41 protein-coding genes and 4 pseudogenes (1 of these 45 running past the window's edge) are annotated in these 57671 nt (G+C 40.1%); 15 read left to right on the top strand and 30 right to left on the bottom strand.

Features of this window, described 5'->3' with window-relative positions:
* The 24 genes and pseudogenes from PGRAN_RS08350 to dnaA all read right to left on the bottom strand — a co-directional run.
* Nucleotides 1-832: the 5' portion of a DHA2 family efflux MFS transporter permease subunit gene (locus PGRAN_RS08350; protein ID WP_036066434.1), read on the bottom strand. It extends 590 nt beyond the left edge of the window; the window shows 832 of its 1422 coding nt (coding positions 1-832); it begins with the start codon at nt 830-832; the stop codon falls past the left edge of the window.
* 88 nt (nt 833-920) lie between these two features.
* Nucleotides 921-2162 (bottom strand): MFS transporter, encoded by a 1242-nt coding sequence (locus tag PGRAN_RS08345; RefSeq protein ID WP_036066432.1) that lies wholly within the window; start codon nt 2160-2162, stop codon nt 921-923.
* A 133-nt stretch (nt 2163-2295) separates the two neighbouring features.
* A pseudogene (locus PGRAN_RS08340) lies at nt 2296-2764 on the bottom strand (MarR family winged helix-turn-helix transcriptional regulator).
* A 119-nt stretch (nt 2765-2883) separates the two neighbouring features.
* A complete protein-coding gene (locus PGRAN_RS08335) occupies nt 2884-3621 on the bottom strand; it encodes a helix-turn-helix domain-containing protein (RefSeq protein WP_036066430.1) in 738 nt (245 codons plus the stop codon).
* Between the two features lie 245 nt (nt 3622-3866).
* A complete protein-coding gene (locus tag PGRAN_RS08330) occupies nt 3867-4115 on the bottom strand; it encodes a hypothetical protein (protein WP_036066429.1) in 249 nt (82 codons plus the stop codon).
* A gap of 28 nt (nt 4116-4143) precedes the next feature.
* The gene (locus PGRAN_RS08325; RefSeq protein WP_036066428.1) at nt 4144-4926 is read right to left on the bottom strand and encodes an Lmo2079 family surface lipoprotein; all 783 of its coding nucleotides are present in this window, start codon (nt 4924-4926) and stop codon (nt 4144-4146) included.
* 61 nt (nt 4927-4987) lie between these two features.
* Nucleotides 4988-7663: an alpha/beta fold hydrolase gene (locus PGRAN_RS08320; RefSeq protein ID WP_077914637.1), complete on the bottom strand. Its 2676-nt coding sequence runs from the start codon at nt 7661-7663 to the stop codon at nt 4988-4990.
* Between the two features lie 153 nt (nt 7664-7816).
* Nucleotides 7817-8098, bottom strand: coding sequence for an acyl carrier protein (locus tag PGRAN_RS08315; protein ID WP_036066427.1), 282 nt, complete (start codon nt 8096-8098; stop codon nt 7817-7819).
* Nucleotides 8086-12474, bottom strand: a complete 4389-nt coding sequence (locus tag PGRAN_RS08310; RefSeq protein ID WP_036066426.1) for a type I polyketide synthase — start codon at nt 12472-12474, stop codon at nt 8086-8088. The genes PGRAN_RS08315 and PGRAN_RS08310 overlap by 13 nt, the downstream gene beginning before the upstream one ends.
* Nucleotides 12467-13051 (bottom strand): SDR family NAD(P)-dependent oxidoreductase, encoded by a 585-nt coding sequence (locus tag PGRAN_RS16285; protein ID WP_077914636.1) that lies wholly within the window; start codon nt 13049-13051, stop codon nt 12467-12469. Before PGRAN_RS16285 ends, PGRAN_RS08310 begins: the two co-directional genes overlap by 8 nt.
* Before the next feature lie 1102 nt (nt 13052-14153).
* A pseudogene (locus tag PGRAN_RS17765) lies at nt 14154-14256 on the bottom strand (hypothetical protein); the annotation flags it as partial.
* Nucleotides 14257-14760: 504 nt separating this feature from the next.
* Nucleotides 14761-17397 (bottom strand): annotated as a pseudogene (locus PGRAN_RS17760) (type I polyketide synthase); the annotation flags it as partial.
* Between the two features lie 2376 nt (nt 17398-19773).
* Nucleotides 19774-20637: a nucleoid occlusion protein gene (noc, locus tag PGRAN_RS08300; RefSeq protein WP_036066425.1), complete on the bottom strand. Its 864-nt coding sequence runs from the start codon at nt 20635-20637 to the stop codon at nt 19774-19776.
* 194 nt (nt 20638-20831) lie between these two features.
* Complete coding sequence (gene rsmG / locus PGRAN_RS08295; RefSeq protein ID WP_036066424.1) at nt 20832-21548, bottom strand: 16S rRNA (guanine(527)-N(7))-methyltransferase RsmG; 717 nt, start codon at nt 21546-21548, stop codon at nt 20832-20834.
* A gap of 9 nt (nt 21549-21557) precedes the next feature.
* Nucleotides 21558-23444 (bottom strand): tRNA uridine-5-carboxymethylaminomethyl(34) synthesis enzyme MnmG, encoded by a 1887-nt coding sequence (mnmG, locus tag PGRAN_RS08290; protein WP_036066422.1) that lies wholly within the window; start codon nt 23442-23444, stop codon nt 21558-21560.
* Nucleotides 23445-23455: 11 nt separating this feature from the next.
* The gene (gene mnmE, locus PGRAN_RS08285) at nt 23456-24835 is read right to left on the bottom strand and encodes a tRNA uridine-5-carboxymethylaminomethyl(34) synthesis GTPase MnmE (protein ID WP_036066421.1); all 1380 of its coding nucleotides are present in this window, start codon (nt 24833-24835) and stop codon (nt 23456-23458) included.
* A gap of 319 nt (nt 24836-25154) precedes the next feature.
* A complete protein-coding gene (gene gyrA, locus PGRAN_RS08280; protein WP_036066419.1) occupies nt 25155-27674 on the bottom strand; it encodes a DNA gyrase subunit A in 2520 nt (839 codons plus the stop codon).
* A gap of 265 nt (nt 27675-27939) precedes the next feature.
* Nucleotides 27940-29880, bottom strand: coding sequence for a DNA topoisomerase (ATP-hydrolyzing) subunit B (gyrB, locus tag PGRAN_RS08275; RefSeq protein ID WP_051998514.1), 1941 nt, complete (start codon nt 29878-29880; stop codon nt 27940-27942).
* A 39-nt stretch (nt 29881-29919) separates the two neighbouring features.
* Nucleotides 29920-31032 (bottom strand): DNA replication/repair protein RecF, encoded by a 1113-nt coding sequence (gene recF / locus PGRAN_RS08270; RefSeq protein WP_036066418.1) that lies wholly within the window; start codon nt 31030-31032, stop codon nt 29920-29922.
* A 22-nt stretch (nt 31033-31054) separates the two neighbouring features.
* Complete coding sequence (gene yaaA / locus PGRAN_RS08265) at nt 31055-31288, bottom strand: S4 domain-containing protein YaaA (protein ID WP_277619714.1); 234 nt, start codon at nt 31286-31288, stop codon at nt 31055-31057.
* Between the two features lie 108 nt (nt 31289-31396).
* Nucleotides 31397-31891, bottom strand: a complete 495-nt coding sequence (locus tag PGRAN_RS08260) for a GNAT family N-acetyltransferase (protein WP_036066417.1) — start codon at nt 31889-31891, stop codon at nt 31397-31399.
* Between the two features lie 51 nt (nt 31892-31942).
* Nucleotides 31943-33289 (bottom strand): MATE family efflux transporter, encoded by a 1347-nt coding sequence (locus tag PGRAN_RS08255; protein ID WP_036066416.1) that lies wholly within the window; start codon nt 33287-33289, stop codon nt 31943-31945.
* A gap of 77 nt (nt 33290-33366) precedes the next feature.
* Nucleotides 33367-34512, bottom strand: a complete 1146-nt coding sequence (gene dnaN / locus PGRAN_RS08250) for a DNA polymerase III subunit beta (protein WP_036066415.1) — start codon at nt 34510-34512, stop codon at nt 33367-33369.
* Nucleotides 34513-34867: 355 nt separating this feature from the next.
* Nucleotides 34868-36226 carry a chromosomal replication initiator protein DnaA gene (gene dnaA / locus PGRAN_RS08245; protein WP_036066414.1) on the bottom strand — a complete coding sequence of 453 codons (1359 nt, stop codon included), beginning with the start codon at nt 36224-36226 and terminating at the stop codon, nt 34868-34870.
* 631 nt (nt 36227-36857) lie between these two features.
* Between dnaA and rpmH the strand changes: the two are divergent.
* The 4 genes and pseudogenes from rpmH to jag all read left to right on the top strand — a co-directional run bounded on the left by rpmH (nt 36858) and on the right by jag (nt 39082).
* Nucleotides 36858-36993, top strand: a pseudogene (gene rpmH, locus PGRAN_RS16280) (50S ribosomal protein L34).
* A gap of 212 nt (nt 36994-37205) precedes the next feature.
* Nucleotides 37206-37559 carry a ribonuclease P protein component gene (gene rnpA, locus PGRAN_RS08240; RefSeq protein WP_036066412.1) on the top strand — a complete coding sequence of 118 codons (354 nt, stop codon included), beginning with the start codon at nt 37206-37208 and terminating at the stop codon, nt 37557-37559.
* Between the two features lie 42 nt (nt 37560-37601).
* A complete protein-coding gene (gene yidC, locus PGRAN_RS08235; protein WP_036066411.1) occupies nt 37602-38465 on the top strand; it encodes a membrane protein insertase YidC in 864 nt (287 codons plus the stop codon).
* Nucleotides 38462-39082, top strand: coding sequence for an RNA-binding cell elongation regulator Jag/EloR (gene jag, locus PGRAN_RS08230; RefSeq protein ID WP_036066410.1), 621 nt, complete (start codon nt 38462-38464; stop codon nt 39080-39082). Before yidC ends, jag begins: the two co-directional genes overlap by 4 nt.
* Before the next feature lie 69 nt (nt 39083-39151).
* Here the strand turns inward: jag and PGRAN_RS08225 are convergent, their stop codons facing one another.
* From PGRAN_RS08225 to PGRAN_RS08220, 3 genes are read right to left on the bottom strand one after another with little or no spacing between them, the layout of a single operon-like run.
* Nucleotides 39152-41077, bottom strand: a complete 1926-nt coding sequence (locus PGRAN_RS08225; RefSeq protein ID WP_338151710.1) for a metallophosphoesterase — start codon at nt 41075-41077, stop codon at nt 39152-39154.
* Nucleotides 40992-41714, bottom strand: a complete 723-nt coding sequence (locus PGRAN_RS17630; RefSeq protein WP_338151709.1) for an AAA family ATPase — start codon at nt 41712-41714, stop codon at nt 40992-40994. Before PGRAN_RS17630 ends, PGRAN_RS08225 begins: the two co-directional genes overlap by 86 nt.
* 1 nt (nt 41715) lies before the next feature.
* The gene (locus PGRAN_RS08220; protein ID WP_036066409.1) at nt 41716-42975 is read right to left on the bottom strand and encodes a class I SAM-dependent methyltransferase; all 1260 of its coding nucleotides are present in this window, start codon (nt 42973-42975) and stop codon (nt 41716-41718) included.
* Nucleotides 42976-43175: 200 nt separating this feature from the next.
* Here PGRAN_RS08220 and PGRAN_RS08215 point away from each other — a divergent pair, with 200 nt between their 5' ends.
* The 8 genes from PGRAN_RS08215 to PGRAN_RS08180 all read left to right on the top strand — a co-directional run bounded on the left by PGRAN_RS08215 (nt 43176) and on the right by PGRAN_RS08180 (nt 53064).
* A complete protein-coding gene (locus PGRAN_RS08215) occupies nt 43176-43841 on the top strand; it encodes an aquaporin (protein ID WP_036066407.1) in 666 nt (221 codons plus the stop codon).
* A 97-nt stretch (nt 43842-43938) separates the two neighbouring features.
* Nucleotides 43939-44361, top strand: coding sequence for a MarR family winged helix-turn-helix transcriptional regulator (locus PGRAN_RS08210; RefSeq protein WP_036066406.1), 423 nt, complete (start codon nt 43939-43941; stop codon nt 44359-44361).
* Between the two features lie 11 nt (nt 44362-44372).
* Nucleotides 44373-45521: an MFS transporter gene (locus PGRAN_RS08205; protein ID WP_051998513.1), complete on the top strand. Its 1149-nt coding sequence runs from the start codon at nt 44373-44375 to the stop codon at nt 45519-45521.
* A 352-nt stretch (nt 45522-45873) separates the two neighbouring features.
* A complete protein-coding gene (serC, locus tag PGRAN_RS08200; protein WP_036066402.1) occupies nt 45874-46962 on the top strand; it encodes a 3-phosphoserine/phosphohydroxythreonine transaminase in 1089 nt (362 codons plus the stop codon).
* Nucleotides 46955-48142, top strand: a complete 1188-nt coding sequence (locus PGRAN_RS08195) for a phosphoglycerate dehydrogenase (RefSeq protein WP_036066401.1) — start codon at nt 46955-46957, stop codon at nt 48140-48142. Before serC ends, PGRAN_RS08195 begins: the two co-directional genes overlap by 8 nt.
* Before the next feature lie 67 nt (nt 48143-48209).
* Nucleotides 48210-49451 carry a DUF1015 domain-containing protein gene (locus PGRAN_RS08190; RefSeq protein WP_036066400.1) on the top strand — a complete coding sequence of 414 codons (1242 nt, stop codon included), beginning with the start codon at nt 48210-48212 and terminating at the stop codon, nt 49449-49451.
* A 237-nt stretch (nt 49452-49688) separates the two neighbouring features.
* Nucleotides 49689-50852 (top strand): ROK family transcriptional regulator, encoded by a 1164-nt coding sequence (locus PGRAN_RS08185; RefSeq protein WP_036066399.1) that lies wholly within the window; start codon nt 49689-49691, stop codon nt 50850-50852.
* A gap of 1789 nt (nt 50853-52641) precedes the next feature.
* Entirely contained in the window at nt 52642-53064 is a 423-nt protein-coding gene (locus PGRAN_RS08180) for an SRPBCC family protein (protein WP_036066398.1), read from the top strand.
* A 604-nt stretch (nt 53065-53668) separates the two neighbouring features.
* Here the strand turns inward: PGRAN_RS08180 and PGRAN_RS08175 are convergent.
* The 3 genes from PGRAN_RS08175 to PGRAN_RS16940 form a co-directional block, all read right to left on the bottom strand.
* Entirely contained in the window at nt 53669-54208 is a 540-nt protein-coding gene (locus PGRAN_RS08175; protein ID WP_149024022.1) for an ATP-binding protein, read from the bottom strand.
* 539 nt (nt 54209-54747) lie between these two features.
* Nucleotides 54748-55002: a LytTR family transcriptional regulator DNA-binding domain-containing protein gene (locus PGRAN_RS17755; protein ID WP_036066396.1), complete on the bottom strand. Its 255-nt coding sequence runs from the start codon at nt 55000-55002 to the stop codon at nt 54748-54750.
* Nucleotides 54968-55495 carry a response regulator gene (locus PGRAN_RS16940; RefSeq protein WP_036066395.1) on the bottom strand — a complete coding sequence of 176 codons (528 nt, stop codon included), beginning with the start codon at nt 55493-55495 and terminating at the stop codon, nt 54968-54970. Before PGRAN_RS16940 ends, PGRAN_RS17755 begins: the two co-directional genes overlap by 35 nt.
* Before the next feature lie 250 nt (nt 55496-55745).
* On the opposite strand from PGRAN_RS16940, the gene PGRAN_RS08160 reads away from it, so the two are divergent.
* The 3 genes from PGRAN_RS08160 to PGRAN_RS08150 all read left to right on the top strand — a co-directional run.
* Nucleotides 55746-56051, top strand: a complete 306-nt coding sequence (locus PGRAN_RS08160) for a hypothetical protein (protein WP_036066393.1) — start codon at nt 55746-55748, stop codon at nt 56049-56051.
* A 436-nt stretch (nt 56052-56487) separates the two neighbouring features.
* Nucleotides 56488-57294 carry a hypothetical protein gene (locus PGRAN_RS08155; RefSeq protein ID WP_036066392.1) on the top strand — a complete coding sequence of 269 codons (807 nt, stop codon included), beginning with the start codon at nt 56488-56490 and terminating at the stop codon, nt 57292-57294.
* Nucleotides 57221-57671, top strand: a 451-nt coding sequence (locus PGRAN_RS08150) for a toxin Cry1Ac domain D-VI-related protein (protein WP_241433316.1), incomplete at its 3' end; no start/stop codon positions are given. The genes PGRAN_RS08155 and PGRAN_RS08150, both read left to right, overlap by 74 nt.

Raw genomic sequence — 57671 nt, 5'->3', positions numbered from 1 at the left:
CGATCAGTAATCCAAGCGTAAACATTGGAAACTTGAAAACACGCAGGTCCATCATCGGTTGATCCATTGTGAGCTGGCGCCAAGCAAATAATGCTAGGCTAACCGCACCGATAATCATAGTCGTAATAACAAGTGCGCTACCCCAGCCACTTTCACCGGCACTACTAAATCCGTATACAATTCCCCCAAAACCGAGCGTCGATAAAATAATCGATAAAATATCAATGCGCGGTTTTGTGATTTCGGATACATTTTTCATATAACGCAGTCCAAAAAGTAATGAGAATACAAGGAACGGTAAAGCGATCCAGAAGATCCAGTTCCATGTTAAGTTTTCGATAATTAGTCCAGAAATCGTTGGTCCAACTGCCGGTGCAAACATGATAACAAGACCGATAAGCCCCATCGCTGAACCCCTTTTATGCTCTGGGAAAATGACCAGAATTGTATTGAACATGAGCGGTAGCAAAAGCCCTGTTCCGATAGCTTGGATGACCCGTGCCACCATCAAGACACCGAAATCTGGTGCTAAAGCTGCAATCAATGTCCCCACAATGGAAAACCCAACCGATGCAAAAAATAGTTTTCGCGTGGTAAACCATTGTAATAAGAGTCCTGAAACTGGTACCAAAATCCCCAGTGTGAGCAAGTACCCCGTCGTTAACCATTGAATGGTTGCTGAACTTACATCAAATACACGAATTAAATCCGTAAGTGCCATATTTAAAGCTGTTTCACTAAACAAGCCTATAAATCCTGCAATTAGAAAAGCCGTAACAATCGGTATCGTCTTAAAGTCCTGTCTTTCTTGCGCTGTTATTGTCTTACTCATAAGAATTCCCCCTCTTCACATTGAATGCGTGAAGGTTTAATTCTAAGGGTTTTCGCGAGTAAAGTCAAGCAAATGAGAACATATGTTTTCAGTCGGTTGTAACTAGCTTGCTTCTATATAAAACAAGTACGGCAACTGCTATCAGAACAATTGCCATAACAGCTGGTGCAGCATGGCCAAGTCTTACATAAATAAAGCCGCCGATGATCGGTCCAATGATGCGGGCTAAAGCTTGGATAGACTGGCTTCCACCTTGAATCCGACCTTGTTCACTCGCATCTGCAGACTTCGAAAGCATACCATTGAACGAAGGCCCAAAGATCGAATCACCGAAACCGAAGATAAATATCCCGATGATAAACAAAGGAGCAGTCGAAAGCAAGGTCGATGCTGCAATAAAGACGTAGCCGGTAATTTCTGCGATCATACCAAGAATCGCTATCTGCTTATCACTCAGTTTTTTCAACAGTTGTGGCATGATGAAAGCTTGTGAAATGATATCTTGAAAACCGATAATCGAGAATACAAGGCCAATAAGTGCCGGTTTCCAGCTAAACGTATCAATTGTAAATTGAGACAAAATAGCTTGCATCGAGCCATTAGGTATCCAAAGTAGGAACGCCGCAATCAGCAATCGATTTAAATTTTTAATAGAAAGGACTTCGAAAAGTTGAGTAAATGGATTCAGTCTTGTAAGCTTGATTTCTTGCAGTCTATTTTTCTTATCTAGGCTTTCAGGCATAAAGAAGAATCCGTAAACTACATTTAGCAAGGCGATAATGGCACCAAAGTAAAGTGGCGCGGCGTAACCGAAATGAGTAGCAAGCAATCCACCTATCGTTGGACCCATCACAGAACCAGCACCAGCCATTGCCCCCACCCAACCGAAGTATTTTGTCCGTTGCTCGCGGGGGGTAATATCCGCAAAGTAGGCGAAAATCGTACTGATACTTCCACCGGTTATACCTTCTATAATGCGCCCAGCAAACAGTACCCACAGCGCTCCTCCAATACCAAAAATGAAAAAGCCGATTGATGCACCGAGAAGACTCACTAGAAGTAATGGACGGCGACCGTATCTATCGCTCAAAGCCCCAAGTACAGGCGCTGCGAAAAACATACAGATAGCGTAAACAGACATTAGTAGCGTCACAACGATAGCCTGATTGGAAGGATCGTTTATGTAAGGCTGCACTAAGAATGGGATGACGGGCGTAATGATACTAAAGCCTATTCCGATAAGAAATACCGAGATAAGACCAAATATTAGAGCGTGTTTGTTGATAGTTTGTTCTGTGTTTTGTTCCTTTGGTGATTTAAGTTTAAACATGTAAATTCTCCTTTGAAATTCGCGTTTTAGTTTCCTTGTCAACAATAATAACATTTTTTAGTTTCCTTGTCAACAAAAAAAGAGTCCCACCTTCCATAATAGAAAGTGGAACTTCCATGTCGCTTACGTTTCATTACTCTGGTTGCCTATCTAATTTCTCTATTTCCGTATCTAAATGCTTGCTATACCTGTCCACAAATCGAAGCATACTATCAAATTGCTCCTCTGTTACTTCCTCAAAAACAACTTTATCGCGTTCTTTAAACTCATTGTGCAGATCATCATGAATTTTATAGACTTTTTTACCTTGTGCAGTTAGGCGAAAATAAATTTCTTTCTTATTATCCGGCTTCTGATAGCTTTCAATTAAGCCTTTTTTTTATGAGTTTCTTCGTCATTTTACTAATAGCTCCGCGTGTCATATAGCAGGAATCCGCAAGTATAGTCACGTTTGAATCGGCGTTTTCCTCCATGTATTCGATGCAATGTACCTCAGAAGGCGTGTATCCTTTAAGGCTCTCCTCCATCTTCAACTTGTTGAGCCAAGCCATCTTATTATACAATTCCCGAACTCGCGCCAACACTTCGTCTTCTTTATTCATGGCCTATCCTCCATTCCGTGCGTTACTAATAGTATAGTCAATTTTTGTTTCTATTTCAACAATATTAAAAAATGGTTCCCGATTAAAATCAGAAACCATTCCGTGATTATTATACAATTTTAGTGAATCGTCAAATGATCCTCTTTAAATTCTGTGGAGACATCGAGCACTTCACACGCTTTTTGATACATCCGCACACTCATATCTGGGTCCCCCGCTTCTAAACGCGAAACAACAAGCGGTGATAAATCAGATTTTAAACTTAAATCTAGTTGTGACCATTTCTTTTTCACACGTTTTGCGAAGATGAGCTGACCTAGACGCGCCGAAAAACTGTCTAAGTAGTGAACGATCGCTTCATTTTCCCATGCCAATGTTTTTAGCGTCTCAAACTCATAATCATCTTTTCCGATGCTAAGTTTCGCTTCAGCGCGGCGCAGGAAAATACGTTTCACTTCCTCACGATATGCGCTCATTTTGTCATTGAATGGGTTGCGATCTTTAAAATAGCCTTTTACGAAGCAATAATACGTTTCTGTCTCAGAAAAAGCCGTAAAGTAAAGCATCCGACAGTTTTTATCCTTGAAATGGACTTTCATTTCTTGAATTGGCTGATCCACTGACGTCTCGATTTTATTTGTTTGCAGTGAATACGACTGATTTTTGCCGATCGTTAAGTGAATTTCGGGTAAAACCTGATGCCCTGTTGTTAATTTTCTTGTTTCTGCTTTTTCTAGTTGCAGTAGGCCTTGTAATAAAAGGGTCGACATTAAAGGTTGTTCGCTTATTAAACTGTGTAGGAAATCATATGCTTGAAATTCATCTTGTTCATCTCTTACAAAAATTATTTTCGCCATACCTTTCGCAGTAGCACGCTTTAAAATGCACTGCTCCCTCCTTTATCTATCGTTATACCTTTATTGTATAGGTTTTCATGAAAAATTGCACCTTACTTGCGCGAGGGAATCTTAATTCTTCTTTTTACCTATTCAAAAATAGAAACGAAAGCAAGAATTAGACTGCCATTCCCGATAAAATATCGACAATGAGCAGTCTAATTTGACACTTCCTTTATGTTATCGCAACTACGCTCAACTATTTTTTACTTAAGTTGTTCAATGTTAATGTCCGCCATAAGTGCATCCAGCTCTTGTTTATTTACAATGTTTTTTTCACTTGGGAATGTCGGTATTTTCTCAAAGTCTACAAGTTCCATTGTGAGATCGAATTTTAGTTTCTGATTTGTTTCTTTATTTTTGTAATCCACTGCCATAACAAGTTTTTCAATACCTTTATCCGCATCTGGTTGCAAAGTCACGGTCATGCTGAGTTGTGTATTATCGTTTTTCATTAGGTTTTTGAGCGTTTCTTGATTGTTCTTATTGGTGGCATGCCATGTTTTTTTTTGCCTCAGATTCCGTTAAACCCGCTACTTTAGCATACAAGCTTATAAAATCTTGATTGGAATAGAACTCCTCTAGCCATGCATTCGCAAGTTCTGTGAGCTCCGTCTTGTTGAGCGTCAACGTAATCATTCCGTCTTCCGCTTGATAATTACTCTTATCTAAGCTGTTTAATTGTTTATAGAGTAGAACAACCGTTTTTTCCACGATAGCCTGAATTTGACCTGCTTGTATACCGGCTGTTTTTTCATCCATGGCTTCGCCGGTTACGTATTGTAAGATTTGTCGCAGATCAAGGTGCCTATCTTTTAAATTTTGATTATTCGTAAGCATCTCAGAAAACACAGAATTTGTTACTAAATCCAGCAGTTGTGTGACTATTGCTGACGTTTCGAAAAAGTCATTCGTTGGAATGAAAATTTGCCCAGTATTCCCATTATGAAAGGCGTGGGTAGTTACATCCAGCGCTGGAAATCCTCCAGTGTGAAGCTCAATAGTATTATAAGCTAGATCACGCTCTGTATCTCGCGATGTTTTGATTGTCAAATTACTCGCTGTTAATGCGTCTGGATTAAATGAATCGAGTGCGGAAAATCCAGCTATCTCTGTTGATTGCAGAGTGAATATAGAAGTATATTGCTTATTTTTAATGATATTTCGAAAAGATGACATGAACTCTGATTTCGGTGAGCTACAAGCAGTTAAAAGTATCGCTATCGATAGGACAATCACAACTAATGCGATGATGGCTTTCTTCATATAAATTTTCCTCCATTAATTCTTGTTATGCGGGTCCATGTATCATGTGTTACCTTAACCACTATTCCATTGACACAGCTTCAATTGGATCTAATTTAGCAGCTTTTCGACTCGGGGCCAAGGCTGCAAGTAAATTGATCAATATATTGATTCCAACTCCAAAAAGAATTTGTCCAAGTGAAAGTTGCACAATATTATAGGAAATATGTTCATAAACAATTGGATTGATAAGCGTTTGAGTAATGATAACTCCAATGACACCCAGAATAGAACTAAAAATCCCTAAAAAGAGCGCTTCGGATACAAATAAATAGCGTATGTCTTTTTTTCTGGCGCCTAGTGCTCGCAAAATACCGATTTCTTTAGTTCGTTCAGAAACAGAGATATACAGGACAACGATTACCATGATAGCAGAAACAAGGAGTGAGATCCCCGCAATAGCTGTTAAAATATAGACCGCAAGATTAATATAAATTGTTACTGTGTCTAAGATTGCACCAACTCCTGTAACGGAAAAACTTACTTTGCTATCTGCCTTCATATCCTTAATCTTATTTTGAACTGCCTTTACATTGGTGGTTTTATCGACTGTAATATTAATAAAATTAGGAGTCAGAGAAAGTTTGTTTTGATCATACATAGCTTCTAGTGTGTCGTAGGAGATAGCCGAACTGCCCTGCTCATCAGAAATACCTGAAACCGTGACTTCTGCTGAAATGATTTTCGGTACATCCGCAGCATCTAAAACTTGCAACGATAATTTGACCTTTTCTCCAATCAAATCTTTATAATTTTTATTAAGCTCTTTTGCTATTCCTTTTTCTAAAAGAATTTCATTTTTTACTGGCGGCTTACCTATTTTAATATCATTTTGTTTTATACTATCCGTAAGTGTTTGAAAAATAGTAGTTTGCGCCTTGTTTTCTGCATAATTTAGCGTGGCTCCGCTGGTAAAAACGCCTTTTTGCACATTCTTAACGTGTTCTAATTTTTTAAGTTTCTCAATATCTTGGCTATTTATCTCTTCGGAATGCTTTACTTGCTGACTATCTTCTCTTTCTTTTACCACCTGAAAGGAATTGGGGTTTACTAGATCGCTAACTTGTTTATTGATATAACCGTTTCCGCCCGCACCTAGAGCCAGCATTAAAAGAACTGAAAAAATACCAATACCGCCACCTAAAACAATGAGGAGGTTTCGCTTAATACCATACATCATGTGACTCCACGCCATTTTAATAAGGCTTGTAAAAGAAAGCGGCTTACTTACCTGCGCTTTTTGTGTTTCAACCGGATATGTTTCACGAAGTCGCTCTTCTTCTTCCACTTTTCCGTCAGCCAAGCGCACAATATAAGTGCCGTAATTAGCGACAGATTGCGAATGGGTAACTACTACAACTAATTTCCCAGACTTAGCGATATTGCCCAAAATCTCCAATACTTCTTTCGTATTTTGAGCATCTAGCGCTCCTGTTGGCTCATCTGCAATAATAATGCTTGGATCGTGGGCTAAGGCTCGAGCAATTGCTACGCGCTGTTTCTGACCACCTGAAAGTTGATTAGGATGTTTCCCCATATGTTGCTCCAAGCCGACTTGTTTTAGTAAATCCGTCGCTCGTGTAACCTGCTCTTCTTTCGTCAAGTTAGTCATTTTTAATGCGATTAACACATTATCTAGCACATTGAGATAATTGATTAAATTGAAGGATTGGAAAATGAAACCGATCGTATCTCGGCGGTACAAATCAAGCTCTTTCTCAGTGCTTGCTTTGATATTCTTTCCATTCACGACCACTTCTCCAGTATATTTATTGTCTAATCCGCCAATAATATTCATCAAAGTTGACTTGCCGCCTCCAGATTCTCCTAAAATAGAAATAAATTCTCCACGACCAATTTCTAAGTCAATCCCTTGGAGCACTGGAAATTCTTCCTTATTTAAATAATACGATTTCTGGATACTTTGTAATTTTAACAAGATAGCTCCGTTTTCTTCAGAAAGGAATTTAGTTAATTTTTGAGCAATCCATTTGCCCTTCTTAACTGGAAAATTATGATCCCCGGAAACAGTGCCTATCCGAGCATCGGGTATTCTTTTTTCCAATAGCTTTCCTGTTTGAATAAATGGAGACCGAGTACCGTATAATAACAAAACTGGTTTCTTTATCATACTGATTTTGTCTTCTGTTAGCAAACTTTGACTCGTAGAAATTGCATCAATCAGCTGACCTTGATTCATAATCTTATCTATTTTTTTCTCTGTTTGATCGGCTACACTATTTTTTACAGCTATCCCAACAGATTTTTTATACGCTTGAAGCATCTCTTCACTATTTAGGGATACATTTTTAAAATAGTCTTCATTTAAGAGAGGCGCATCAATTAAAGTAAGTGTTTTAACTCTCGTTGGATGAGTAATAGCCGTATACAGTGCCGTAGTTCCACCATAACTATAGCCTACAATATCTGCATTCTTAACATTGTAAAAGTCCATTATTTTGATCAGTTCTTCGGAAAGTGAGGCAATCGAAAAACCATCATCATTCCATTCACTCATACCATGACCTCTCAAATCATATAAGATAACGCGCTTATTTTTGGCTATTTCCGGTCCAATAGTCATGTAGTAAAGCGATAAATTTGTAAAAAGTCCGTGCAACATGATTACTGTTTCTTCTCCAGATGGATTTATTTCAACTGTATGAATTTTTCGTCCTTCTATTTCTATATAATCCATTTATTCTCCTTACTTCAGAAGAGAGAGGCACCGAGTTTCTACCACAAGCTCACGCCCAAACAGAAAACGGTAAATCCTCTCCATTCGATCAATATATTATTTTAACGCCTTAATGATACACGTTCTATCATTTATGAAGCCAACTGGTTAAAATCACTGTTTGTGGACAATAAACTCCACGACATCACCAACAGTCATATTCATAATTTTCCTCATTGATTTTTTAGAAATCCAGCCGACAAATTTTGTGCTCATATCGTATTCTTTTTTTACCTTCTCTGCGAAAACAACGATTTGAATACTGTCCATTTCTAAGTCTTGGACAAAACGGCTGGATGGGGCAATCTCAATAAATTCAGCTACGTCTTCCCCAATGATATCTACAATGAATTCCTTTAATGTCAAGAATACTTGCTGTCCCTTTAAATTGTCCATCCAACCACGTACTTTCCTTCAACAACAGATGTCTTCACACAATCATCATTCACGTACAGGTTATTATTTTCAACCTTCGTGACTTCAAATTTTTGTGGCTGTCCTTTAAAGCCCGTTCCTGCTTTTTTAGCACTTGCTTCTTTAGCTACCCAGAAACGGATGATATCTTCTGGCTGGTTTCCTAGTTTTTGAAGAATAGCTCGTTCTTTGTCCGTGAACGCTGCATTCAAGAAATCCGCATTTTTTTCTTCAATGAATTCAATGTCTATCCCAACTGCATGATCTGCTACCATAGCTACACCAATATTTTCTTTGTGAGCAATCGATACATGATAATTGTCTGCTTTATCTCGACTCATTTCATGACCTCGCACAACCGGTTTTCCTTGTTCGTCATGCTCAGAAAAGATCTCAATTGGATAAATCATATCTTCTTTGTCTGCCGCTATATGGTGACGCACTGCATCTTTTAAAGCAATCCGGCTGATAAGGAACTGACGCTGTAATTTGGAAGATTCTAGTGACTCTGACATTTGTCTGTCCTGCTCGTTCAAATACCGTTTCGAAAGCAATCCTAAAATATTCTCTTGGTTGGTATTATTGAACATGAATACGCCAGGCTCTAGTTGTTCTGCCAGAATGTTCTTCTGCGGTTTCAAGATAACATACCAAACAGGTAACTGATTCTCAAATCGCTGGCAAACAAAGTCTTTTGCAACTGACCAAACTTTGCCTCCGCGTTTTAAAATCATATTTCCTGCAATGACAGATTCACTCATCCGAGTAATTTGTAGGGTGTGCTCAAATGTACCTTGTTGGTCAAATATATCTTCATATAAGTCCATCTCTTTTAAGCGTACTGGGAAAGAAATCGTATTCTTCTTGGCAGTCAAATGTAAAAATAGACCTAGTTGTTGACCCATAATATCAAGTAGAGAACCTTTTCCTTCTCGTTTTTCAGCAGAAGTTAGCATACCTCTTGAGGCTACTTTCGACACTTCTTTACAAGAATGATACTGAGGTCCATGGAAGGAGAATAGATCATAGAACTCTTCACTTGTATATGGTTTCATAATGCTCTCGCCAATATCAATTTTACCAACGTACTCTTTTGGTTGCGCTGGCCATTGGTCTGCAAACACAAACTCTGCTTTAGCATACGAACCGAGTTGTAATGAAATCGTATCTTCTGATAACCATTTTCCAGCTACTGTTTCATCAAATGGTTTTTCTAAGCCAATCCATTGATATGCAGCTACATTCCGAATTTTGATCAGCTTTTTACCTGGCATTCTTTTCTTGGCAATCTCAGATAATAATTCAATCGTCATGGTGAATGGTACGACAAGATTTAGATCTTCCTGATTGTCCCACCATTTTGGCTGACGAACAATCGAATGGTCGACCAGATAAGGATGATCTTTAAAATCCAGGGATAACGGTTCTTCAAAAGGTGCTAAATTTCTCGTCTCTTTTGTCTTAGTTACCGAACGGCTTGGAACAGCCGCGCGCTCTTTGCCACCAGAAGCTTGTATCCGTTTTTCAAATAATTGTTCTATTTCTTTCTGAACTTTCACTGCATCACGGATATTGTCCTGAAGCATCGCTGGGATCGGCATCTGATGCTCCTTATTTAAAGAAGCTTCTGAAAGAGTAGTGAAACCATCTTCCCCGTATCTTTGTGCAACTGCCTCTTTTAATTCTGGTAAATCAGTGATAATGCTTGGTGCGCCGCGTGGAATCACAAATAAACTATTATCTACTTGGTATGCCGGCTTTACACCTAAGAAAGTAGGATCTATTTCTTTTCCTTCCACAAAAAGTAGCGCTTGAACTCTGCGAAGTTGGTCTGCACCATCACGCATGGAAACATTGGCTTCTATCGCGCCGAAATCTTTGCCCTTCAACGTATCTTCTACAAAATTCGTTAATGGTCCTCGCCCAATTTGAATAAAAATACGCGCATTTTCTTCTTTGTAGAGTTTTTCGATTAAACCGCGGAAATATACGGGTTTAAATAGTTGCTCTGAAACTAATTCTACGTATTTTTCTTTTTCATGAGGGATGCATTCAAGCGTAGCAGAAGACCAAACAGGAGCTTTTCCTTTTTTCACTTCTACATGTTCTAAAAATTCTTTATTTTTATCCATACTACCCGCAATTAGAGGGGTGTGCCAGCCTACAGAAATAGGCATTTGGGTATAAAAGATGCTTTGTTGATCGAGCAACGAGCATAATTTTTCAACGGCATCATGTTTTCCACTAAACAATACTTGGTTAGGACAATTATCATTCGCCATGTAAAGTTCTGGAATTTCATTGCACCATTGTTCAGCTTTTTCTAAGCCGACACCACTTACAGCAATTAGAGGATAGTCGACTAGCTCATCCCAATCTCGCATAATTTCGACCATTTTATTGCCGTTTCCTTCTACCATCTGAGCGTATCGTACAGCTTGCCATTCCCCGATACTATGCCCTAAATACATATCCGCTTCAATGTTCAGTTTATCCAGCGATTGCGTGGTCACTGCGTTAATATGATCCGCTAAAATAGAAGCTCTATCTGTTTCTTTATTAATATCTAACGCACTCACAAATTCATTTGTGCTGGTTGCGGGCGTACCAATAAATTCTTCCATGCTTGGTAAATCAAAGCTGTCACTAAGAGAAATAGTCTCGCTTTCCCAATTTGGATTGAAGCCTGGGAACATAAAAGCAATCTTACCGCCGTTTAACAACATTGGATTATTGCTATACCAAATATCAAAACGACTATGCCAAGTTTTTCCTTTTTCAATAATAGAGATAGCGCGTTCTATTCTATCTTCTGTCGGGTCAAATATAACAAGACGATAGTTCCCGCCCGTATTCGTATAGTCTCCCTTTTTTATTTTTTCAATGAGCTGCCCATTGCTTTTTGCAGAAATCATTAATGCTTCACCAAAATATGGTTTCTTACGTTGCGGTTTGGCATCTGCTGGCGCTTCATATGCTGTGAGGATGGCATGTGCGTTAATTCCGCCAAATCCAAAAGCGTTGACACCAGCCACTAATGGTAATTCACTTGCTTTCCAATCCATAAGTTCTTGTGGTGGCATAAAACGTGATTCAAACATTTCGGGTAACGGATTTTCACAATGCAAAGTTGGTGGTATCTTTTTATGATAAAGAGACAGAGCCGCCTTGATGACACCAATCATTCCAGCTGCGGGCATCGCATGACCAATATTCGATTTAACAGACCCCACATACGCTTTTTTATGGTTGTTATCTCCAAAAAAAGTTTTCAATGTCGTAATTTCTGTTTTATCCCCTACAACCGTTGCTGTTCCGTGAGCTTCTATATAGCCTAATTCTTCTGGATTCATCCCAGCTTTTCCCCATGCTTTTTCTAAAACTCTTACTTGGCCTTCGACGGAAGTAACCGTTACATGCGTTCCAGCTCCGTCACTACAAATAGCCGATTCTTTGATGACCGCATAAATTTTATCGCCATCTTCTTGTGCTTTTTTCAAGGTTTTTAAAACGACAAATCCTCCACCTTGACCAACTAATAATCCGTCGGCATCTTCACTGAATGGCGCAATTTTTTGTTTTCTGGACATAGCTCCGAGCATATCAAATGCTCCCCAGAACATGGCACTGTGCGCGCTGTGCATTCCTCCTGCAACAGCGATATCGCACTCACCGCTACGCAATAATTCCATGGAGTGGTTAATCGCGACAATCCCACTGGCACAAGCCGCATCAACTGTGTACGCAGGACCTTGCATATCAAATTTGTTAGCCACAAGCGAGGCTACCAGGTTAGGCATTGTTCCAATTGCCATATCTGCTTGGTAACGTCCTTGCTTGCCTTGATAAGCCTCTTTTACTTTTTCTAAATCTTCGTCTTTCAATTCTGGTAAAGTTGTTTTAAGAAGAGAAGTAAATTGTCGCGCCATACGAATAATTTCAAGACTTCGTAGCGGAACCACTCCAGAAAAATTTCCTTTTCCAATAATGATACTGCCTTTTTTAAGAGAGATTTCTTTCTCGAATACACCTGCATCGGCAAGAGCTTGTTCAGCTCCTGCCATTGAGATTAGCTGATCTGGCTCTATGCCATCAGCTGCTACAGGTAAAATACCATACCGAAGAGGATCTACTTTAAATGCTTTACTAAAACCGCCTCGCTTACAATAAAAACGGTCAACACCATTTGGAGTCCCTTCAAAGTGATACGGATCGATAATATCGCTAGGAGCATCTGTGATAAAATCTTTCCCTTGAGATATCCCTTGCCAAAATTCTTCCACGCTATCTCCGGCTGGAGAAAAGACCGACATGCCAACAATCGCAATATCTTGGTTAGTTGTCTTCTTGTCAGACATTTGTCATACTCCTTTTCTCCGCTATCAGCGCCTCATCGATAAAATTAGCCATATTTTCCTCTTCTCCCGCGATGGCTAAAACGCGTGCATTTGTTCCATGGAAAATTTCTTTCACAAAGAAATCTCCGCCTTTATCTAACTCTATAAAGCTGATTCCTTTTTTACGGAACTCACTTTCTAATCCTGCGTCTACCATACCCGCACCCTTCCAAGGTCCCCAGTTAAATGATTTGATAACCATTGTTGGGTTCGCGGTTTGGAAATTGGTTATTGCAGCATCCATCGCACTGTTTCCAGAAGAATAATCACATTGACCTGCGTTGCCGAATGCAGAAGAGATAGAGCTAAATAGAACCAATAATTTTAATTCTGTCGCTAGTTCTTCCATGATGACCTCTAATGGCAATACCTTTGTGTTATAAACACGTTCAAAAGAAGCCAACTCTTTGTTTTTAAATAATTTATCTTCAAGAATTCCAGCTGCATGAATGACACCGTCTATTTGACCATATTCTTCTTTTACATCCGCAATCAATTGACGCAGCTCGTCTTGGTCTGTTACATAAGCTTTTTTTATACGTTACTTTGCCTCCGCTTTTTTCCACGAGAGCGATCGACGAAGCTATTTGTTTTGTTTTAAAAAATTTCTTTTGCTTGCACTTCAATCTCTTTTGGTTGTTTCATGCCTTCTACTGTAATTAAGTGTTGGCGAATTTCTTCGATTGTTTCTAAATCTTTATGTGCTTCATTTACGCCGTTAAATTCTGTTCTTCCGACTAACACATAGTGACATGGGCACTCTTTTGCAAACTTAGATAGTAAGTGCGGTGTTATACCTTGAGCACCACCTAATGCTAAAACAACAGATTCTGGATTTAATGCAAGGGCTGATTTGCTTAATTCTTCCTCATTTAAATTGACTATTTTAGGAACAACTTTAAAGCGTTCTTTTCCTTCATAAACAATTTCTGGATAGTTGTTTTCAGAAGCTAATTCTTGGAGCACAATCGCACCCAATTCTTTGTTATCCAATACACCCGTTACCGTTATGGAACAGAAATCAATATCCGCGTACTCATGAGCAAGTGCTTTAATAAGCCCTGCGAAACCTTCTGGTACCACGTTTTCTTCCTTACTTGGCGTATCATCTAATGCAATAACCCATTCTAACGGAGTCATCTCAGATTGTTTCAACAAGTTAAATAGTTGTTTCGCGCCAGTCTGTTCTTTATTTTCAACAGAATGAATCATGATTAACCCGTGACACTCGTTCAAGGCCATCTCTTCCACTAAACCGGCATTGGCTCCGAGCTGATCCAACGCATCTATGATCTGTGTGCCTAAATCTGTATTTCCTGTAGCTATGGCAAACATTTTACCTTTGACACGATCCAAGTTCATTTCATCGATCGGAGTTGAGGTTTTTTCTATGATCATGCGAACAACATCATTTTGTAGTAACTCTTCTTCTTTGTCCGTGGAAGCTAAGTGGTCTAGCGCCGATACTCCTTCAAATTCTGTAGAACTTGAGGTCGAAGCAGCTCCTTCTTCCACTGATTTTCCGATTTCCTCTATCCAGAAAACAAGATCTCTAAATTTCTTAATAGAAATCATCTTCTCGAAAAATTCATCCATTCCGCCATCTTGGCTTTCAGGTAAGGCTACACGCTCTCCTAAAGCTCCGATGATCTCCATTTTCTTAATGCTGTCGATACTTAAATCAGCTTCTAAGTCCATATCTAAGTCCAACATTTCTATTGGATATCCTGTTTTCTCACTAACAATTTCTAAGATAATATTTGCTATTTCTTCAGAAGAAAGGCTTGCAACCTCTGGAAGGCCACTGGATTCTCCCACTACCTCTGTTTCCGTGAGCTCAATGAAATTATCATTTTGATGGAGCGTTTCAGGAGCATTGCTATAAGCAACTTGTCTACGCTCTGTTGCCATGCGTGGAGAAATATCTGGGCTTCCTAAATACCCCAACATTACATCTCTTTGATCTTGAACCATTGCATTCATATTATCTAAATATGCCATAACAATGTCTTCTGGATTACCAGATCCTGAGTAATTTTTCTTCAATCTATCCAGTGAAAGAATCTCTCCTTGGACTTGTTTCCCGGCATGAGCAGGTAGTTCTCCTTTTTCTGGCATTGCAGCTCGACCATCTACATTCCATACAGTTGCATTCTTTTTATATTTGTCCGTATTTTCTAAATCAATCAACGTGACCTTCCTTTCTTTAAACATATTTTCCATATTTATAGTTCTGCCTGTTGTCATATATTTAGCTAAAGCTTGCAAGAAATAGGTTACCCCTTCTTCATTCGAGCGTTCTACTTGAATAGGAACAATTTTATCCGAATCTAGCGTCTTATTAACCAAACCAACAAGTGTGCCACCTGGACCAACTTCAACAAAAATACGTGCACCATCTTCGTACATAGCTTCGATTTGTTCCACAAAACGAACTGGTTTTACGACATGTTCTGCCAATCGTTTTTGTATAGCTGCTGGGTCTTGTGGGTAGGTTTTAGAAGTCGTATTTGACCATACTGGCAAAGTTGCTTTCTTAAATTTAACTTTACTCAATGCTTCGGCAAAGTAACCTTGGGCATCTGCTAACAAAGGGCTATGAAACGCGCAGGATACATTGATTTCAGTGTATGAGATTTGCATTTCTTCTGCTTTTTTAACGAACAATTCCATTCCTTTTTGGCTTGCTGCAATAACAGTTTGTTGCGGAGAGTTATAATTAACTGCCCAAACTTCTTCTAATTCTGCAATCATCGCATCGACTGTATTTGTGTCGGTATGAACAGCTGCCATTTTTCCAGCATCTTCACCTACTGAGGCCAAAATAGCTTCTGCACGGCTTTCACTTAATTTGACCAAGTTATCTGTATCAAATACTCCAGCGAAACGGAGTGCAGGAAGTTCCCCGTAACTGTGGCCTGCAACCATATCTGGTTGAATACCGAACGCAGTCAGCAATTCAGAAATGGCCGTATCCACGATTCCAAGAAGAGGTTGTGCATTTTTTGTATCCTTTATTCTTTCTTGTTGTGCGCGTCTTTCTTCTGGTGTGAAGGCCTGGTTTGGGAACAAGATTTCCTCGTACTGTTCATTCCCTTTTAAAAGACTGCGCAATTGTGGGAATACCATAAATAAATCTGCTGCCATATTGATACGTTGGCTTCCTTGACCAGAGAACATAAAGGCCACTTTTCCATCTACTTTCGCCAGTTTTTGAATATTTTCATCTGTTTGACCTTCTTTAGCCATCTCAATGCGAGCCAGTAACTCTTCTCTTGTTTTAGCTACAATGACATATTGAACAGTTTTGTCTTGGCCATATTTAAAGGTAGAGTAAGCAATGTCTCTCAATTTCAACTTATCATTTATTTTGTAAACAGATCTAACTTTTTTCATTAATTCAACAGCTTCTTCTGGTGTTTCTCCAGAAAAAACAAATAATTCAGACGGCCAATGCTCGATTGGAGTATCAGCTACTTCGTTGTCATAATTTTGAATAATCGTATGGAAGTTGGTCCCACCAAACCCAAAACCGCTAATTCCTGCAATACGACGTTCTGCATTCCAGAAACTCGATTTTTCAGTCCGGAAAGAAAATGGGCTACTAGGGAAGTATGCTGCATTTGGCTGATTTAAATGCAAAGTCGGCGGGAATATACCGTAGCGCACACTGTTAACAGCTTTCATTAAGCCCGCAACCCCAGCGGCACATTTTGTATGGCCGATTTGAGATTTTACTGATCCTAACTTGATGCTACCTGGTTCTGAACCACTGTCTACGAACAAATCGGTCAGTGCATTTAGCTCGATTTGATCCCCTACGGCAGTACCTGTCCCATGCGCTTCAATCAAGCCGACGTCTAAAGGATTAATTCCAGCAGTTTCGTATGCTTGCTCTAACGCTTTTATTTGTCCTCTACGACTTGGTGCTGTGAGCCCTAAGCTTTTTCCATCACTACTTGCTCCTATACCTTTAATAACAGCTAAAATATTGTTGCCATCTTGTTTTGCATCTTCCAATCTTTTTAGAACGACAACTCCAACACCTTCTCCAAGAGCTATACCATCTGCACTTTCATCAAAAGTCGCGCAACGCCCTTTTTTAGACAATGCAAATGTGCTAGAAAACATCAAGAAGTCATAAATACTGTTATGCAAATCCGCCCCACCTAAAATAACCATGTTGGCTTTTTCTGTCGTTAGCTCTGATAAGGCTATATCTAAAGCAGCTAGCGATGAAGCACACGCGGCATCTACTGTGAAATTACGTCCACCTGTGTTCAAGCGGTTAGAGATTCTCCCAGCAATAACGTTTGATAATACTCCAGGGAACGAATCTTCTGTTAATCTTGGTAAAATTTCTTTGGCCTCTTCTGGCAATTCACCAAGCAATTGCTGTAATCCCGCTCGAGATCCGTAAGATGTCGCCAATTCTCCTGCGCCTTGAGCACCGAATATGACAGAAGTTTCTTCAAAATCACCATTGTCCAGGTCTGAATACCCAGCATTTTCTAATGCTCGTTTCGTCACAAGTAGACTCAATAATTGAACCGGTTCAACGGCTGCTAAAGATTGTGGCGTAATTCCAAATTCCAAAGCATCAAAGTCATGCTTACCTAAAAATCCGCCCCACTTAGAAACTACGTGATCTGTATCTTTTGTTTCAGGATCATAAAACATCTCTTTAGACCAACGCTCATCTGGTACTTCTGTTATGCAATCTTGTCCAAAAACAATATTGCTCCAATACTGTTCGTTATCCTCGGCACCTGGGAAAAGTCCTGCCATACCTACAATAGCTACATCAACCGATTTAGAATCATTCGTTGTACTTTCTGGTAGTGCAATCTTATCTGTTATCGCTCTACTACCTTCACCAATCATTTTATGAATTTCTTTGATAGGACGTATCTTATTACTAAAAGCAGTAATAGCCCCAGTCATAAATAAACCATTTTCAAGCTGTTCTTCCGACGGTAATGGAACAAGTTGATCCCCTTGGCGCTCTATGCCTTTTGAAGCGATCCGAAGCCTCCCAAGATTTAGGTCTTCCAGTTTAAGAAGTAATTCTCCTGAATCCATGCCCTCCGCTATCATTCTTGCTTTTTCTGCATTGAAAAAATCGGTAAAAGTCGATGGCGCACAACGCGTATGTTGTCCTTTACCGGCATCAAGAATCAACGTTTGATTTTTTTCTACTAAAATATTTTGATATGTGCTCGTAATTGCTTTACGTTCCACAATTTCGTTAGAATACAAATAGGCTGTTCCACATAATAAGCCAACTTTTACATCCCTAACTGCTAAAGGAGCGGTCATAATACGAACAAACGCAGCTGATAAATCATCATGAATACCACCAGCAAAAAACGCAGTTACCTCTGATGGCTTGTTAATTTTCAATATTTTATTGATTTGCTTTTCCCATAAAATCGTAGAATAAATAGATCCAACATGCCCGCCGCTCTCTCTACCTTCAAAGATAAACTTACGCGCACCATCTTTAATAAACATATCCAAAAGACCAGGCGCAGGTGTATGGATTAAAACTTTAATACCCGCATTTTCAAATACTTTAGCTTGTGCTGGTCTACCGCCTGCAATTAAAACATGTGTAGGCTTTGCTTTTAATATCAATCGTGTCTGCTCTTCCAATATCGAAGGATAAATGAAGCCTAAAATCCCCACACCCCAAGGTTTATCTCCTAAAATTTCAGCTGTTTTTTCTAGAGCATTTTCTGCGACTTCTCCAGAAAGCATGCTCATGGCAAAAAACGGTAATCCTCCACCCAATGCTACATCATCTAAAAATTCTGGTATATCACTGACACGCGCCATCGGACCTTGCGCGATGGGGTACTTTATACCCAATTCTTCAGAAAGTGCTGAATCTTGTCCAAATGTATCGTGTTGTTTTGCTTGTTTCACATGCGAAACAATCGCGCGAGAAATAGCTTTTACCAAATATTTCAGATGCCTATATTCGCCTACCAAGTCAACAGCTAGCAATATATCTTGCCCTAACGTTAGCTGCTCTTTATTTGGTAATATATAAAATTTATAACCGTCATTGTCTTGAATTTCGTTGCCGCTCAGATGACTAAGATGTTTTTTATCTGCCTCTGGAAGGGAGCATTCAGGAAATAATGCTACTTGGGAATCCATAACAATTCCTGCTGCACCAAGAGCACTGTAAGCTGCTGCACTGTGTACACCTACTCCACCTTGAATGAAAACTTCCACTTCTTTACACAACTCATTGATTTGTTGGAACATCAAGAAAGATGTTTCATTTCCACTCAATCCAGCCCCTTCTGCTCCCTTGATAATTAATTTGCTTGCATTCTGATATACTGCTTCTTGCGCTTCTTTAACAGAATGGATCTGCCATACCACTTCTTGCTCTTTACTATCTGGAAAGCCCCACGGCTGAATAACTGTTGTTGCATTTATTGGCAATTCTATATCTGTCATACTTAGATCTGAAATACAAACACCAAAATGGTCTATCCTCATCGCTAATTCTTTCAATGCTTCTTTTGCTTGTTCCATATTCCTGCCCAGATGCAAAACAGGAAAACCTCCAGCTTTTTTAACCTCCACTGCAAGTCTTACGTCTGGTTTTTCAAAAGGGGTTATCACCCAAAAATTTAAATTCATACCCTACCTCAACTTTCTTAAACTACGTGCTAGGATGAATGATACCAAAAAATTTCTCTTTAATCAATGCATTATTTTTTTTCTCGAATTAATCTAATTCATTGGATTACACCGTTGATTGAAACTCGAAAAAATAGATATAGTACGATAAATTACTTAACTCCATAAAAAGGGGAAAGGGATAAAAAAACTTAAAAAGGACGCATTTTTATAGAGCCGTACGTCAGCCTTAGCTTTCAAAGTTGACACGAGTTCTGAAGCTATGTTATCACTGTGTACTTCTGATGCGAGCTAGCCCCCTTAACAATTACTATTTACGCAATATATCGAAAGCAAGAAAAACGTAGATATGAAGTCAGTCCGTTTGATTTGAAGGCGATAGAAAATGTTGATTAATCTACGAAAACAACTCTGCCATGTTTCCCTGAAAGTTGATTAATATCATCAAAAAAAATTTTAATAAATTGCAAACTAGTAGCTCGATGTACTTTGAAAGCATTTTCATTGGGAGACTCTTTTTTTACCTACTGTTTTCAATTGTGAGTTCGAGCAATAAAAAAAAACAGAAATCCTGTATTTCGGAGATCTGTTTTGGAAAGTTCATTTTGTTTTTTGTTTTGGAATTTGGATCGTGATTTGATAATAATCATCAGACTCTTCCTCTTCCATTTGTAAATTCATTCCATTATCTTGAACCATCGTTACCGACTGCTTAATCGTGTTGACCGCTATTCGAACGTCACGGCTGATCGCCTGGCGTTTCGGTTTTGCTTTTTTGGGTTTTGGTTTCGCAATTAGTGTTTCAATATGTTGCTCCGTTTCTTTCACGTTCCATTTGTTCTCGATAATTTTTGAGAGAACCTCTAATTGTTGCTCTTCCGTCTCTAAAATAAGTAAGGAACGACCATGACGCTCTGAGATTTGTTTATTTAAAACGGCTTGCTGCGCTGCTTCAGGTAATCTTAGTAAACGTATTTTATTGGCAATTGCGGATTGACTTTTACCAACGCGTTGAGCTAGTGCTTCTTGGGTTACTTCTTGCATGTCCAGCAAGCTTTGATAGGCTTTAGCTTCTTCGATTGGTGTCAATTCTTCGCGCTGCAAATTTTCAATCAAGGCGATCGATGCTACTTCATCATCTGCCAGGTTTTGAATAATAGCTGGAATGCTGTCCCATGCTAATGAAGAAACAGCACGAAACCTACGCTCACCAGCGATAATTTCATATTTTTCAGGCTCATATTCACGCACAACAATTGGCTGAATAACTCCATGAATACGGATCGTTCTAGCTAGTTCTTCAATTTTGGACGAATCAAAGACCGTTCTGGGCTGATAACGATTTGGAATGATGGCTGCAACAGGAAGTTCCACGATTTGTTGCGTAAACTCCTCCACGGTTTCTTCCGTTTCAATCTCAATATATTCCTTATCTTTCTTTCCGAATAAGCGCGAAAAAGGCATTATCAAATCATCCCTTCTAAATGTTAAGCATGAATATTGTCCAACATGTCGACAAACGCTCATTTCAGTGGACATCTCGAACTCGGGTTCGGGTTCGGCGAGATGTCTACGGAAATCGGTTGTTCGATAGTTTGTAACTTCACCTTATCTACTCTGTCCATTTTAGCAGAAAATTGTTCATAAATATATGCTTTTTATTCAATTGGCTGTTTGTTTGGCGTACCAGCTTTGCGCGGGTACTTGTTTGGCGTCTCTTTTACTTTTTCAATCAAATATAAATTGCGTTCGCTTTCTTCGATTGGTAAGGAAAACGCGTAGTGATCTTTGACCTTCCCGCCAAGTGTTGCGATCGCTTTCGCTCCGATTTTCAGCTCTTGCTCGGCCTGCATCGCCTTCATCGCTAGGAAAAAACCGCCTTTTTTGACAAGCGGTAAACAAAGTTCCGTCAGCACACTCATTCTGGCTACAGCACGAGCAGTAACCAAGTCAAAGCTCCCACGAAACGCTTTATCTTGGCCAAATTCTTCAGCTCTTGCGTGGTGGAAATGGATATTATCCAGCTTCAATTCCGCAGCAAGTGCATCTAAAAAGGTAATCCGTTTTTGTAAGGAATCCACGATGGTTACATCCAAATTTGGGAAGCAAATCTTGATTGGAATACTTGGAAAACCCGCACCCGCACCAACATCACAAACCGTTCCTACCTTTTGAAAATCAACATAAAAAGTAGCCGAGATTGAATCATAGAAATGCTTCAAATACACTTCATCGCGATCTGTAATTGCCGTCAAATTCATTTTTTCGTTCCATTCTACAAGCATCTTGAAGTATATGTCAAATTGCACCATTTGTTCATCTGATAACTCGATACCTTTTTGCAATAACTGTTCTCTAAACTGTTCTGGATTCACGTTTTTCCCTCACTTTGTTTTCGCGATTTTTCCTTGCTCAATATAAACTAACAAGATGGAAATATCTGCTGGATTAACACCTGAAATACGGCTAGCCTGCGCAATCGAGAGCGGTTGGATTTTTTTCAATTTCTCCAAAGCTTCTGTTGCTAAGCTACCAATCGCATCATAATCTATATTTTCAGGGATTTTTTTGCCTTCCATACGCTTCATTTTTTCCACTTGGTTCAATGATTTCTCGATATAACCTTCGTATTTAATCTGAATTTCGACCTGTTCTTCGATATCTGGAGTCAATGATGTTTCACGTGGAACAATTCCCATCAAAATATCATACGTAATCTCCGGGCGTCTCAAGAAATCCGCAGCTAAAACGCCATCCTTGAGCTCCGTGCTACCCATATCAACTAACATTTTTTGAACAGCCGCAGTCGGTTTGATACGTGTCGTTTTCAGTCGTTGTTTTTCAGCCTCAATAGCTTCACGTTTCGCTACAAAACGAGCATAACGTTCATCACTGATTAGACCAATTTCATGACCAATCTCTGTTAAGCGCAAATCGGCATTGTCGTGGCGTAACAACAAGCGATACTCCGCACGAGACGTCAATAAGCGATATGGCTCATCCGTTCCCTTCGTTACAAGATCGTCAATGAGAACACCGATATAGCCTTGATCGCGCCCAAGCACAACCGGCTCTTTCCCAAATGCACGGCGCGCTGCGTTGATTCCAGCCATTAAGCCTTGTCCTGCAGCCTCCTCATAGCCACTTGTCCCATTCAACTGACCTGCCGTATATAAATTCTCGATTCGCTTCGTTTCAAGCGACGGCCACAATTGCTCTGGCATCACTGCATCATATTCAATGGCATATCCAACACGCATCATTTCCACATTCTCAAGACCAGGAATCGTCGCCAACATATCGCGCTGCACATCCTCTGGCAAACTCGTTGACAAACCTTGCACGTAAACCTCTTCCGTATTACGACCCTCAGGCTCTAAGAAAATTTGATGGCGCGGCTTATCGCTAAAACGCACAATCTTGTCTTCAATCGACGGGCAATAACGCGCACCCGTTCCCTTTTTAGTTGCGGTGAACATCGGTGAACGATGCAAATTCTTCTCGATGATTTGATGTGTCGCCTCATTCGTGTACGTCAACCAACATGGCAACTGATCCATAATGAAGTCCACCGTTTCATAACTAAATGCACGCGGAACATCGTCTCCAGGTTGCTCTTCCGTTTGCGAATAATCGATCGAACTCGACTTCACACGCGGCGGTGTACCTGTTTTAAAACGACGCAACTCAAAACCTAGCTCTTCCAAGTGCTCAGAAAGCTTGATAGACGGCTGCTGATTGTTCGGACCACTCGAATAACGCAGTTCCCCGACAATAATCTCACCACGTGAAAATGTCCCCGTTGTCAACACGACCGTTTTCGCGTAATAAATCGCGCCGCTGTTCGTGATGACACCTTTACAAACACCATCCTCCACAACAAGACGATCTACCAAGCCTTGACGCAGCGTGATATTTTCTTCTTTTTCAATCGTATGCTTCATTTCGTGTTGATAATCCCATTTATCCGATTGCGCACGCAACGCACGAACCGCTGGACCTTTTCCGGTGTTTAGCATCCGCATTTGAATGTGCGTTTTATCCGTATTTCGTCCCATTTCACCGCCGAGCGCATCGATTTCACGCACAACGACGCCTTTTGCCGGTCCTCCGACAGAAGGATTACAAGGCATGAACGCCACCATATCTAAATTAATTGTGAGCATCAATGTTTTCGCGCCGATTCGACCACTAGCTAAGCCCGCTTCCACGCCCGCATGTCCCGCACCAACAACAATCACATCATAATATCCCGCATCATAAGTTTGCATATTTTAACACATCACTTTCCTAAACAAAATTGATTAAATAACTGGTCAAGCAACTCATCTTGCACCGATTCACCGATAATTTCTCCAAGTAAATCCCAAGCTCGCGTCATGTCGATTTGAACGATATCCACTGGCATCCCAGCTTCCACGCCATCAATAACTGCCTCAATCGCACCAATCGCCTCGTGTAAAAGCGCAATATGGCGCGCATTCGAAACATACGTCGCGTCACCCGCATCAATTTCCCCCGCAAAAAACAAATCCTTAATCGCGATCTCAAGCTGCGCAAGTCCCGCATCATTCACAAGCGACGTCTCGACCACCGGATGTTCCCCAGCAAGCTCCCGAACCCGCGCCACATCAATCTTCTGCGCTAAATCCGTCTTATTCAAAACAACCACAAAATTCTGACCCGCGACCGCCTCAAATAATGCCTCATCCTCTACACTCAGCGACTCATTTTGATTCAACACCAACAAAATAAAATCCGCTTCCTGCAAAGCTTTGCGTGACCGTTCCACGCCAATTTTTTCAACAATATCTTCCGTCTCACGAATCCCCGCCGTATCAATTAAGCGTAGCGGAACACCGCGAACATTCACATACTCTTCAATAATATCCCGCGTCGTACCCGCAATATCCGTCACGATCGCCTTTTCCTCCTGAATTAACTGGTTTAAAAGCGATGATTTCCCAACGTTCGGCCGACCAATAATCGCCGTTGCCAGTCCCTCACGCAAAATCTTGCCCTGTTGCGCCGTCAACAGCAACTGCTCCACCGACGCCCGCACCAATTGCGCCTTCTCCACCAGCATCCGCTGCGTCATCTCTTCCACGTCGTCATATTCCGGATAATCTATGTTCACTTCGACCTGCGCCAAAGCATCTAAAATTTCCTGTCTTAAATTGCGAATCAGCCGCGACAAACTACCGTCCATCTGTTGCAAAGCGACACCCATCGCGCGATCCGTCTTCGCACGAATCAAATCCATCACCGCTTCTGCTTGCGACAAATCAATCCGTCCATTCAAAAAAGCCCGTTTCGTAAATTCGCCAGGCTCCGCCAATTTCGCCCCATTTCGAAGCAATAATTGCAGCACCCGATTCACCGAAACAATCCCACCATGCGCATTAATTTCGATCACATCTTCCCGAGTAAACGTCCGCGGGGCACGCATTACCGTCGCCATGACCTCCTCGACCGTCTCCTCCGTGATCGGGTCCACAATATGACCATAATGAATCGTGTGGCTCTCGACCTCACTTAACGATTTTTGCGCACAAAAAATGCGATCCGCTATCTGAATCGCCTCATCACCGCTCAAACGAATAATAGCAATGGCTCCCTCGCCCGGCGGTGTTGAGATCGCAGCAATTGTATCAAATTCCATTCTTTACCCTCACCTTCCTAGAAAAAATGCTCACAAAGAAGCCTGATTTCCTAATCGAATAAATTTTGGCACATGACCTGTGCATATCATCAACATTTGCTCCGCTTTCACCAAAGCTAATAATGATTGGTTTTATATAATTATCCGAAAATAGTTATCCACATCTCCAGATTTTCAATGATTTTAAAAATATCTTACCCTTTATTCTAACTTATCCACATGTGAATAACAATAGTTTCGGGTTAATTAATTTAGTTATCCCCATAAAATAACATACAAAAAAGCAATAAGCTTAGAATCAAACTTATTGCTCTGATTATTATTCCTCTGTTGTTTCATTTTCTGCAGATGTTTCTTCTATACCAGGCACTTCACCATCAGAAGCTTCCTCATCCACAAACTCGTCCTCTTCTTCTTTCGGCACTTTTGCAACTGTCGCTACAAATTCATCACCGTCCAGACGAATCAGCTTCACACCCATCGCGCTACGGCCAGTTTGAGAAATATCACCCACCGAGAACCTGATCAAAACGCCACCGATAGTCATCAGCATCAAGTCTTCCTCACCAGTTACAGTTTTCAGAGCGACAAGATTTCCGTTCTTCTCCGTGATGTTGATGGTTTTAACACCCATACCACCACGATTACGAAGTGGGTACTGGCTCGCCAATGTTTGCTTACCATAGCCGTTCTCCGTCACGACAAGCACTTTCTCGTCATCTTCAAGGATTTCCATGCCAACAACCTCATCATCTTCACGAAGACGAATACCACGCACACCAGCCGCTGTACGACCCATAACGCGAATGTCAGTCTCCTCAAAATAGATCGATTGACCAAATTTCGTTCCAATGATGATCTTCTTGCTACCGTCTGTCATTTGAACCGAAATCAATTCATCATTTTCACGAAGTTCCACAGCACGTAAACCACTTTGACGAATCTTCGCGAATTGCGTCAACGTGCTACGTTTCACGACGCCGAGTTTCGTTGTAAAGAACAAATATTGATCATCCGTGAAGTCGCGCAGATTAATCACGGCATTCACTTTCTCCTGGCTCTCGATGCCAAGCAAGTTGATAATCGGAATTCCTTTTGCAGTACGGCTGTATTCCGGAATTTCATATCCTTTTGCACGGTAAACTTTCCCGGTATTCGTAAAGAATAGCAGTGTATCATGCGTACTCGTAGCCACAAGGTGCTCCACGAAATCATCTTCATGCGTGCCCATTCCTTGTACACCACGACCACCACGGCGCTGACTACGATAAGTTGAAAGCGGCAGACGCTTGATATAGCCCTTATTCGTAAGCGTAATCGCGACTTCCTCTTCAGGAATTAAATCCTCATCTTCCAAACTGACCAAATCACCCGCCAAAATTTCCGTACGACGTTTGTCCGCATACTTCTCTTTGATCTCCGTCAATTCCTCACGAATAATCTCCAAAATACGCTCATCGTCACCTAAAATTGCTTTTAGATCTGTGATAAGAACCATTAGACTATTGAACTCATCCTCGATTTTATCGCGTTCCAAACCAGTCAAACGTTGCAAACGCATATCCAGAATTGCTTGCGCCTGTTTATCAGAAAGGCTAAATTGCGTCATCAAACCTTCTTTGGCAATATCTGCCGTTTTCGAAGCCCGAATTAATTTTATAACCGCATCAATATTATCAAGCGCGATCCGCAAACCTTCTAGAATATGCGCACGAGCCTCGGCTTTACGCAGTTCAAATTCCGTACGGCGACGGATAACGATTTTTTGATGCTCTAAATAATGATATAAAATCTCTTTCAAATTCAACACTTTTGGATGATTCGCAACAAGTGCCAACATATTAATCCCAAAAGTCGTTTGGAGAGCTGTCATTTTATACAAATTGTTAATAATAACGCTGGCACTGACATCACGACGAACCTCAATAACCATACGCATACCTGTACGGTCAGACTCATCATTAGCAGATGTTATACCATCAATTTTCTTCTCACGCGCAAGTTCTGCAATACGTTCTAGCAAACGCGCTTTATTCACTTGATATGGCAACTCCGTAATAACGATAGTCTCTTTACCATTACTCTTCGTTTCAATCTCCACACGAGCCCGAAGCGTGATCGAACCACGACCAGTTTCATAAGCACGGCGAATCCCAGAACGTCCCATAATCATCCCAGCAGTAGGGAAATCAGGACCAGGAATATGCTCCATCAACTCACGGATCTCGATATCAGGATTATTACTTAACGCAAGCACACCATCGATAACCTCACCAAGATGATGCGTTGGAATATTTGTTGCCATCCCAACCGCAATCCCTGACGAACCATTGACAAGCAAGTTAGGAAAACGAGCTGGCAAAATATTAGGCTCACGTTCCGAACCATCATAGTTATCGACATAATCAATCGTATCCTTGTTAATATCACGCAAAAGCTCCATTGAAATCTTAGACATTCTAGCTTCCGTATAACGCATCGCAGCCGCCATATCACCATCGACAGACCCGAAGTTCCCGTGCCCATCAACAAGCATATTACGATAACTAAAATCTTGCGCCATCCGAACCATCGTGAAATAAACCGCCGTATCACCATGCGGATGATACTTACCGATAACTTCCCCGACAATACGCGCTGATTTCTTATAAGCCTTATCAGACGTCATACCAAGATCATTCATCGCATACAAAATCCGACGATGCACAGGTTTCAAGCCATCTCTAACATCTGGAAGAGCACGAGCCACAATAACACTCATTGCATAATCTAGAAAAGAAGTACGCATCTCTTTATTTAAATTGATTTCCGTCACTCTTGACTCTGGTGTTTCTGACATTTTTCAAGAAACCTCCTTCAAATTACAACCCATATGATATGTATTTCCCAAAATATTTCCCGGGAAATATTAATATTCTTTTATCTCTAAAGCTCTTGTCTCATTCTTGTCCCCCCGACTTGAAACGGGAAACCTCAGCGCGCCAGCAAATGCTTAGCTGCTAGGCAAAGGCGAGTACCGGAGCGGAATGTACGACTTGTACATGAGCACTGGAACGGAGCCTTTAACGACGCAGATGAGCGTTTGCTGGTGCGCTGAAAGACAGTTAGACGTCGAGGTTTTTGACATACTGCGCATTCTCTTCAATAAATTTACGGCGTGGTTCCACATTATCACCCATAAGCGTCTCAAACGTTTCATCGGCCGCAATGGCATCATCAATATTCACTTGAAGTAGTGTCCGATGTTCAGGGTTCATTGTCGTGTCCCACAATTGTTCAGGATTCATCTCACCCAAACCTTTATAGCGCTGAATACCATATTTCGTATCCGCGTCCAATGTCGCCAAATAGTCTTCCAACTGACCATCACTGTAAACATACTCCTGCGTTTTACCATGCTTGATTTGATAAAGTGGCGGTTGCGCGATATAAATATACCCAGCATCTACCAATGGACGCATATAACGATAGAAAAGCGTCAACAATAATGTCCGAATATGCGCACCATCAACGTCCGCATCGGTCATAATAATTAATTTATGATAACGTGATTTCGCAACATCAAAATCACCGCCAAAACCAGTTCCCATCGCTGTAAAAATCGTCCGAATCTCTTCATTCGCTAAAATTTTATCCAAACGCGCTTTTTCTACGTTCAAAATTTTACCACGAATTGGAAGGATCGCTTGGAATAAACGATCACGTCCTTGCTTAGCCGAACCACCGGCAGAGTCACCCTCTACGATGTAAAGTTCGCTGATCGCAGGGTTCCTAGAAGAACAATCGGCAAGTTTACCAGGAAGACTCGAAATTTCTAAACCACTTGATTTACGCGCTACTTCACGCGCCCGTTTAGCTGCCAGACGCGCCCGGCTCGCCACAACGCCCTTATCAACGATTTTTCTAGCCACGGTAGGGTTTTCCATCAAGAACTTGTCTAAAGCTGCAGAGAATAGCTTATCCGTGATTGTACGCGCTTCGGAATTTCCTAGCTTCGTTTTCGTTTGTCCTTCAAATTGTGGATCAGGATGTTTGATCGAAATGATCGCTGTCAAGCCTTCCCGCACATCTTCACCAGACAAGTTATCATCACTCTCTTTAAACAGCTTATTACGCCGCGCATAATCATTAATAACACGCGTCAGAGCCGTCTTAAACCCTGATTCATGCGTCCCACCTTCATACGTATGAATATTGTTCGCGAATGAAATCAAATTGCTCGAAAAGCCCGTATTATATTGCATCGAAACTTCCACCATGATGCCATCACGTTCACCTTCAATGTAAATAGGATCTTCATGGATAACCTCTTTCGAACGGTTTAAATGCTCTACATAAGACTTAATTCCGCCTTCATAATGATAATCTTGGCGTTGCTCTTGACCCTCACGCCTATCCTCAATCGAAATTTGCAAACCACGGTTTAAGAAAGCAAGCTCTCGCGTACGCGTTCTAAGCGTATCATACTCAAAATCCGTCGTTTCTTTAAAAATTTCTGGATCCGGAGTAAAATGAACAATCGTTCCGCGATAATCAGAATCACCGCGTTCCTCCAAGTCCATTACAACATCCCCACGCTCAAAACGTTGGTAATACTGAGTGCCATCACGATGAACCTGTACCTCTAGATTCGTCGACAAAGCGTTCACGACAGAAGCACCAACACCGTGCAAACCACCAGAAACTTTGTAACCGCCACCGCCAAATTTACCGCCGGCATGTAGCACTGTGAAAATAACTTCTACCGTAGGACGCCCTACTTTTTCGTTGATCCCCGTTGGAATTCCACGACCATTATCTCGTACAGTGATGCTGTTATCTTTCTCAATTGTAATTTCAATTTCCGTACAAAATCCAGCGAGAGCCTCATCAATACTATTATCAACAATCTCCCAGACCAAATGATGTAGACCACGTTGACTAGTAGAACCAATATACATACCCGGTCTTTTACGAACAGCTTCCAGACCTTCTAAAACTTGAATCTGATCATCACTATATTCATTCGCATTCCCTTGCACATTCGTCATATTTTCCTCAGTCATCTAACATTCCACCGCACTTTCTTTATCCGTTTACAAAAATTATTTCCTAGTTACCGTACCTTTTTCCACCCAAAATGTTGTTGCATCGTTTAGCGTCGCATGGTCAATACCATCAATGCTTGTCGTTGTCACAAATGTCTGCACCTTGCCTTGAATCGTCGCTAACAAATGAGATTGCCTGAAATCATCGAGCTCACTAAGCACATCATCCAGCAACAAAACCGGGTATTCGCCAGTCTCCTCAAAAATCAAATCGATTTCTGCCAGTTTCACAGAAAGAGCCGTCGTGCGCTGTTGCCCTTGGGAGCCGAACACCTGCACGTTTTGATCATTGACATAAAAGAAGAGATCATCTCGGTGTGGTCCGATTAGCGTGACACCCCGATCGATTTCTCTTTGAGCGATAGATTCCATTTTCTTATATAAATTCGCTTGCCATTCCTCCGTATTCGAACCTTCCAGTTCCACCGATGGCTTGTATTCTAATTTCAAGTTCTCGAGTTCACGCGAGATTTCAAAATGGATCGGAACCGCGAATTGTTCCAACCTTTCGATAAAATCCGCTCGGCGCTTCGTTAATTTCACTGCAACTTCAATGAATTGCTCCGTCAAAATTTGCCACATTGTCGGATCTGATTTGCGCTTTATTTGTGCTTGCTTTAAAAAATGATTGCGTTGCTGCAAAATGCGTTGATATTGACTCAAATCATGCAGGTAAACCGGTTGCATTTGACCGATTTCCATATTGATAAAACGTCTTCTCACGCCCGGTGCGCCTTTTACGAGTGACAAGTCCTCAGGAGCGAACATAACCACGTTCAAGTTACCGACATATTGGCTTAGCTTCTTCTGTTCTAAATGGTTTACTTTAGCCTTCTTGCCTTTTTGTGTCAGCGTAAGTTCTAGTGGCACAGAATGTCCATGTTTCTCGACTCGGCCTTCAATCTTGGCCGATTCAGCGTCCCAACTAATGAAATCCTTATCATTCGTCGTCCGGTGCGATTTCGCAACTGCGAGCATTAAAATAGCTTCCAAAAGATTAGTCTTACCCTGCGCATTCTCGCCTAGAAAAAGATTGACCTTATTATCAAATGTCAATTCTTGCTCTTTGTAGTTACGAAATTGTCGCAATACTAAATTCTCTAAATGCATATAATCCCTTATCCTTCTTTGATCAGCCTTGTTGGATCTGGATTTTACCCTCACCAGGAACTAAGACTACATCGCCATTTCGTAACTTACGACCGCGACGATTATCTTCTTCTCCGTTTATATACACCATGTTCTCACTTAAAAATGCTTTCGCCATGCCGCCCGATGAAATGACATCCATCATTTGAAGCAGTTGCCCAAGTGTAATATATTCGGTATTGATTTTAATACTATCCGCCAATTTTTTCACGTCCAATCTTAATAAGCCCTATTCCTCTATTTTACTAGAAAATCCGACAGAATACAACGAAATTATTTATATATGCGTTTTTTAGCCGATTTTAGCAAAACTAATAGGGGGATATTATTTTGGCTTATAAATAAATATGGGGCTTCTCAGTGGGTTTTTGTTCTTAAAGCACAAAACTTCTTTATTTTCCTTTTTCCATCCAGCATCTTTAAAACCGACCGATAAAAAGAGATTCTTTGCGACCAGATTTTCTGGAGATACAGCAAGCTTCACTTCGATGCTCTCTGGATTTTTCACAAAAACAAAGTCCACCAGTTGCTCCAAAGCTCTGCGACCGATACCTTGATGTTGGTAATCTTTGTCGATCACAAAACCAGAAATCCAATGATTATCCTTTGACTCTTCTTCAAACGTATACAAAATAAAGCCAACCAGCTCATTTTCTGCATAAATGCCATATGGATTGTAGACCAACTTGGAGTCATCCGGCTCGTCATCGATTCGAATTAATGAATCCGCAACAGAATCAACAAACACTTTTTGTTCCCGAAAAACGCTAATCTCTGAGGCTTTTTCCCACTTATCTAAAGGCAATTTTCTAATAATCATCTATCTCTACTCCTTTATCTTCACTTTCTTACTTCCGCATCTCTTATTTTACTATAGTTCTTTCTTGATAACAGCTTTTCGCATCCAACGCCCTGATTTATAGCGCCACAAGCCAAGCATCGTCGCACTTACCCAAGCCACTGGAGTTGCCCACCACAAGCCCATATATCCTAAAAATTGGGACAAAATAAAACCGATCGCAAGTCGCGATACCAATTCAAAAATTCCCATCCAAAGAGGAACGATCGCATCTCCAGTTCCACGCAACGTTTCCCGAACGACAAACAAAATACCAACGACAACATAGAAAAGCGACACAATTTTCAAATAACCGGTACCAATCGATAAAGCTTCCGTCGCTGAACTATCGAGAAACAGTGTCAAAAACTGATGCGCAAAAATCTGTACTAATACAGTGATCGCCAAACTGACGATGGTTACGACTTTTATCCCGGACCAAAAGCCTTGTTTGACGCGATCTATTTTTCCGGCACCCATATTTTGGCCAGCGAACATGGAGGAAGCTGCGCCGAACGCGATACCAGGTTGATACGTTAGCGAATCAATCCGACTCGCCGCCGTGTATGCTGCGACAACTGTTGCCCCGAAACTGTTAATCAAGCCTTGAATCGCCATATTTCCGATAGAAATAAACGACCCTTGCAGCGCAGAAGGAAACGCAATTCGGAAAATTTCTTTAAAAATAGCGCGATCAAAATGCATATCTTTCCTTTTCAGACGCATGTATGGAATTTTGCGATAGGCGTAAAAAATACAAAGGATTGCCGAAACGAGCTGACTAATAACGGTCGCCCAAGCAGCGCCAGCAACACCCATACCAAATCCAACGACGAAAAGAAAACTCAGCGCAATATTGAGTAACGATGAAATAATAAGAAAATAAAGTGGCGTAATTGAGTTTCCAAGCGCCCTTAAAATCGCCGAAACACCGTTATAAAGCCCCATTGGCAATATTCCAATAAACAATGTCGTCAGAAAAAGTACCGAATCGCTCAATATTTCTGTAGGCGTTCCCATCAGTAGTAGCAACGGTTTGGCCAATAAAATACCGATGATGGTCAGAACAACAGACACCGAAATGATCATAATACTCGCCGTTGCAATCACTTGCTTTAGTTTATGAAAATCCTGAAAACCGAAATATTGTGCAACAACAACCGAAACCCCGCTCATCAATCCAATAACTAGCGATAAAAAGAAAAAATTGAGCGCATTTGTCGCGCCCACAGCAGCCAGCGCATTCACACCAACAAATTTCCCAACAATCATCGCATCGACCATCGTATAAAACTGCTGAAATAAATTTCCTAGTAACATCGGCATCGCAAAGTAAAAAATGGTTCTCGTCGGATTTCCAGTGGTCATATCTTTAATCATATCCCCAAGGCCCCCTGCGTATTTTTGGCACAACAACAAAACCCGCCCAATTTTCACTGAGCAGGTAAAATAATATTTTAGTACGTACGAACTGGTGTGATTAGCTGTAAAATTTCGTTTGGATTTTCTGCATCTTTTGGTCGCAATACGAACGGACGCATAGTTCCAGAGAAAGAAATTTGAATATCAGCACCGTCAAAAGCCCGCAATGCATCCATCATGTACTTCCCGTTAAACGAAATTTTGATTTCCTCACCAGTGAAGCTTTGACTGAAAACTTTTTCCGAAACATTCCCGACTTCCGGAGAATTCGAGGAAACTTCGACTTGTCCATTTTCTAAAGTCATTAATTTAATCACGTTGTTACGATTTTCACGCGCAAGTAGCGAGGCACGATCAATCGCTTGTAAAAATGATTTAGCATTAATTACTAAGTCTGATTTTGTTTCCGTTGGGATAAGTCGAGATGTATCAGGATAACTTCCTTCCAAAAGACGCGAGTAAAATAACAAGTCTTTTAGTTTAAATAAAATCTGATTGTTTGCGAGTACCATTTCGATAGAGTCCGTACCTTCATCCAGAATCTTATTTAACTCAGACAAACTTTTCCCTGGAATAACGATATTATATTCCTCATCGATCTCGGTTGCGAGTGGAATTTCGCGTAATGCCAAACGATGACTATCCGTTGCAACTGCAGTAAGGACATTATTTTTGATCATCCAGTTAACACCCGTTAAAACAGGACGAACTTCAATCGCAGACACCGCAAAAACAGTTTGTCTAATAATATTTTTAAGAACAGAAATCGGAATTTGAATGCTTTTCCCCGCCGTAACCTCAGGCAATTTGGGATACTCCGCTGGATCAAGTCCAATCAAGTTAAACGATGCTTGTCCAGAGCGAATATTCGTTTGATAGTTAGTTGTTACTTCAAGCTCAACATTCTCATCAGGCAAACGACGAACAATATCACCAAAATAGCGAGCTTGTAGAACAATACTACCGAAATTCTCGACTTCCACTAGAATTTCATCATTTTCAATTAAAGGTATAAAAGCTTCGATCGAGATATCAGAATCACTACCAGTTAATGTGACACCCTCATCATTTACAGTGATTTTAATCCCCGTTAAAATTGGAATAGTAGTCCTTGAAGAAATAGCACGCGTTACTTCGTTTACCGCTTGAACAAGACGATCGCGCTGAATGACAAATTTCATGAGAATTCCCCCATTTTTTAGTTTCTTTTTCTAAGTATAGCATTATATCAAAATATGTTTAATTAATTAATAAAAAATCGTAGTAATAGTAATAGGGCCTGTGGATTTGTGGATAAGTATATCTGAGACTAGGTCGTATAAAGTTTTCCACATGTTGATAACTTGTTAGTAAGTATGTTCTAGTTATCCACATTATGCACAGGTGTGGTGAATATTGTGGAGGCTCTTTAAGGAGCATTTTAGCTGATCTGGGGATTGGATTTGTTCTATCTATGCTCTGTGCCTTTGGATCCAACTTCACGGGCTAGCTCCTCGAAATTTTCGGAGCTGAACGAGCCCATTCAGCTTTTCGTTCTTAAAATAGATTCTGTGGTTTATTCAAGTTTTTTTCAATCTCTGCTAAATCATTTTTCAGGTTTTGATCGATTTTCAGTAGCTGTGAGATTTTTTCGTGGGCGTGAATAACGGTTGTGTGGTCGCGGCCACCGAATTCTTCGCCAATTTTAGGTAGGGAAGCGTCTGTTAACTCACGGGAAAGATACATCGCAATTTGTCTAGGATAGGCAATGCTTTTCGTCCGTTTTTTCGCTTTAAAATCTTCTAGGCGAACGTGATAATAGGCGCCGACAGCTTCTTGGATATCCGGAATTCGGATCACGTGGGATTTCGAATTTGGAATGATATCTTTGAGGGCTTCGGCTGCAAGATTGGCATTGATATCTTTATTAACAAGCGATGAATAGGCAACAACGCGTATAAGTGCGCCTTCTAGCTCCCGAATATTGGAGTCAATTTGATTTGCAATGTAGAGCATCACTTCATTTGGAATGTCTAGTCCGTCAGCTTTGGCTTTTTTGCGCAAAATGGCGATCCGAGTTTCCAAATCAGGCGGTGTAATGTCTGTAATCAAACCCCATTCAAAGCGCGAGCGTAAGCGATCTTCAAGTGTGGGAATTTCTTTTGGTGGGCGATCGCTAGAAATAATAATCTGCTTTTGCTCATCATAAAGCGTGTTGAATGTATGGAAAAATTCTTCCTGCGTTCCTTCTTTTCCAGCTAAAAATTGAATGTCATCGATTAGAAGAACGTCAACATTACGGTATTTATTGCGAAATTCTTCGGCTTTATTTTCTCGAATAGAGTTAATGAATTCATTTGTAAATTTTTCACTCGAAAGGTACATCACTTTGGCATTGGTTTTATGCTCTAAAACATAGTGGCCAATCGCGTGCATTAAATGTGTTTTTCCGAGTCCGACACCACCATAAATAAAGAGTGGATTATAGGCTTTGGCTGGTGCTTCGGCCACTGCCAGTGAGGCTGCGTGGGCAAAACGATTCCCTGAACCAATAACAAATGTATCAAATACATAACGTGGATTGAGCATATGTTTAGAGTTCTCTTCGTCCATTTCATCCTCTAAATTACGCGGTTTTGGTGGAATATAATTATCAAATACTTCATCTTGCTCGCCATCGATAAATCGAACTTCGAAATTTTCCCCTGTGATTTCTTGTAGGATATTAGCGATAAATTGTGAATAACTTTTTTCAAGCCAGTCACGAACAAAATTATTAGGTGCCGTTACGATAAACGTGCTTCCTTCAAGAGAATGTGCGGTTGTTGATTTCATCCACGTATCGTAGCTAGGCTTACTCATATTTTGTTTGACGATTCGCAAGGTTTCATTCCATATGTCCTCCATTGTTTGCACAGTATTCCCCCCTTTTTATTAGACGTAAAAGTTATCCACAGTGATGTAAAGCCGTGGATAAAGTTATACAGGGGCTGTTTAGAAGTTATCCACAAAGTGAAAGTTGACTGTGGATAAATAATGTTATCCCCAAATAATTTTCTATTCGACAATTGATATATTATCAGAAAAACAACACAATCGCAAGGGATTTCAAATTCTATCCACAAAATTATACAGTTGTTGAAAAAAGATGTCCACAGGATATGAGCTTGTGAATAACTTGTGAACTAGGACTGGATAAAAAAATACGCGTGAAATAGTTATCCACAAGCATCTGTGGTTAACTACCCCTAAATTGTGCATAACTTTTCAGAAAAAGCAGAAGTTATCCACAAAACAGGAGTATTAAGCAGTTGAATCTGCGTTTGCTGTGCTTATCCACAAAAATAAAGAAGTGGAGGTTTTTAGATAAAAAAATTTTTAAATATAGGTATATATCGCTTTCGAAATATGGTATTATGGAAGATAGAGTTTTTATATTCTACTTTGTTACGAGGTATTATTGACAAATTCGATATATTTCTGTACAATGTCTAAGACTGTCTATACGAATGAATTTGTAATAGACCCTTTTTAGGAGGTGTAATTAATGAAAAGAACATATCAACCAAGCAAGCGTAAAAGAAAAAAAAGTACATGGTTTCCGTCAACGTATGAGTTCTAAAAATGGACGTAGAGTTTTAGCTAGTCGTCGTCGTAAAGGAAGAAAAGTTTTATCTGCGTAGACCACTGAAAAAGACTCAGTGGTTTTTTTTACGTCAGAGTGAACCGTTAAGAGGTTGGGACAAGCCTAAATAAGTCTGAAGTATGGAGTAAGACGTATATTTGGCTTTATACAAATCGAACGCTTGCCGCCGATTTGTTGAGATGATGTCCTAACTTCTTAACAGGGGTGCATTTTGCGGACAAGATAATCTGATTAGAAGATGGAGATTTTATGAAAAAAGCATATCGTATCAAGAAAGATGATGAGTTTCAACGCGTATTTAAGAAAGGGAAGTCGTTTGCGAATCGTCAATTTGTCGTTTACATATTTAAAAGGGAAGATTTGACGCATTTTCGAATTGGGCTTTCTGTGAGTAAAAAAATTGGAAACGCTGTCGTGCGAAATCGTATTAAACGTTGCATCAGGCAAACCTTTCATGAGCTGAATGAGCAAGTTGCTCCAGGTTATGACTATATTATCATCGCCAGAAAACCGGCGGCCAATATGGATTTTCATGAGATTAAAAAAAGTTTGATACATGTTTTGAAATTATCTAGAGTTTTGAAGCAGGGTCAGAAAAAGTAATTTTATGAGAAGAATACAGGCGGAGAGTGGAGGTAGCACTATTTGAAGAAGAAAATGCAATTGAAAAAGAAGTTACTTTTAGTAGGGTTGATGACGGGGCTGTTAGCAGTTTTAGCTGGGTGTGGTATTTCAACTGATCCAATCACATCGGAGTCATCAGGATTTTGGAGTCATTACATTGTCTATCCATTATCACAAGTAATCATCTGGTTCGCGGAGCTATTTGGTGGCAACTATGCAATGGGGATCATCATGACGACCGTTGTCATCAGACTTTTGATCATGCCTTTAATGATTAAACAACTGAAAAGCCAAAAAGCAATGACAGCAATGCAGCCGCAAATTAAAGAGCTACAAGAAAAATACAAATCAAAAGATAACGAAACGAAACAAAAATTACAGCAAGAAACTATGCGTTTATATCAAGAAAACAATGCAAATCCAATGATGGGTTGTTTGCCGTTATTGATCCAAATGCCGATCTTGCTTGGTTTCTACCAAGCGATTAGCCGGACAGCAGAGATTAAAACACAAGATTTCCTATGGATGACACTTGGCGATAAAGATCCGTATTTCGTTTTGCCGATTTTAGCCGCGTTGACGACGTTTATATCTTCTAAATTGTCGATGATGGGCCAAACGCAGCAAAATAAATCAATGAACATGATTATTTACTTTATGCCGTTGATGATTCTTTTTGCAGGTATCAGTTTACCGTCAGCACTAGCGCTTTACTGGGTTGTCGGAAATATATTTACGATTTTCCAAACGATGTTAATCAATAATCCATTCAAGGCAAAACGCGAAGCTGCGGCTTTGGAAGAAGCTAAGAAGGAAGAAGAAAGACTTAAAAAGAAAGCAGCGACAATGCCTGCATCGAAAAAGGGAGGTAAGAAGAGAAAGTGAGAGATATAACTGCGCAAGGCCAAACCGTTGAAGAAGCAATTCAAAACGCGTTGAAGGACTTAGGCACAACGCGGGAAAAAGTAGACGTGGAAATCATGGATCCGGGTAAAAAAGGTATTTTCGGGATTGGTTCAAGGCTTGCGATGGTCAAGGTCATCGAAAAGCATAACCAAATCGAGACTGCTGTCCAATACGTGATTGACGTGGCTACGAAAATGGGTGCGGAAGTATCCGTTGATGTCTCTGAACAAGGTAAGGAAGTCAGCATCCAAGTGTCAGGAAATAATCTAGGATTGTTGATTGGAAAACATGGTCAAACGTTAAATGCACTACAATATTTGACGCAACTGATCGCCAATAAGGATACAGACCAATATAAAAATGTGGTCGTAAATGTTGGGGATTACCGGGAACGTCGTTATGAAACATTGACCTTATTAGGTAAGAAAATGGCCGATAAGACAGTGAAGACGCGCCGAGTTGTTCATTTAGAGCCGATGCCTTCGTTTGAACGAAAAACAATTCATGCGATTTTGAGCGAAGATAAGCGTGTGGAAACACATTCAGAAGGTCGCGAACCATATCGTTATATTGTAATTAAACCTGTAAAAGGGTAAACAAAAAGAAGCTACTGCCGCATAGATTTGGCGAGGGTAGCTTCTTTTTGATATGTTTCACGTGAAACTTTATAATCTAGGATCGATATCGCGTTCTTGTTCTACTTCAAATAGTAGGTTTGCTGCAGTTTCGTTGAATTTCTGATTGTTCGGTGTGATTTCTGACCAATTTATTTCTAATAATTTGGAAGCAAGTTGGGATTCTTTGATAGAGGTTCGCAGCTTTTTGTTGATGCTTTTTTGTTTTATCAATTTGTCCAATTTATGTGGGAACTGGAAGTCATAACCGTATACGATGGACAAGTAGTCTATGTTGCGCACTTTCATGTATGGCGCGATGTTTGGTGTTACTTTTTCTGGTTTGATGACGACGCCTTCCATCTTGTTGATTGTGGTGAGGTTGGCGAAATAGGCTTCGGCGATCGTCAAGTAGTCGGGCTGCGTGAGATCTAGCTGAACAAATGTGTCATCGTTAAGGAATCTATACATCTCAGAAGTTGGCCAAGCAGGGATTTGTTCAGTACTGTCGTTGTAAATGATTTTAAGTAGGGCAAAGGCTTTATAGTCTAGTTCGGCGTCTGTCGCGTGAATTTCTAGTTGTTGTTTATATGTCTGCAACGCTTCTTGGTGTTGTGCCAATGCCACACGGGTTTGTTTGATTTTGTGTAATGGTTTGTAGTTTTGATAGAGTCGCGAGCTATATTTGTCGTTGAGTTCTTTTTTTGTTAGTTTGGTTTGATCGACCGCGAAATCAGTGGCATCATATTCGCTGATTAGCTGCGATAGAGCCTCATCAAAACCGTGTGCTTGCAAAAAGGAGAGCTCGGTGTGCAACGCGGTTTCCATCGGTTGGAATTGTTTTTCGATGAGTTCTTTGCCGAGCGCCTGCCAAGGAAGTAGCTCGCCGTCTAAGATGAGCATTTGGATATGATTTTGCTCCATGTATTCGCCAAATCGCGTGTGCAGTGATGCGTAAATCGGCGTTAAGTCAATATGAGTTATTTTGAAGCCATTTCGACTGACCGCGAAACTGGATTTTGTATTTTTATGCAAGTAGATGTTGCAGCGGGAGCCCATGTATTTTGGTTGTAGAACAACTTCGGATATGCCTTTTTCGGCGAAATAATGTAGTCCTTTTTCTAGCGATTCTAACGAGTTGTTTTCTAGGTCTTTAGGTGCAGGAGACATCGTTCCTGAGATAAAATTGATTTTGTTTTCACCGATGAAATGAAGCCGACGCAGTGATTCTGTGTCGAGATCGCCGATGGAAACATGCCGCTCGCGTTTGAAAAGCGTCGGTAATTCGCCAGCGAGTTGCTGATTTTCGGAGCGAACGGATTTGAAAAGGGGTTTGCGATAGTTTAGTGTGACCGCAGTTAATTCATTCCCATGCGCACAACCAGTGTCCAGATGAAGCTTATTCTTGATGCGGAATGCTTGTTTTGCAGCAACATGTCCGAAAATGTGGTATGGATAATTATTCACAGCATCGTTTTCCAAGAATGTCAGCTGCTCCTGCACAGGTCTTGTCCGATCAAGGTGGAAATTGCGCTGATGACGCATGGAGTTCCCATCGAGTTTGCCAATATACTTATTCTGACACGGCGAGTGGGTGACATAAAAGGATGCTGTCTCATCACCAATATAATGATAGAAAGGCTGTGCTAATCGGAAAAGATGTTCAAATTTCGCAAAAAGTTCAGGATCAGCGACTAAATCAGGAATGGAGTCGAAGTAATTATCGACAATTTCTTGATTTGCCCCCTTAATCTCGCCTAAAATGTATTTATGAACAAAGTTTTCATGATTTCCAAGTACGAATAGAAAGAATTGTTGATTTTCGTATAGAAATTCGGTAATTTCGCGAGTGTTTTTTCCTTTATCGATCCAGTCACCAACGAGAACCATTTTATGAGGGCTCTGTATGATTTTGCCGTTTTCGATTTGGCATCCTAATTTTTGCAAGAGTGTTTTGTAGCTCGTTCGTGCATTCATGAACGTCGCCAATCATTGTGTAGGTCTCATTTGTTGGTAGAAGCGTATTTAAAAATGAGGCTTGGTTTGTGATCAGAATTTGATAGTCCGCCGTTTGTGTCGTAAAATTCTTTGCGCGAACACGATGGATGTGTTTGTAGTTTTCACGCGCGATATTCGGTAAAATTTCCTTTTTCAGACGTGTGACATGGTTGCTGATAAGCTTTTTCGAACGCTCGCTTGCGTAGTAGTCATCACGATTTCGGTAGTCAAAAAGGATAATTTCGACATTGTAATTATTATTTTTCGCCGTTTCGCGGACTTTTTCACGAAAATCAGCGGTTAGTCCAGTTGTATCTAAAACAACAAATTCGGCGTTGATTGGGAATTTTGTGACCAAATCTAGTTTTTTGAACAGCATTTCGAACGTTTGATCACTTGCTTCGAGCATGATTTGAGCATATTTATCGTAGTCTTTACCTAGCATCTCTTGGCGAATTGCATCAGAAGATAGATATTGGACGTTCGCATGAAAATTTTTGTCGGGTTCAGAAAATTGGAGTTGTGGTATCAGAATTTCATTTGCAAAAGTGGTTTTTCCGCATTCTGTTGGGCCGACGAGCATGAAAATTGTGTGGAGTTGTGTTTTTAGTTCCATATTAATCCTCCTTTTTCCTTAAAAGCGCGCCTTGCGTAGTATGAATACCGTTCACTGCATCACCAATTGCTTGAAATTCCACTGTGACTTTACTATTATCGATCGTTTCGGTAAGCCATTCTTGGAATTCCTCGGTACTCATTTCCCAATCGTGGTCATCGTGACGGAAGCCCTCCAAACCATAAAAGGAATTAAACTCACTGTTTGGTGTCGTGATAATACACGTATCAAAATCGATATTTTCGATGATTTTGCGGATCAGTTTTTTTGCCATTTTGGTAGGCATATGTTCAATGACTTCCGTCAAAATAACATCGACCTTTTCAGTTGGGGCGTTTTCCAAGAATGTTTCCAAGGAGGAGTAGGTAATAATGTTATCAAGCTCTTTTTTCGCCGCTTTTTTATTGGTCAAAAGGAGCATTTCGGGATCAATATCGATTGCGTAATAATCAAGTTTTGTTTTCTCAGCAAATGGAATGGCATAAAAGCCTTCGCCGCAACCAATATCGACAATAACTTTATCAAAATTCAACTGACTCGCGATGAAATTCCGTCTTTGAACCGCCGTACCACCAAAATCGAACTGAATATCGTAACGGTCGGTAGCTTCCAGTTCTGATTTGAATTGACTGAACAGTTTGCGAGTCGTTAAGAAATGATGCACAAAAAGGTTACGAATATAGAACGGTGGATCTGTGATTTGCACACTTTTGATGTATTTCTTCAGCAAATCGTCCGTAATATCCAGATATTCGCGACTAAAACCAGCGAAAAATAGGCAAAATAGATTGGAAATATGAATCAAATCGTAGAGACTAGATTTTGTGGAGATCGTCACCGCCCAGTTAGAATCGGAAAGGTGCGTTACTTCGAATGTGTAGTCTGGCATATATTTTTGGAAAAACTCGATATAGTGGACACGGCGAATGTAGAGCATATTAATATGAAACTCGTGTGTGAAACCTGCTTGGTCGCGCGGATCTCTTTCTTTTAAAGAGAAAAACTCACTCAGAGCATTTAATGGGAAAATATTCGAATTATAGCGAGATAGATTGAGATATTCAAAATTTTCATCACGGTACTTCTTATAGGAAATATCATTATCAGCGTCTTTGAAATAAACGTTGTAGGTATCTTGTGGGGAATACCAGCCGTGTGCGACGCCTTTACGCATTTGTCTTAAGATCATGCCTGAGTCGGGATTCTTCTTTATTAGAAAGGAGAAATCAGGATTTGTCGATTTTACTTGGATAATTGCCATTTTTAAATCTCCTTTTCGCAAGGTATTGACGTTTCACGTGGAACATCTCTATGCTACTACGTTAAGGTAAGCGCTTCTTTTTGTCAATACCATTAAATTTGCATCATTTGTGCATTTTATTACAAAAATAAAGGTTTACAAATTACTCATTTCGAGGTATATATAGTAAGTGCGAAAAAAATTCAAAAGGAGGAGAACACATGAGTAAGAAATTATTTGCTGAATTTATTGGAACTTTTGTTTTGGTCTTATTCGGCACAGGTACCGCAGTTTTAGGCGGTGGAATTGAAGGGATTGGGACGCTTGGAATCGCGATGGCATTTGGTTTGTCAATCGTTGCGATGGCGTACAGCATTGGAACTATTTCTGGATGTCACGTGAATCCAGCTGTTTCCGTTGCGATGTTTTTAAACAAGAGAATTTCAGGTAGCGAGTTAGTTGGATACATTGTGGCGCAAGTAGCTGGTGCGATTGTTGGTTCCGTTACATTGCTTTCATTCTTAAATCTTTCTGACATGTCTACTAAAAACTTAGGTCAAAATGGATTTGGAAATATCGGTGCAGGCGGCGCATTCTTAGTAGAAGCAATCTTAACTTTCGTATTTGTATTAGTTATTATCGTCGTTACTGGTAAAAAAGGAAATCCTGCTTTTGCTGGTTTAGTTATCGGCTTGACTTTAGTTTTAATTCACTTACTAGGCATTCCGTTGACAGGAACTTCTGTTAACCCGGCTCGTAGTATTGGTCCAGCTCTATTTGCTGGCGGTGAAGCTTTATCTCAATTGTGGGTGTTCATTGTAGCGCCTATCGTTGGTGGTTTAGTGGCTGCGATTGTTGGTAAATTTGCAATGGATAGTGAAAAATAAAATCTTATTTTAGGGTATGGTAATGGCTATAACTGTTATCATATCTTTTTTTATGATATAGTTGTCATGACAATTAAATGTGGGGAGGGGGATCGCGATGCGGGGATTTTATGAGGATGTGGCGTTTCGGACGAATGTAGTGGCTAAGAAAACAAGCCTTCACTTGCAGCACGGTTTGGAGCGGTTTGATGTGACGCCGGAACAGTGGTCTGTTTTGAATGTGGTGGATCAGAAGGCGCCAATTTCGCAACGACATATAGCAGCGTTCACAGAAAAGGACGCCCCAACTGTTAATCGAATTATCGATGTGCTCATTCGAAAAAATTTAATGACAAAGGCAATAGATGCACAGGATCGGCGAATTACATCGCTAGCTTTATCGACAGAAGGTAAACAAAAAGTACAACTGATTCGGAATGTGGTGGAGGAGACGTGCACCCACTTCTATCGGGGGATAGCGGATACGGAGCTAGAAGTCTACTTGGATATCTTGGCACGTATTGAAAATAATTTAGAGTGAGAAGGGATTTTTTGAAGGCGAAATTATGGACGAAAGATTATGTGATATTATTGATCTCCAGCTTATTTTTATATATTGGATTTCAGATTTTTATGCCAACGCTACCTGCGCAAATTATTAAATTAGGTGGTACGGAGACCCAGGCGAGTTTAGCGGTGGGCTTATTTTCGTTGGTCGCTTTGTTCATGCGAGTGATTGCGGGAGGGCTAAATGATCGTTTTGGTGCGAAAATCATGATTTTGGTTGGGTTCTTTGTGTTGATTGCGGTGACGGTGAATTTTTATTGGTCAACGGTAGTCTCGGCATTATTGGTATTACGGCTATTTCATGGTGTCGGTTGGGGGATTACGACGACCTCAATTGCGACGGGGGTTTCGACGTTAGTGCCACCGAATCGGACGGGAGAAGGTATTGGTTTTTATGGATTGACGACGGCGCTTGGAATGTCGCTTGCACCGATTATTGCGATTATTTTGATGAACCAGTTTTCATTTAATTTTTTGATTGGATTTTCGATCGTATTGATGGTATTGGTTTTTCTGTTGGTGACACGGTTGAAAATGCCGAAACAAGCGATAGTCGTGAAGCATAAGATGCAGTTGTTTGATAAGGGCGCATTGCTACCAGCGCTACTCTGTATGCTGATGGCTTTTCCATTAGGTGGTATTCAGACATTTATGATGATTTATGGATTGGAATTACACGTGCAGATGGTCTGGATTTTCTTTGTTGGGCAGGCGATTATGGTGTTGGTAAGTAGGCTTTTTGCGGGACGATTGTATGATTTGAAGGGGCATCGGGTGGTTATTCTTCCAGGAGTCGTGTTGATGGGCCTTGGATTGTGGTGGTTGTCGCTGGCAACGGGAGCTTGGAGTTTATTTGGATCTTCATTGTTTTTCGGTCTCGGCTACGGAATGGTTCAGCCCTCGTTGCAAGCTTTAGCAGTGGATCGTGCGGCACCTGATAAAAAGGGGATTGCGAATGGGACATTTTTATCGGGGATGGATGTTGGGATGGCGCTTGGGAGCTTTGGACTTAGCTTTATCGCGACGCATTATAATTATGCAATGATGTATCGTTGGTCTATTGTTACGCTAGTGATTTTTCTGGTGATTTATTTGATTGTTTTTCGGACGAAGCGATTATTACCCGGGAAATAATGCGAGGATTTATTTTTTCGGGAAAAGTTTTTAAAAGAATACTAGAAAGTCAATCTCAAGGTTTTTAGCCAAATGGGGACGCTTTCTTGGTGTTTTTTTAATAAAAACCCGCAGAATAAGTTAAATTTGTCTGAAAATATTCGTATTTTCTGATATAATATATCCAAGTGTTAGGAGTAAGTATTCTTTCTTGGGTTTGATTAGACTGGAAATGGGAATGAGATACATATGTGAACTCCAAAATAGGCTTTTCGCAATACTTGTAATGCTTGTCACAGTTTTTGTATTAAGACCAGATGTGAGAAATCGAAGTTGTAGGTTGGAAATACGATTGGAACAGGAGAGATGTTGTGTGGAAAGAGCGTATAATTTTTCAGCAGGACCTGCGATTTTGCCCGTACCGGTTTTAGAAAAGGTGCAGAAGGAGCTATTATCGTACAAAGGTTCAGGAATGTCAGTAATGGAATTAAGTCATCGGTCAGATTTATTTGAGGAAATCCTTGGGGACGCAGAGTCACTATTGCGTGAATTAATGCACATTCCCGAAAATTACAAAATTTTATTCTTACAAGGTGGGGCGAGTCTACAATTCACCATGATACCGATGAATTTGATGGCTGGTAAGAAGGCCTATTTTGTCAACACTGGCTCATGGTCTGAAAAAGCGATGGAAGAAGCGGCTAAGATTGGTGATATTGAAGTGCTGGCATCATCTAAAGACAAGAATTTCAGCTATATTCCCGAGATACCGCGCGTGCCATCCGACGCGGCTTATTTGCACATCACAACGAATAACACCATTGAAGGTACTGCTATTTTTACGCCTCCTGAAACTGGTGATGTGCCACTTGTTGCGGACATGTCTTCCAATATTTTGTCGAGTGTGTATGATGTGAACAAGTTTGGCCTGATTTATGCGGGCGCACAGAAGAACATTGGTCCTGCAGGGCTTACGATCGTTATTGTTCGTGAGGATCTGATCGGGAACGTAGCTGGTTTGCCGGCGATGCTTGATTATGCGGTACAAGCGAAGAATGGTTCAATGTATAATACACCAGCGACATTTGCGATTTATGTGGCAAAGTTGGTTTTTGAATGGATTAAGGAGCAAGGTGGCGTAGCGGGAATCGAAGCGCTTAATAGAAAGAAAGCGGCTCTTTTATATGATTATTTGGACGCGTCTTCGATGTTTTCATCTCCTGTAAATAAGGCGGATCGTTCGCTAACGAATGTACCGTTTATGACGGGATCACCTGATTTAGATAAATTATTTATTAAAGAAGCGGAGGAACTTCATTTTGAAAATTTGAAGGGACACCGCTCGGTTGGTGGTATGCGTGCCAGTATTTACAATGCTTTTCCATATGCGGGTGTCGAAGCACTGACTGCTCTGATGGAAAAATTTGTTGCGACTCATAAAGGGGGAGAGATCCATGTTTAATATTCAGACTTTCAATGCGATTGCAAAAGAAGGATTACGTAAGTTCGATGTGGAAAAATACTTAATTGATGGGAATCAAGCGCCAGATGGTATTTTACTGCGAAGCTATGATCTACATGATTTTGAGTTTCCTGATAGTGTGAAAGCTGTGGCACGAGCGGGTGCGGGAGTGAATAATATTCCTGTCGAGGCTTGTGCGGATAAGGGAATCGTGGTTTTTAATACACCTGGTGCGAATGCAAACGCGGTGAAAGAGTTGGTATTGGCGAGTCTATTCATGGGTGCACGGCCGATTTTGGAAGGCTCAGAGTGGGTGAAGACACTTGATGGTTCTGATATTGAGAAGAAAGTCGAAGCTGGGAAGAAGCGGTTTGCTGGGACGGAACTTGCTGGGAAGCGTTTAGGGATCATCGGTTTAGGCGCGATTGGTGCGCTTGTAGCGAATGATGCTTTGGCGCTTGGTATGGAAGTTGTCGGTTATGATCCGTATGTTTCGGTGGATACGGCATGGCGGATTTCGAAAGAGGTAGAGCGCGCGATGACGCTCGAGGAAGTATTGGCGACATGTGATTATTTGACGGTTCATGTGCCGCTGAAGGATAATACGGCGGGCATGTTCAACCGGGAAACGTTGCAATTGATGAAACCTGATGCGGTTTTACTTAATTTTTCGCGTGGGGAATTGGTGGACGAGAATGCGATGATTGAAGGGCTGAACGCTGGTCAGTTGCGCATGTACATTACTGATTTTGCGACGGAAGCTTTTGTGAAACATCCCAATGTTGAAGTGTTACCTCATCTAGGAGCTTCGACGGAAGAAGCCGAAACCAACTGTGCAAAAATGGCAGCGAAGGAACTGGCGTCTTTTTTAGAAACAGGTAGTATTAAGAATTCGGTGAACTTCCCAAATGTGGAGATGCCTTATAATGGCCATCCGCGCTTGGCGGTTTTCCATCACAATGTGCCGAATATGGTTGGGCAGGTTACGACGGAACTCGCGAATGGTTCGATCAATATTTTGGATATGACCAATCGCAGTAAGGGCGACTACGCTTATACACTGATTGACATGGAAAAAGCGGCACAAGGGAACTTATCGTTGGTTGAGGAGCGTCTGAACGCGATTCCTGGTGTGATTCGTGTGCGTGCGATTGAACCTGCTGGAGTTACGGCTTACTAAGATAAAATGAATAGCTGCGATGGGATTTCTGTCGTGGCTATTTTTATAAAATAAGGAGGGATTTTTTGTGGTTAAAATTAGGGCTTTTAAGGCGATCAGACCAAGTGCGAAGGAAGCGGTTTATGTGGCTTCGTTGCCGTATGATGTGTTGAATACGGAGGAGGCGCGGAAACTCGGGGATGCAAATCCGATGTCGTTTTTACATATTGATAAGGCGGAGATTGATTTGGCGCCAGATGTGTCATCGTATGATGCGTCGGTTTACGAGCAGGCCGCGTCGAATCTGGCAGAGTTTCAGGAAAAGGGATGGCTTGCGAAAGATGCGAAACCGGAACTTTATTTGTATCAGTTAGTGATGAACGGGCGGCCGCAGACGGGGCTTGTGACGTGTACAGCGATTGATGATTATGTCAGTGGCGCGATTAAAAAGCATGAATTGACGCGTGAGGAGAAGGAGTTGGATCGGATTCGCCATGTGGATGTGACAGATGCGAATACGAGTCCGATTTTCTTGACGTATCGGTCGGATGAGCTGGTGAATGATGTCGTGGATGCGTGGATTGGTAGTCATAAGCCAGTTTACAATTTCAAGAGTTTTCATGATGTGACGCATCGGATTTGGGCGGTGGACGATGCGGATGTGGTTCGCGTGCTTACGAAGGCGTTTGAGACGATCCCTGCGCTTTATATCGCGGATGGGCATCATCGTACGGAATCGGCGGTTAAGGTCGGCTTGAAGCGTCGCGAGGAGTTCCCGGACGCTGGTGCAGACGCGGAGTTCAATTTCTTCCTATCTGTGCTATTCCCGCAAGATCAGCTCGAGATTCTCGATTATAACCGTGTTGTCGACGTACCGATCGCAGCTGATTTTCTAGACCAAATTGCTATAAAATTTGATGTTGAAAAGGTCGGGAAGGAAGCGTATAAACCAGCGAAACCCAATACGTTTGGTATGTATCTAGACGGTTCGTGGTACGGTTTGAAAGTGAAACGAGAGTTCGCTGGTGACGGTGTGATTGCGAGTCTTGACGTGTCTATTTTGGCCGATCAGGTGCTCACGCCACTGTTTGGAATCGAGGATATTCGTCGCGATGACCGGATTAATTTTGTCGGTGGGATTCGTGGGTTGGCGGAATTAGAGCAGTTAGTCGATGCAGGAAAATACACTGTAGCGTTCTCGATGTATCCGCCAACGATGGATAATTTGCTAGATGTAGCAGATGCTGGCGAGATCATGCCTCCAAAATCGACGTGGTTTGAGCCGAAGCTGTTGAGTGGACTGTTTGTACATGATTTGGAGAGTAAATAGATAAAAACTGGTTCCATCACATTTCAGGTGTGCAATGGAACCAGTTTTTTGATGTTTCACGTGAAACATTACGCTGGAAATTGAAACTTCGGCGCCGCTCAGTGTTCAAACCTGCAGATGTATACTGGCAACCTCAAAAATAGAATAGCATCCAAGAACCTTTATTTCCACTTTTACGGTGTTAGGGTTGTGTGTTATACTTTTTAAAAACGGGTAGCTAGAAAGGGACGTATATGTATGACTAAAAAAACTGATCAGGATGTTATGAGAGAAAACAATAAGAAATTAGTATTAAAAACTCTATTTAATGCTGGTCAGACATCAAGAAGTTCGATTGCCAGTGCGATTCATTTGCAAAAATCCACGGTATCTTCTATCGTTCGCGAATTACATGAGGAAGGTCTGATTGAAGAGCTTGGCATCGGTGAGTCTTCCCACACAGGCGGACGTAGACCGAATTTGATTCAATTTAATTATCGGTATGGTTATGTCTTGGCTTTCGATATGGGAGCGAGGCATTTAAGGTATTCGGTGAATTATTTGAATGGTGAGGTGATTCAAAAAGAGTCGCTTCGCTTAACCGGCCGCAGTATAAAAGACGTTTTTCAGATGATGCGGGAAGTTATTTCTGGTCTAAAGGCATTCGATACGATGAAAGGGCTGCTAGGCATTGCGGTATCGACACATGCTCCTGTTCACGAGAATGAGATTCGATATAGTCCATTTTTAGAGCTTGATTCTTTTTCATTGTTAACTGCATTGGAAGAAATTGTTGATGTACCGATCGAGTTTGAGAATGAGGCCAATTTAACAGCAATTTCGATTCGCGATTTTTGGTATTATTCCGGTGAGGAGCCGCTTCAGAACTTGTTGGCGCTGAATATTCATAACGGTATCGGCGTTGGCACGATCATTAACGAGCAGCTTTACTACGGCGTGCAGGGGCTAGCTGGCGAAATCGGTCGTTCGGTCATCTGTAAGGATAAACAAGTGTATCGGTTGGAAGAGCTATACTCCGAAAAAGCAATTATGGAAAAAATCGCGAAGCATGAAAATAAGCCGGAATTGACGGTAGACGAATTTGCCGCATTGATAAAAAAGAAAGATGCCTTTGTTTTGGAGGTTGTCGATGAATGGATCACGGCGATTGCGCAAATTACTTATAATTTGGTGCAATACAGCGCGCCAGAAGCTGTATTTCTTTCATCGCGGTCCTTATCGCAATTTCCAGATTTGTTAGACCGCATTTCCGAGGAGTACCAGGCGCTCGATCCGTTAGGAGAAACGCGGATTGAATTCACACAACATGATATTTACGACTCCTCCTTGCTCGGCGGTGTCGCCCTTATTTCGCGACAAGTTTTAGGACTAGAATCGCAAGACCTCATTTTTAAAAAGTGATACATGTTGAATAGGATGGAACACTTGGGGATCTTTAACTCCACTTATGTTCCATCCTTGTGATTACTAGCCTACCATTGTACCCTTCCTTCTGAAGATTAAGTTATTTTAGAACAATAGATCTTCTTCAAATTTTCTTTTAATCTATTGTTGTAAAATAATATTATCTCCATGAGCTCGTCACAGTCCCTGAGTAGTAGCAAATGGTCCCTGCCCTTGTGTAATTTATTCTTACCAGTTTAAGATACCCAGTATAGCGGTTCCCATAACTAGTGGTTGTGAAATGTCTCATTGTTGGACCAGTACCACCCGTATAGCTTTGGGAAATCGTCATCGTCATACTACTTGAACCTGTTGATGCCTGCGGTGAAGGCGACACCTTACCTAAAAATCCAAAAAAGCCAAGTGACAAAACAAATACTAAACCAAGCTTCATACTTAATTTTTCCATTTTATTCATCGCGTCCTTTCCAAATTACCAAATGTGTGAGTATCCTGGACTGATAAAATTAATAACCGTTCGCTATGTGTTAGCGTTCCTCTTCTACCTAAAATAATATTGATACTATACTTAAAATTCTATCGATATAAGTACCCCGAATAATCTGATAAATTTCCGCCAGATGTACGATATCTGTAGCTGGTCTTATAGATATATCCTTTGTACGTATACCCATTTTGCGTAATCGTTGCGTACATTCTCGCTGGCCCAGTTCCTGAACTAAACTTAAAGGATTGAGTGTGCTTTATTGATGTTGTCATAGCCACCACAACGTTAGGAGTATTTCCAATTACACCCGCTCCTGTGAAACTAAATATAAGAGCGCAAACGGTGCTAAAAGCTACTAGTAATTTTTTTATTTGCAGTCCCCCTTTTTATTAGTATTAATTATAACATGTAAGCGTTGGTTAATTTGTGTCTAAATTATTAACATTTCCCTTTAAAAGCATTTATTCTATGTAAATTATCTTTCCTTCTCTTGATCTTTTTGGAATTTTGACGACTTTTTAATGCTCATTTCGTTTCTCTCTATTTATGGCTTATATAGAATCCATTCCGAAATGCTCAGCACAACTCTATATAAAAAACTTCGACATTTCTATAGGTTAAAGAGGTACAAGCTATGAATTCTCCCAAGCTTGTACCTTGATTTTTCGCTCCAACAGTTCATATAGTGAAATGGCAACCTTTTGTCAAATAAAATCTATAAGGTGTTGCGGGATTTAACCTGTAACATCTTTGTTTTCGATAGATTTCATGATACGAAACTTAGTCGGACTTTGGTAATTCAACCCACCGTGGAGCCGAATACGATTCCACCGAACGAAAAGGAAGGGAATCTGCACCTCTTCTGCATGTAGAAGGAGATGAAGGGGAGCGCGGCATCCACAATCTAGCCCCACTAGACCGATGACTCGCGTAGAACATCTCACTCTATTAGCCAAACTCACATGTGTTCTTTAAACCACCTTCATTATAGTATAGGTTTGTCTAGGGAGTCCGTGACATAAAAGCAAATTTTTCATTACTTACAGCCGTGTAGAAAGCGCTTGCTCTTGTTTTTTTCAGGTAAGATTATCCCTAGATGATGTTTTAAACGGATGCTTCGATTCATCTATTACTAATCAATTTTCAACATGCTGGAGACACCTTGAAAATTCTGTATGAAAAAGGGGCACCATTTCAACTTTAGTCTACCAGAGCACATATTGCTTGTTAGTAGATGTCGGATGTACTACAATATAAATATATATTTCCATTAAAAAGATATCTAGAAGGAGGCTTATAATGAAACACATTAAAAAAGAGTTTATGCTTGATTGCGGACCTGAAGAGGCTTGGCAATTAGTTGTTGATCGCAGTAAGTATGAAAAATGGGCAGCTGCTTTCCATGAAGGATCGACCTACACTGGTGATATGGGACTTGATAAAACCGTTAACTTTGTTGATGCGGAGGGAAATGGTTTGGTTTCTAAAGTAGTCGTTTTTGAACCAGAAAAAGAAATCAAATTCGCATTTTTAGGTGAAATCAATGATGGGAAATATGTTGAGGTTGCTGCATTTGCAGATATGCTAGAATACTATGTATTTGAACCAGTAGGTAGCCAGACAAGGATGCTTGTGGATGTTGCAATGGATGATAAATATTATGACATGATGAATGAAATGTGGGACCGAGCGGGGACTGAGCTTGTGAAGTTGAGTAAGTAGGAGAAAAAGCTTGTATATTTTATATAATGGTGTTAAAATTTACGGGTTTTGGCACCATTTTTAATTTTTAGAGTTCGAAAAAAGGGAGTGGAACAAATGGCTAGAAAATGAGCATCCTTATTGGAGTGTCTTGATAATAGCTATTGTAAATGGTGACTTTATGGAAACGGCGATTTATGGAATATTATTTTATAACATTTTGATGTTGTTAAGTGCTAAGAGAAGAGCAAAAAAATAAAGAAAAGGTTGATGAAACGATCAAAGTAAATGTAAAGAAAGGGCGCGCTGAAAAAGTGATGCTCTTTCTTTGTATATGTAGTGTCAAAAAGCATACTTTTTGACACATGAAATAAATGATTAAAAGAGAATCATTGGTCGCTTGAAGTAACATTTTGCTGGTTTTTCAAACTAACCTTCAGATTAACTAAAAGCGTTTTATTTGTAACGGAGTAGTTGAGCTCTAAATTTGAATGTCGAGTCACAATTTTTCTTAAATTGGAAAGGCCAAGTCCTTTATGATTTTGTTTTGTAGAAAAACCTTTTTTTAAAAACAGTTTGTAGTTTGAAATTTTCTGGAACAGGATTTTTAACGATGAATTCAAGACTATTCGCTTTTTTTAAAATATTGACAGTAATAAAAAAAATGATTATCAAAGCGAGCTTCCACTGCATTATTTAACATAATAGAAATACAGCGAAGGTAATCGAGCAAATCGATAGGGGGTTCTCTAAAATCTGCTGTAATATTCAAGTTTAAAGGAATCTCCTTCTCGATACATGTAGAAGAAAATTCATAAAGAACAGCTTTGATAGGAAGGTTATACATATAATCGATTTGAGTCAGATACTGCTTGTTAAATTGCGATAGCGTTTGATTTTGAATTTTCTTTAAGAATATACGGGCTTCTTCTACTTGATTTTCAGCTAGATAGCCTTCAAGTCCTAGAAGTATAGCACCTAAGTCATGCTGAAACTCCCTAGAAAATTCGAATAGATTTTGTTCTGCTAAAAGAGTCTCTCGAAGTAATTTGTTATCGAGGGTTTGCCTGTGTAGCTTAGAAATGAGGTTTGCAAATAAAAAGAATGCAATCAGCGCTAAAAAAACGGTGAAAATAACGATGGGAATACCGCTTCTATATTGCATATTGTTTTGATTACTAACAATAAAAGCGTGCAGGATTGTTAATCCAATGAATAAAAGGAATATCAAAAAATTTACATATATTAAGTTACTTTTCAAAAAATAGATTTTATTCTTTAAGTCATATTTTTTTTAAAATAAAAATAACAAAAAAAAGATAATAAAAATAGGAAAACCATTTGAAGCAAAAAAGAGAAAAGGTAAAATGGAGAAGGTACCATGAAAGTTCATTTGTAGGGGTAAATCATAGGTGAGGTAGAACGATACGATTGAAAGACTATACTGGATGAGTAAATAAAGTATAGCAAGTAGATGACTCTTTGAATGAGTGGAACTAAATAGCCATTGCAGTAAGTAAATGACTAAAAATAGACTATAGAATAATCCAATGTTAAAAATCAGAGCAATGCCAACGTTTATTCCAAGAGCAACGGTCAGCCAGATAAGTTGTTTACCCGAAAAAAAAGAATTTTTTTCCAATTATCCACAGAATAATCAGATAATTCATCGTAAGAAAAAGTGTTGCCTCCACATAAGTCACCTTAGAGTCCCCCTTTCTCTTTAAAGTATGCCAATAATTTACGTGCACTTGGCGTGTTAAGTTCTAAAATACTGCCGTTTTGAAAGTAAATAAAACCGATACTCTGGTTAATCGATTTAATCATACTGACATGAATAATATAAGATTTCAGCTCGTTATAAAATACAGGCATATCGAACTTTTGCTTAATTTGCGAGATTTTTCCATCTATAAAAGACTCTTCATAGATGGTTGTAATGAGTAAAGTATTTTTCATACCAGCAACAGTTGTAATATAAAGAATGTCGTCCAAATGAAAAGCAATGGGCTTTTTTTGGTTTGTTAAAATAACTTTGTTTACCAGTTTCTCTTTGCTTTTTCAGTTCGGCTTGAATATTCGATAAAGCAGTAAAAATTTCTGAAGATAGGATTGCTTTGTCTGCTGTCTTAATTAGATAAGCCGTGGGATAAATGTTGGAATTAATCATCTCTCGTCCAAAATCTGGATAGGATGTTAAAAATAATATATAGCATTTACTGTTTCTTTTTCGTATTTCGGTACCGATATCCAGACCGTTAATCGAACTCTTTAAATCAATATCTAAAAAGAAGATAGAATCATTTTGAATATCTAAAGTATCCATAGAAAAAATATTTGTGATGATCTTAATCTCCCAGTCACCGAATAAAAAGGGATTGTACATGTTTTTTATAAGTGTCACAAGATCTGCGCGAAATTTAAGATTATCTTCAATAATATAAATATGCATGAAAACACCGCCTTATATTTAGTATAAGTAAAAGAAAGTAAGAAAACAATTAAATTGGCTGTCAAATAAAAAGAAAACGATTTCAAATGAAATAAACATTTTAAAAAAACATAGTAAGATAAATGAGTAAGCAAAATAGAGTGTGAATAAATCGACAAAAACAAGGAAGAAGTTTGACGCAGGTCAAGGATTACACCATTTGTTACAGGGTGTATTTCTAGTAGAATAAAAATGGAAAGGGGGAGAGGAAGTGAATTATGTGGAATTTCATAATTCTTTAAAAGAAGAACCTATCGTAAGTTCGTATATCTTAGCCAATGTTCCAAGCGAAGGTATCAGTATTCATAAACATGATACCTTATGTCTTTCAGAAGAAGAAGTCTGTTATATAGAAAACGGAACGTTATTCCAAATGAATCCGCTAAAAGAATATTATTTGTTTAATTGTTTGCAGCCGAATCATTTTATCGTGAAAGCAAGAGAAGAGGATAGAATGAAGTTAGTGGCTGTCGAAACAAGTCAGGTAAACATTTTTCAAAAAAAAAGAACTTTATGAATTTTTAGATCAGGAAAAACTTCTATCTCATTTTTTTCTAAATGTAATAGAAAAAAAAATGAAACAGTCATTACAGAGTTAAATATGCTATCTGATTTATTAGCGGAAGAGCGAGTAAAGTACACGTTGTATTGTATCTTGCCGCAAATGGAATTAGAAAGAGAAGATGGTTTTATACAGGCACCTAAATGGATGAATATGAAAATTTTAGCTCAAATCAGTCATTGCTCTCTATCTAGAACATCGAAAATTATGAAAAATCTGCAAAAGGAAAAAAATTGTTCAGATAGATAATGGTATGTGGTATCGAGATTATACGGCGAGCTAATTTGGTAGATATAACATACTGATCGGGAGGTGAGCTAGATGTAATCTTAGTAAGAAAGTTTCGTGGAATCATAAAAAATAAAATGGAATTGGGAGAGGAATTGAAAGAATGTCAAAAAAACAAATCGTAAGAAAAGTATTAATAACATCCACGGCAGTAGCTATTGTAGCTTCTTCATTTGGAGCCCCATTAACTGCTATGGCAGAAGAGCAAAATAATGTTCAAAGTAGTACTGGGGAAAAATCTAACAGGATCTTAGTGAGAGACACATTCTCACATTTCACATGGGATAAAAATGGAAACCTGATTTCTATTCATTTCCCTTCAAGTACGACTGTACAAAATTATAATTTCAGACTAATGGTGAATAATGTTTATCGTTCCTCAATTATTAAAGGACAACCATATTATTCTTATTTGAATGGCTCTAAGTGGAGCTTTGGAAACCCTATAAGTGCTTCTTCAACCTTTAGAATAGAAAGAATAAACGATAAGGGAGAAGTTTTGGATTATATAACTAAGGATGGTGTAATGGGTATATCTGATAAGTATTGGATTTCAAAAGCCAGAAGTCCTCTTGATTGGATGCTAGAGGGCGGTGTTCCGGTGGCGATTGCACCTTTGGCAATGACAGATGCACAAGCTAGTATTGATCAGATTATGAATGTAAGTAACAACACTGTAAAGCAAGAACTACAAACTCGGTTGAATGAGGCAAATAGACAATACGCTTATAATAATAATCTCGCTAAAAGTATAGGCAATATATTTACAAGCTCAAGTCAAATAGCATTGAAATCAAATGTCACACAATCTACTCTGGATGACCTGAAAAAAAAAATTGAGCGGTGTAGTAAATCTAGAATGGAGAGGTCAATTAACTACAACTCTTTCAACAGCTCAAACACTACTTGATCAGACAGTAGAAGAAGCTAACAATCTAAAAGCAGCAAACGAAGCAGTTAATAAATTGTTTGGTGACAGTGGGCACACCAAGCTAGCGGAAGGGATTACTGCAACAGATATTAATCAAGCCAAAGCGTTGGCGAATAAAGTGAGTAATGCAGGTAAGAAGAAGGAACTTCTGGATGAGATTGAAAAAGCACAAAAGTTGTTAGATGCAAAAGTAGTGGAAGCTAACAATCTGAAAGCAGCAAACGAAGCAGTTAATAAATTGTTTGGTGACAGTGGGCACACCAAGCTAGCGGAAGGGATTACTGCAACAGATATTAATCAAGCCAAAGCGTTGGCGAATAAAGTGAGTAATGCAGGTAAGAAGAAGGAACTTCTGG

The organism is Listeria grandensis FSL F6-0971, assembly GCF_000525835.1.
GTDB lineage: Bacteria > Bacillota > Bacilli > Lactobacillales > Listeriaceae > Listeria_A > Listeria_A grandensis.
Note: the sequence above shows the minus strand (reverse complement) of the source record. Positions and strands in the feature narration are given on the sequence as shown.

What these genes read in the sequence shown, in the direction of transcription:
- PGRAN_RS08315 (WP_036066427.1), bottom strand. Translation starts at nt 8,098, where the DNA reads ATGGACAATTTAAAGGGACAGCAAGTATTCTTGACATTAAAGGAATTC.
- PGRAN_RS08210 (WP_036066406.1), top strand. Translation starts at nt 43,939, where the DNA reads ATGCGGGGATTTTATGAGGATGTGGCGTTTCGGACGAATGTAGTGGCT.
- gyrB (WP_051998514.1), bottom strand. Translation starts at nt 29,880, where the DNA reads ATGACTGAGGAAAATATGACGAATGTGCAAGGGAATGCGAATGAATAT.
- noc (WP_036066425.1), bottom strand. Translation starts at nt 20,637, where the DNA reads ATGCCTTTTTCGCGCTTATTCGGAAAGAAAGATAAGGAATATATTGAG.
- PGRAN_RS08255 (WP_036066416.1), bottom strand. Translation starts at nt 33,289, where the DNA reads ATGATTAAAGATATGACCACTGGAAATCCGACGAGAACCATTTTTTAC.
- PGRAN_RS08330 (WP_036066429.1), bottom strand. Translation starts at nt 4,115, where the DNA reads ATGAAAAACGATAATACACAACTCAGCATGACCGTGACTTTGCAACCA.
- rnpA (WP_036066412.1), top strand. Translation starts at nt 37,206, where the DNA reads ATGAAAAAAGCATATCGTATCAAGAAAGATGATGAGTTTCAACGCGTA.
- PGRAN_RS08195 (WP_036066401.1), top strand. Translation starts at nt 46,955, where the DNA reads ATGTTTAATATTCAGACTTTCAATGCGATTGCAAAAGAAGGATTACGT.
- PGRAN_RS16940 (WP_036066395.1), bottom strand. Translation starts at nt 55,495, where the DNA reads ATGCATATTTATATTATTGAAGATAATCTTAAATTTCGCGCAGATCTT.
- mnmE (WP_036066421.1), bottom strand. Translation starts at nt 24,835, where the DNA reads ATGGAATTTGATACAATTGCTGCGATCTCAACACCGCCGGGCGAGGGA.
- PGRAN_RS08215 (WP_036066407.1), top strand. Translation starts at nt 43,176, where the DNA reads ATGAGTAAGAAATTATTTGCTGAATTTATTGGAACTTTTGTTTTGGTC.
- PGRAN_RS08220 (WP_036066409.1), bottom strand. Translation starts at nt 42,975, where the DNA reads ATGGCAATTATCCAAGTAAAATCGACAAATCCTGATTTCTCCTTTCTA.
- PGRAN_RS08185 (WP_036066399.1), top strand. Translation starts at nt 49,689, where the DNA reads ATGACTAAAAAAACTGATCAGGATGTTATGAGAGAAAACAATAAGAAA.
- PGRAN_RS08320 (WP_077914637.1), bottom strand. Translation starts at nt 7,663, where the DNA reads ATGGATTATATAGAAATAGAAGGACGAAAAATTCATACAGTTGAAATA.
- PGRAN_RS08155 (WP_036066392.1), top strand. Translation starts at nt 56,488, where the DNA reads ATGTCAAAAAAACAAATCGTAAGAAAAGTATTAATAACATCCACGGCA.
- PGRAN_RS08310 (WP_036066426.1), bottom strand. Translation starts at nt 12,474, where the DNA reads ATGTCTGACAAGAAGACAACTAACCAAGATATTGCGATTGTTGGCATG.
- PGRAN_RS08260 (WP_036066417.1), bottom strand. Translation starts at nt 31,891, where the DNA reads ATGATTATTAGAAAATTGCCTTTAGATAAGTGGGAAAAAGCCTCAGAG.
- PGRAN_RS08180 (WP_036066398.1), top strand. Translation starts at nt 52,642, where the DNA reads ATGAAACACATTAAAAAAGAGTTTATGCTTGATTGCGGACCTGAAGAG.
- PGRAN_RS17630 (WP_338151709.1), bottom strand. Translation starts at nt 41,714, where the DNA reads ATGGAACTAAAAACACAACTCCACACAATTTTCATGCTCGTCGGCCCA.
- gyrA (WP_036066419.1), bottom strand. Translation starts at nt 27,674, where the DNA reads ATGTCAGAAACACCAGAGTCAAGAGTGACGGAAATCAATTTAAATAAA.
- PGRAN_RS08345 (WP_036066432.1), bottom strand. Translation starts at nt 2,162, where the DNA reads ATGTTTAAACTTAAATCACCAAAGGAACAAAACACAGAACAAACTATC.
- mnmG (WP_036066422.1), bottom strand. Translation starts at nt 23,444, where the DNA reads ATGCAAACTTATGATGCGGGATATTATGATGTGATTGTTGTTGGTGCG.
- PGRAN_RS08175 (WP_149024022.1), bottom strand. Translation starts at nt 54,208, where the DNA reads ATGCAATATAGAAGCGGTATTCCCATCGTTATTTTCACCGTTTTTTTA.
- PGRAN_RS08325 (WP_036066428.1), bottom strand. Translation starts at nt 4,926, where the DNA reads ATGAAGAAAGCCATCATCGCATTAGTTGTGATTGTCCTATCGATAGCG.
- PGRAN_RS08335 (WP_036066430.1), bottom strand. Translation starts at nt 3,621, where the DNA reads ATGGCGAAAATAATTTTTGTAAGAGATGAACAAGATGAATTTCAAGCA.
- dnaN (WP_036066415.1), bottom strand. Translation starts at nt 34,512, where the DNA reads ATGAAATTTGTCATTCAGCGCGATCGTCTTGTTCAAGCGGTAAACGAA.
- recF (WP_036066418.1), bottom strand. Translation starts at nt 31,032, where the DNA reads ATGCATTTAGAGAATTTAGTATTGCGACAATTTCGTAACTACAAAGAG.
- PGRAN_RS17755 (WP_036066396.1), bottom strand. Translation starts at nt 55,002, where the DNA reads ATGAAAAATACTTTACTCATTACAACCATCTATGAAGAGTCTTTTATA.
- PGRAN_RS08225 (WP_338151710.1), bottom strand. Translation starts at nt 41,077, where the DNA reads ATGAATGCACGAACGAGCTACAAAACACTCTTGCAAAAATTAGGATGC.